Source organism: Kribbella endophytica (assembly GCF_054781295.1).
Map to the genome: position 1 here is coordinate 742044 of NZ_BAAGUR010000004.1, position 57671 is coordinate 799714.

50 protein-coding genes (2 of these 50 cut by a window edge) are annotated in these 57671 nt (G+C 69.1%); 15 read left to right on the forward strand and 35 right to left on the reverse strand.

Annotated elements, in window-relative coordinates; translation table 11 throughout:
• From ACYVIO_RS35210 to ACYVIO_RS35235, 6 genes are all read right to left on the reverse strand, one after another.
• A protein-coding gene (locus tag ACYVIO_RS35210) for a M56 family metallopeptidase (RefSeq protein WP_460655288.1) crosses the window boundary here: on the reverse strand, positions 1 to 804 show its 5' portion. Its footprint begins 93 nt before the window's first position; 804 of the gene's 897 nt are visible here — the first part of the coding sequence; it begins with the start codon at positions 802 to 804; its stop codon lies beyond the left edge, outside the window.
• The gene (locus tag ACYVIO_RS35215; protein ID WP_460655289.1) at positions 801 to 1175 is read right to left on the reverse strand and encodes a BlaI/MecI/CopY family transcriptional regulator; all 375 of its coding nucleotides are present in this window, start codon (positions 1173 to 1175) and stop codon (positions 801 to 803) included. The genes ACYVIO_RS35210 and ACYVIO_RS35215 overlap by 4 nt, the downstream gene beginning before the upstream one ends.
• Before the next feature lie 6 nt (positions 1176 to 1181).
• The gene (locus ACYVIO_RS35220; protein WP_460655290.1) at positions 1182 to 3938 is read right to left on the reverse strand and encodes an alkaline phosphatase family protein; all 2757 of its coding nucleotides are present in this window, start codon (positions 3936 to 3938) and stop codon (positions 1182 to 1184) included.
• Between the two features lie 13 nt (positions 3939 to 3951).
• The gene (locus ACYVIO_RS35225; protein WP_460655291.1) at positions 3952 to 5298 is read right to left on the reverse strand and encodes an ABC transporter permease; all 1347 of its coding nucleotides are present in this window, start codon (positions 5296 to 5298) and stop codon (positions 3952 to 3954) included.
• Positions 5295 to 6218, reverse strand: coding sequence for an ABC transporter ATP-binding protein (locus tag ACYVIO_RS35230; protein ID WP_460655292.1), 924 nt, complete (start codon positions 6216 to 6218; stop codon positions 5295 to 5297). The genes ACYVIO_RS35225 and ACYVIO_RS35230 overlap by 4 nt, the downstream gene beginning before the upstream one ends.
• A gap of 93 nt (positions 6219 to 6311) precedes the next feature.
• Positions 6312 to 7226, reverse strand: coding sequence for an MBL fold metallo-hydrolase (locus tag ACYVIO_RS35235; RefSeq protein WP_460655293.1), 915 nt, complete (start codon positions 7224 to 7226; stop codon positions 6312 to 6314).
• Positions 7227 to 7308: 82 nt separating this feature from the next.
• Here ACYVIO_RS35235 and ACYVIO_RS35240 point away from each other — a divergent pair, with 82 nt between their 5' ends.
• Entirely contained in the window at positions 7309 to 8163 is an 855-nt protein-coding gene (locus ACYVIO_RS35240; protein ID WP_460655294.1) for a LysR family transcriptional regulator, read from the forward strand.
• 19 nt (positions 8164 to 8182) lie between these two features.
• On the opposite strand, the gene ACYVIO_RS35245 is transcribed toward ACYVIO_RS35240, so the two are convergent.
• The 3 genes from ACYVIO_RS35245 to ACYVIO_RS35255 form a co-directional block, all read right to left on the reverse strand.
• Entirely contained in the window at positions 8183 to 9169 is a 987-nt protein-coding gene (locus ACYVIO_RS35245; protein WP_460655295.1) for an aldo/keto reductase, read from the reverse strand.
• Between the two features lie 2 nt (positions 9170 to 9171).
• On the reverse strand, positions 9172 to 10551 hold the full coding sequence (locus tag ACYVIO_RS35250; protein ID WP_460655296.1) for an MFS transporter: 1380 nt from the start codon (positions 10549 to 10551) through the stop codon (positions 9172 to 9174).
• 194 nt (positions 10552 to 10745) lie between these two features.
• Entirely contained in the window at positions 10746 to 11645 is a 900-nt protein-coding gene (locus ACYVIO_RS35255) for a TIGR03564 family F420-dependent LLM class oxidoreductase (protein ID WP_460655297.1), read from the reverse strand.
• 89 nt (positions 11646 to 11734) lie between these two features.
• On the opposite strand from ACYVIO_RS35255, the gene ACYVIO_RS35260 reads away from it, so the two are divergent.
• Positions 11735 to 12595 carry a LysR family transcriptional regulator gene (locus ACYVIO_RS35260; protein ID WP_460655298.1) on the forward strand — a complete coding sequence of 287 codons (861 nt, stop codon included), beginning with the start codon at positions 11735 to 11737 and terminating at the stop codon, positions 12593 to 12595.
• 251 nt (positions 12596 to 12846) lie between these two features.
• Entirely contained in the window at positions 12847 to 13461 is a 615-nt protein-coding gene (locus ACYVIO_RS35265) for a peroxiredoxin family protein (protein ID WP_460655299.1), read from the forward strand.
• Here ACYVIO_RS35265 and ACYVIO_RS35270 read toward each other — a convergent pair.
• A complete protein-coding gene (locus ACYVIO_RS35270; RefSeq protein ID WP_460655300.1) occupies positions 13421 to 16177 on the reverse strand; it encodes a helix-turn-helix transcriptional regulator in 2757 nt (918 codons plus the stop codon). The genes ACYVIO_RS35265 and ACYVIO_RS35270 overlap by 41 nt on opposite strands.
• 158 nt (positions 16178 to 16335) lie before the next feature.
• Positions 16336 to 17430 carry an alpha/beta fold hydrolase gene (locus ACYVIO_RS35275; RefSeq protein ID WP_460655301.1) on the reverse strand — a complete coding sequence of 365 codons (1095 nt, stop codon included), beginning with the start codon at positions 17428 to 17430 and terminating at the stop codon, positions 16336 to 16338.
• 202 nt (positions 17431 to 17632) lie between these two features.
• Between ACYVIO_RS35275 and ACYVIO_RS35280 the strand changes: the two genes are divergently transcribed.
• Positions 17633 to 18562, forward strand: a complete 930-nt coding sequence (locus ACYVIO_RS35280) for an alpha/beta fold hydrolase (protein WP_460655302.1) — start codon at positions 17633 to 17635, stop codon at positions 18560 to 18562.
• Between the two features lie 57 nt (positions 18563 to 18619).
• On the opposite strand, the gene ACYVIO_RS35285 is transcribed toward ACYVIO_RS35280, so the two are convergent.
• The 3 genes from ACYVIO_RS35285 to ACYVIO_RS35295 form a co-directional block, all read right to left on the reverse strand.
• Positions 18620 to 18955, reverse strand: coding sequence for a PRC-barrel domain-containing protein (locus ACYVIO_RS35285; protein ID WP_460655303.1), 336 nt, complete (start codon positions 18953 to 18955; stop codon positions 18620 to 18622).
• A gap of 101 nt (positions 18956 to 19056) precedes the next feature.
• On the reverse strand, positions 19057 to 19524 hold the full coding sequence (locus ACYVIO_RS35290; RefSeq protein ID WP_460655304.1) for a hypothetical protein: 468 nt from the start codon (positions 19522 to 19524) through the stop codon (positions 19057 to 19059).
• 13 nt (positions 19525 to 19537) lie between these two features.
• Positions 19538 to 19807: a hypothetical protein gene (locus ACYVIO_RS35295; protein ID WP_460655305.1), complete on the reverse strand. Its 270-nt coding sequence runs from the start codon at positions 19805 to 19807 to the stop codon at positions 19538 to 19540.
• 76 nt (positions 19808 to 19883) lie between these two features.
• On the opposite strand from ACYVIO_RS35295, the gene ACYVIO_RS35300 reads away from it, so the two are divergent.
• The gene (locus ACYVIO_RS35300) at positions 19884 to 20474 is read left to right on the forward strand and encodes a helix-turn-helix domain-containing protein (protein ID WP_460655306.1); all 591 of its coding nucleotides are present in this window, start codon (positions 19884 to 19886) and stop codon (positions 20472 to 20474) included.
• A 47-nt stretch (positions 20475 to 20521) separates the two neighbouring features.
• Here ACYVIO_RS35300 and ACYVIO_RS35305 read toward each other — a convergent pair whose 3' ends face one another.
• A complete protein-coding gene (locus ACYVIO_RS35305) occupies positions 20522 to 20911 on the reverse strand; it encodes a methyltransferase family protein (protein ID WP_460655307.1) in 390 nt (129 codons plus the stop codon).
• Between the two features lie 116 nt (positions 20912 to 21027).
• On the opposite strand from ACYVIO_RS35305, the gene ACYVIO_RS35310 reads away from it, so the two are divergent.
• From ACYVIO_RS35310 to ACYVIO_RS35325, 4 genes are all read left to right on the forward strand, one after another.
• Complete coding sequence (locus tag ACYVIO_RS35310; RefSeq protein WP_460655308.1) at positions 21028 to 21618, forward strand: GNAT family N-acetyltransferase; 591 nt, start codon at positions 21028 to 21030, stop codon at positions 21616 to 21618.
• Between the two features lie 86 nt (positions 21619 to 21704).
• A complete protein-coding gene (locus ACYVIO_RS35315) occupies positions 21705 to 22280 on the forward strand; it encodes a helix-turn-helix domain-containing protein (protein ID WP_460655309.1) in 576 nt (191 codons plus the stop codon).
• A complete protein-coding gene (locus ACYVIO_RS35320; protein ID WP_460655310.1) occupies positions 22270 to 23490 on the forward strand; it encodes an MFS transporter in 1221 nt (406 codons plus the stop codon). The genes ACYVIO_RS35315 and ACYVIO_RS35320 overlap by 11 nt, the downstream gene beginning before the upstream one ends.
• A 244-nt stretch (positions 23491 to 23734) precedes the next feature.
• The gene (locus tag ACYVIO_RS35325; protein WP_460655311.1) at positions 23735 to 25483 is read left to right on the forward strand and encodes a galactose oxidase-like domain-containing protein; all 1749 of its coding nucleotides are present in this window, start codon (positions 23735 to 23737) and stop codon (positions 25481 to 25483) included.
• A 44-nt stretch (positions 25484 to 25527) separates the two neighbouring features.
• On the opposite strand, the gene bla is transcribed toward ACYVIO_RS35325, so the two are convergent.
• From bla to ACYVIO_RS35355, 6 genes are all read right to left on the reverse strand, one after another.
• Complete coding sequence (gene bla, locus ACYVIO_RS35330; RefSeq protein ID WP_460655471.1) at positions 25528 to 26466, reverse strand: class A beta-lactamase; 939 nt, start codon at positions 26464 to 26466, stop codon at positions 25528 to 25530.
• Positions 26467 to 26538: 72 nt separating this feature from the next.
• Positions 26539 to 28038, reverse strand: a complete 1500-nt coding sequence (locus ACYVIO_RS35335) for an alpha/beta hydrolase (RefSeq protein WP_460655312.1) — start codon at positions 28036 to 28038, stop codon at positions 26539 to 26541.
• Positions 28039 to 28169: 131 nt separating this feature from the next.
• Positions 28170 to 28817, reverse strand: a complete 648-nt coding sequence (locus ACYVIO_RS35340; protein WP_460655313.1) for a response regulator — start codon at positions 28815 to 28817, stop codon at positions 28170 to 28172.
• Positions 28814 to 30034, reverse strand: coding sequence for a sensor histidine kinase (locus ACYVIO_RS35345; protein ID WP_460655314.1), 1221 nt, complete (start codon positions 30032 to 30034; stop codon positions 28814 to 28816). Before ACYVIO_RS35345 ends, ACYVIO_RS35340 begins: the two co-directional genes overlap by 4 nt.
• A 142-nt stretch (positions 30035 to 30176) precedes the next feature.
• The gene (locus ACYVIO_RS35350; RefSeq protein ID WP_460655315.1) at positions 30177 to 31415 is read right to left on the reverse strand and encodes a PucR family transcriptional regulator; all 1239 of its coding nucleotides are present in this window, start codon (positions 31413 to 31415) and stop codon (positions 30177 to 30179) included.
• Positions 31416 to 31515: 100 nt separating this feature from the next.
• Positions 31516 to 32823, reverse strand: coding sequence for an NAD(P)/FAD-dependent oxidoreductase (locus ACYVIO_RS35355; protein WP_460655316.1), 1308 nt, complete (start codon positions 32821 to 32823; stop codon positions 31516 to 31518).
• Positions 32824 to 32990: 167 nt separating this feature from the next.
• Here ACYVIO_RS35355 and ACYVIO_RS35360 point away from each other — a divergent pair, with 167 nt between their 5' ends.
• Positions 32991 to 34286 carry an amino acid deaminase gene (locus ACYVIO_RS35360; protein WP_460655317.1) on the forward strand — a complete coding sequence of 432 codons (1296 nt, stop codon included), beginning with the start codon at positions 32991 to 32993 and terminating at the stop codon, positions 34284 to 34286.
• Between the two features lie 22 nt (positions 34287 to 34308).
• Here ACYVIO_RS35360 and ACYVIO_RS35365 read toward each other — a convergent pair whose 3' ends face one another.
• The 14 genes from ACYVIO_RS35365 to ACYVIO_RS35430 all read right to left on the reverse strand — a co-directional run bounded on the left by ACYVIO_RS35365 (position 34309) and on the right by ACYVIO_RS35430 (position 52586).
• Positions 34309 to 36009, reverse strand: a complete 1701-nt coding sequence (locus ACYVIO_RS35365; RefSeq protein ID WP_460655318.1) for a CocE/NonD family hydrolase — start codon at positions 36007 to 36009, stop codon at positions 34309 to 34311.
• Positions 36006 to 36668: a TetR/AcrR family transcriptional regulator gene (locus ACYVIO_RS35370; protein WP_460655319.1), complete on the reverse strand. Its 663-nt coding sequence runs from the start codon at positions 36666 to 36668 to the stop codon at positions 36006 to 36008. The genes ACYVIO_RS35365 and ACYVIO_RS35370 overlap by 4 nt, the downstream gene beginning before the upstream one ends.
• A gap of 3 nt (positions 36669 to 36671) precedes the next feature.
• Positions 36672 to 38042: a serine hydrolase domain-containing protein gene (locus ACYVIO_RS35375; protein ID WP_460655320.1), complete on the reverse strand. Its 1371-nt coding sequence runs from the start codon at positions 38040 to 38042 to the stop codon at positions 36672 to 36674.
• 73 nt (positions 38043 to 38115) lie between these two features.
• Positions 38116 to 39858 carry a CocE/NonD family hydrolase gene (locus ACYVIO_RS35380; protein WP_460655321.1) on the reverse strand — a complete coding sequence of 581 codons (1743 nt, stop codon included), beginning with the start codon at positions 39856 to 39858 and terminating at the stop codon, positions 38116 to 38118.
• The gene (locus ACYVIO_RS35385) at positions 39855 to 41870 is read right to left on the reverse strand and encodes a S9 family peptidase (RefSeq protein WP_460655322.1); all 2016 of its coding nucleotides are present in this window, start codon (positions 41868 to 41870) and stop codon (positions 39855 to 39857) included. Before ACYVIO_RS35385 ends, ACYVIO_RS35380 begins: the two co-directional genes overlap by 4 nt.
• Positions 41871 to 41885: 15 nt before the next feature.
• Entirely contained in the window at positions 41886 to 43196 is a 1311-nt protein-coding gene (locus tag ACYVIO_RS35390; RefSeq protein WP_460655323.1) for an NAD(P)/FAD-dependent oxidoreductase, read from the reverse strand.
• Positions 43197 to 43304: 108 nt separating this feature from the next.
• Positions 43305 to 44357, reverse strand: coding sequence for a dipeptidase (locus ACYVIO_RS35395; RefSeq protein ID WP_460655324.1), 1053 nt, complete (start codon positions 44355 to 44357; stop codon positions 43305 to 43307).
• Between the two features lie 12 nt (positions 44358 to 44369).
• Positions 44370 to 45986, reverse strand: coding sequence for an ABC transporter substrate-binding protein (locus ACYVIO_RS35400; protein WP_460655325.1), 1617 nt, complete (start codon positions 45984 to 45986; stop codon positions 44370 to 44372).
• Entirely contained in the window at positions 45983 to 47623 is a 1641-nt protein-coding gene (locus tag ACYVIO_RS35405) for an ATP-binding cassette domain-containing protein (RefSeq protein WP_460655326.1), read from the reverse strand. The genes ACYVIO_RS35400 and ACYVIO_RS35405 overlap by 4 nt, the downstream gene beginning before the upstream one ends.
• Positions 47616 to 48464: an ABC transporter permease gene (locus tag ACYVIO_RS35410; protein ID WP_460655327.1), complete on the reverse strand. Its 849-nt coding sequence runs from the start codon at positions 48462 to 48464 to the stop codon at positions 47616 to 47618. The genes ACYVIO_RS35405 and ACYVIO_RS35410 overlap by 8 nt, the downstream gene beginning before the upstream one ends.
• Positions 48461 to 49459, reverse strand: a complete 999-nt coding sequence (locus ACYVIO_RS35415) for an ABC transporter permease (RefSeq protein WP_460655328.1) — start codon at positions 49457 to 49459, stop codon at positions 48461 to 48463. Before ACYVIO_RS35415 ends, ACYVIO_RS35410 begins: the two co-directional genes overlap by 4 nt.
• A gap of 129 nt (positions 49460 to 49588) precedes the next feature.
• Positions 49589 to 50470, reverse strand: a complete 882-nt coding sequence (locus tag ACYVIO_RS35420; RefSeq protein WP_460655329.1) for an SDR family oxidoreductase — start codon at positions 50468 to 50470, stop codon at positions 49589 to 49591.
• 53 nt (positions 50471 to 50523) lie between these two features.
• A complete protein-coding gene (locus ACYVIO_RS35425) occupies positions 50524 to 52074 on the reverse strand; it encodes an alpha/beta hydrolase (RefSeq protein ID WP_460655330.1) in 1551 nt (516 codons plus the stop codon).
• 65 nt (positions 52075 to 52139) lie between these two features.
• Entirely contained in the window at positions 52140 to 52586 is a 447-nt protein-coding gene (locus ACYVIO_RS35430; RefSeq protein ID WP_460655331.1) for a VOC family protein, read from the reverse strand.
• Positions 52587 to 52923: 337 nt separating this feature from the next.
• Here ACYVIO_RS35430 and ACYVIO_RS35435 point away from each other — a divergent pair, with 337 nt between their 5' ends.
• The 5 genes in view from ACYVIO_RS35435 to ACYVIO_RS35455 are tightly spaced (at most 44 nt apart) and all read left to right on the forward strand, a layout consistent with a single transcriptional unit that may run on beyond the window.
• Positions 52924 to 53910, forward strand: a complete 987-nt coding sequence (locus ACYVIO_RS35435) for an ABC transporter substrate-binding protein (protein ID WP_460655332.1) — start codon at positions 52924 to 52926, stop codon at positions 53908 to 53910.
• A 44-nt stretch (positions 53911 to 53954) separates the two neighbouring features.
• On the forward strand, positions 53955 to 54953 hold the full coding sequence (locus tag ACYVIO_RS35440; protein ID WP_460655333.1) for a FecCD family ABC transporter permease: 999 nt from the start codon (positions 53955 to 53957) through the stop codon (positions 54951 to 54953).
• Complete coding sequence (locus tag ACYVIO_RS35445; RefSeq protein ID WP_460655334.1) at positions 54950 to 56002, forward strand: FecCD family ABC transporter permease; 1053 nt, start codon at positions 54950 to 54952, stop codon at positions 56000 to 56002. Before ACYVIO_RS35440 ends, ACYVIO_RS35445 begins: the two co-directional genes overlap by 4 nt.
• Positions 55999 to 56868 (forward strand): ABC transporter ATP-binding protein, encoded by an 870-nt coding sequence (locus ACYVIO_RS35450; protein ID WP_460655335.1) that lies wholly within the window; start codon positions 55999 to 56001, stop codon positions 56866 to 56868. The genes ACYVIO_RS35445 and ACYVIO_RS35450 overlap by 4 nt, the downstream gene beginning before the upstream one ends.
• Before the next feature lie 22 nt (positions 56869 to 56890).
• Positions 56891 to 57671, forward strand: partial view of an SIP domain-containing protein gene (locus ACYVIO_RS35455; RefSeq protein WP_460655336.1) — the start only. Its footprint extends 1079 nt past the window's final position; 781 of the gene's 1860 nt are visible here — the first part of the coding sequence; its start codon is at positions 56891 to 56893; its stop codon lies off the right edge, out of view.

The following is a 57671-nucleotide window of genomic DNA, read 5'->3' on the forward strand; positions in this document are numbered from 1 at the left end:
CGCTACCCAGCTCAGCCCCTGCCAGCGCGGCAGCGGGCGGGGGCCCGCGATGGCCGCCACGCGCTCGACTGCTTGTGAACCGTGCAGACCGAGAGCGGGTGCCAGATCATGCCCGGATCCGGCCAGCGATGCTTTCGCCACGGCTCGGGCGACCATGTCCCGATCACCGACCTCTGCGGCGGCGTCCTCGTCGGCCGAGCGCTCCACCAGGTAGCTGGTCAGGCTCACGAGGCTGGTCAGCAACGGGTTCGCCGCGGCCGAGTAAGCAGCGACAGCGACGAGCCGATGGTGTCGCCGGTTCAGGTGGGAGCGCTCGTGCGCGAGCAGGACTCGCCGCTCGGCTTCGCTGAGGACGCGCAGCATCCCCGAAGTGACGAGGACGTGCCCAGGCCGTCCCGGGACCGCAACGGCGAACGCCTCCGTGAGGTCGGCCACCGCCAGTCCGGCGTACGGCGTCTTGATCGCTCGTAACTCGCGCACGACCTGGTGACGGCGTCGCACCTCGCGCAGGAATCGGACCGTCACGGCCAGCAGAATCAGCGCCGCGGTCGCTCCCAGCCAGTCGGGAACAGGTTCCGGCAGGCCGAGCTCGGGCCGTCCTTCGAACGCCGACAGTGGCGGCAGGTCGTCGAACAGCGTCAACGACAGCAGGGTCAGACTGCAGGTGGACGCAAATGCGGCGACGGCGGCGCCGGCCGTCGCAACCCGTACGGCGGCCAGCGGCCGCAGCATGGCGGCCGTCCGGGCCGTCGCCAGGGGGAACAGGATGCTCAGCAGCAGCGGCAGATAGACCCAGACCCTCACGACTCCCCCGCCCGGTTGGACAACCACTGCCGGAGGATCTCCGCCTCGTCGTCGTCGAGCACGGCAGCGAACTCGCGCAGGACCTCCTCGCGATTTCCGACCGCCCGCAAAGTCGTCCGCAGTTGCGCGGCGGCCGACGACGCCTCGTCCTTGGTCGGCCAGTAGACGTGCGCCCGGCCTCGCTCCGCCCGCTCGAGCAGGCCCTTGGCCGTCAACCGGGTCAGGATGGTCTGGAGCGTGTTGTACGCAAGCCCTTCGCCGATCTGCGCCTGCACCTCCGACGTCGTCAAGGGCGTGCGGGAAGCCCAGAGCGCGGCCATCACCTGCGCCTCCAGCTCTCCGGCACCTCGCCGCACGCCCTTGTCGGTCACGATGGATCAGCCGTCGTTCTCAGCCGACGGGATCACCGCGCCCGGTACGTCGGCCGGGGCGAAGATCTTGCTCTCCCCCGGGTACGGCGTCGACCAGTCGTGCGCCTGGTACCAGTCGAAGTGGTTCATCTGGGCCGGGTTCGCGAAGTCCGCGCGGGCGTCGGGCCCGGTGAGCTTCTGCTGAGTCTTCCAGCTGTCCCACTGCGCCGCGACGTCCTGCTGGGCGGCCGGTACGACGGCCTTCGGCGCGGGTGCGGCGTTCGGGTTCTGCGCCGCGGGGACGTCCGCACCGCACGGCGGCGGCGTGGGCAGGCCCGCGGTCAGCGACGTCCGGTTCGGGACGGCGTTGAACGGCGTGAAGTCGGGCCGCGCGGTGAACGCCGACGCCATCGGGGTCGCCGCGGTGTCCTTCTGGTTCATCGGCTTGACGCCGAGGATCTGCTCGATCGTGCGGATCATCGTAATCTGGGTGTAGTAGCGGCTGTCGACCACGCCGTGCCGCGCGTACGGGCTGATGATCTGGATCGGGGCCCGGTGGCCGTCGACGTGGTCCAGGCCGGCCTGGGAGTCGTCCTCGACGACGAAGATCGCGGAGTCCTTCCAGTACTTGCTGTGCGAGATCTGGTCGATGATCTTGCCGGTGGCCAGGTCGTTGTCGGCGACCTGCGCGGCGCCGTTCGGCGGGCCACCGGTGTGGTCGCTGGACAGCCAGAACATGTTCAGGTTCGCCGGGCCGTGCTTGGCGAAGTCCTGCTTCCAGATCTCGTACCGGTACAGGTCCGGTACGTCGGTGTCGAACTTCGGGAAGCCGTGCACCGAGACGTCGTTCAGCGACGGGATCGGTGACGAGGAGACCAGCGGGTACGCCGTGCTCTGTCCGGTCGCGGCCATGCTCTTGGTGTCGCAGTACAGGTTCTGCCAGGTCGCCCCGGCCGGCTTGGTGAGGAACTGCTGGAACTCACCGAAGTCGCGCACGGTCTTGCCGGTCGCCTGCACACCGGTCCAGATGAACCCGGTCCGTTGGTGGCCGAGGGCATCGTCTTCCGTGTCGTAGCTGCGCAGGTACTCACCCGCCGACGACTCGGTGTACTCCGGATTGTCGGCCTGCATGAGCCAGTTGTGGCCCTCGGCCGAGTTCGTCCCGATGTCGTAGGTGTTGTCGTACAGGCCGAACTGCTTGGTCAGCTCGTGCTGGTTCGGCGTCACGTTCTCGCCGTACTGCGCGAGCGCCGGATCACCGTTGCCTGCGGCAATGTCACCGAAGAGCTGATCGTAGGTGCGGTTCTCCTTGACGATCAGGAAGACGTGCTTGATCGTCGACGGGTCGCCGAGACGCTGCGGGACCGGCACCGCCTTCGGCTTCGGCTTGCCCTTCGCCGCGGCCAGGGCCGCGTTCTTGGTCCATCCGTTCTGCTGGAAGACCGTGGCCGTCGCGGCCTTGATCGCGTGGTCGTCGGGGAGCCGGAACTTGGTCAGGCTCGACGTCGTGTCGTGCGTGCCGTGACCGGCGGCGGTGGTCTCGCGCCGCGCGTCGACACCGCGGGTGTTGGAGACGACGACGTCCTTGCCGACCGTCGTGATCTCGGCCGGGAAGTAGTCCGTCGGCAGCAGCCCGACGTAGCTGACCGGCTCGAGCGCGGTGCGGTACTTGTACACGGCAACGGCGTTCGCGCGGCCGAGCGTCACCAGGAGATGACCGTCGTCGGTCAGCGTCACGCCGTTGGGCTCGTAGCCCACCGAGGCTTCGGTCCACGGCTGGGTCGCGATGGTCTGCAGCACCTTGTCGCGCTGGGTGTCGATCACCGAGACCGAGTTCGTGGCCGTGTTGGTGACGAACAGCGTGCCGTTCTTCGCGTACAGCGCGGTCGGGTGCAGGCCGACCGTGATGCTCGACGGCTTCGCCGTGCGGCGCCCGAGGTCGATCACGCTGACCGTGCCGGTCGTGGTCGCGGCGGTGACCTGCGACGCGGGCACCTGCGTGCCGTACGAGTTGATCGTCGGCTCCCCCGGCCTCGCCGGACGGCCGCCCTCGTTGCTGACGTAGAGCTTCGAACCGACCTGGACCAGGTCGCGCGGCGCGTTGCCGACCGCCCAGCTCTGCGTGACCGTGCCGGTCGCCGTGTCGATCGCGACGACACGGTTCTGGCCGTTCACCGCGGAGTACACGGTCGAGCTGTCGGCCGAGAAGACGGCTTCGCCGACCAGCGCGTGCTTCGCGCCGTCGGCCGCGATCGTGACGAACGTCGGATCGGCCAGCGAGCCGTCCGGCTTCACGGTGAACCGGCGGTAGCCGTCGGTCTGGCCGAGCCACAGCTGCGTGCCGTCGGGCGAGTACGTCGGGCCTTCCTGGCCGATGTCGTTGCCCGGGATGCGCAGGTCCGCGGCGGCGTTGTTGCCGACGTACTGCTGCACCTTCCAGGTCTTCAGGTCGACGACCGCCAGGGCCATCCCGCCGTCGGTGATCGACGCGGCCAGGTGGCTGCCGTCGGGGCTGACCGTCGACGACATGATCTTCCCCTTCTGGAGGAGAAGACGGTCGCCCAGCGGTGCGACGTACTGGTCGCTCGAGACGACCTGGCCGTCGCCGGTCACCTGGCCGACCCGGTCCGTGCCGAACTGCTGGGTCGAGGCGACAGCGGTGCCGGCCAGGGCGGCGGCGAGCGCCGTCGTCCCTGCCGTCACGACGGTCGCCCGCCGGCTGACGCGCCGGCCAAGGAGGCCCAGCCGGCCCTCCTTGTCACGCCTGCGGCGTGTTACCTGCATGAGGTTGGTCCCTTCAGGGGGTGGACGGAAGCAGTTCGACCAAGCCGTCGAACTGCCAGAGCGGGTTCGGCTCGTCGCCGGCCGGGGTGCGGACCAGGAAGTAGCCGTTGACTTCCTTCGGGCCGTCGCCGTCGGCGACGTACCGGCCGACCGGGTTGATGTCGAGCTGGTAGATGGCCGAGCCGGCCGCCTCGACGCCGGGCACGTGCCAGCTCACGACGCAGCGCCAGTCGTTGCCGGGGCCCTGTGCCGCGACCTGGTCGCCGCCCTTGGTGCAGGCGGCCGAGGCCTGCAGCTGCTCCTCGGTGACGGCCGGACGGTTCAGCTGCTGGGTCTGGAGGCGGTAGAGGTGCGCGAACTCGGTCGCGAGTGCCTGCTGCACCTTCGCCTGGTCGACGCCTGAGCCGGTCGCATCGGCCGCCGGTACGACGACCGCCGTGGTCAGGCCGAACAGGACGACGAGCGGCAGCGCGCCGGCAACGAGTGCCAGGCGCCCCGAGCCGTCGTGGGACGGGTTGGTGAAGTCCCGTCGTACGAAGAGGAAGTACGCCAGGCCGGTCGCGACCACGGCCCACACCAGGCTGACGACGATGCCGATCAGGAGCGGTTTCAACTGGCCGGGACTCGTGAAAAGCCCGTTCCAGCTGATGAATCCGTAGCCGGGCAGGGCAAGTCGTACGGCGACGGGTACCGGCAGCATCTGGATGATCTGCATCGCCAGCGCGACCAGCGCCGGCAGCAGCAGGCCCATCGGGGACCGGCCGAGCGCGACCGATCCGAGCAGGCCGATCGCGCTCAGTGCCAGCGTCGGCGCGAGCGCGCAGGCCCAGGCGAGGAACACGCGGCCGGCCGCATCACCCGGCGACAGCAGATGGCCGTCGAGTCCGATCAGTGGCCTGTTGCCAACCACGGCGACGCCGCTGATCGCGCTCGACACCACCAGCCCGACGACGAGCAGCAGGATCACGGTGAGGCTCGCCAGCGCCTTCGAGACGAAGATCCGCCGCGGCGACCGTACGGCGACCAGCAGGTGCCGCCAGGTGCCGAGCCGGTCCTCCGAGGCGAACACGTCACCGGCGACCAGCGAGGTCAGCAACGGCAACGCCCATGAACCCGAGAAGCCCAGCAGCACAAGGGGCCCGGCCCAACCGGTGGCGTGCATCCACCGACCGAAGAGCGTGTCGACGGGGAGCGATGCCTGTTGACTCACGACAGCGACGAACACCGCGGGAGCGATCCAGCAGGCGATGATCAGCAGGCGCACCCGCCACTGCGACAGCAGCTTGACGAGCTCGAAGCGGTAGCCCCGCGCCACCGAGACCCGGTGCACTACGGGCGCTTCGATCGTGGTCGCGGTCATCGGTCGGTCTCCACTTCGGTCAGGGCGAGGAACGCGGCCTCGAGCGGTGACACCACCGGCGAGAGCTCGCGCACGGCGATGTCGGCCTGGACGAGTCGCTTCACGAGCTCGTCCAGTACGGGCACCTGCCCGGACACCACCAGTACGTCGCCAGGCTCGCCATCGACCCTGAGCCCTTCGGTGCCAACGGCAACCTTCCGGGCGGCCTCCGGATCGGAGGTGACGATCCGGTAGTCCAGTTCGCTGTGCTCGCCGGCGAGCTTGCCGAGCGGACCGGAGAACGCGACCCGGCCGGTCGACAGGATCGTCACCTCGGAGCACAGCGCCTCGACGTCGTCCATCCGGTGGCTCGACAGCACGACCGCGGTTCCCTCCGCGGCCAGCCGCTTCAGTACGCCGTACACGTGCTTCTTGCCGGACGGATCGAGGCCGTTCGACGGCTCGTCGAGGATCAGCAGCCGGGGCTTGGTGAGCAGGGCGGCCGCGAGACCGAGGCGCTGTCGCATGCCGAGCGAGAACCCGCGCGTGCGGTCGTTGGCGACATCGGTCAGCCCGACCTGCGCCAGTACGTCGTCGATCCGCCGCGTCATGGTGGCGTCGCCGCGCAGGGCGGCCAGCGTTGCAAGGTTCTGCCTGGCGGTCAGCGACGGGTAGAGGCCCGGGCCGTCGACGAAACCGGCGACGCCTTCGGGGACCGCGAGGGCGCGGCCGACCGGCGTACCGAGAATCTCGAGGCTGCCGCTGTCGGCGACGGCCAATCCCAGCAGGAGGCCGAGCAGCGTGGTCTTGCCGGCGCCGTTCGGACCGACCAGACCATGGATCTGACCGGCCGGGACGGTCAGCTCGACGCCGTCGAGCGCGACGACCTCACCGAAGGTCTGCTGGATCCCGCGAGCACGGACAGCGAGCGGTGCGTCCATGGTTCCCTTCCTGGGCGGATGCCTGACCAGAAAACATTAGGCAGGAATGCATCCACGCACGGGAACGAGAAGTTGAACGATCGAAGAACTCCCCTACAGCATGTAGGAGGCCTGGGCTTCCGCGCACAGGCAGCTCACGGCAGGGGCGATCCACTCCTGCCCGCTCCAGCCGGGGTGCCGGTCGATCAGCACCTCCCGAACCTCGGCCACGATCTGCTCGATCGCCGCGTCGCGGCGATGCCACGTCTCGTCGCGGAGCTCGCGCAGATAGTCCCGCACCTCCGCGAGGAGCTGCGGACCGCCGACGGCGCCATGACCGGGCACCACCAGCGCAGGCGTGGACGCGATCAGCCGATCCATCACCGCGAGCCACTCGACACCGGAGACATCCACGTCGTACGGCGGGAACCAGGGGAAGATCGCGAACTGGCCGGCCTCGGCCAAATCCCCGGTGAACAGCACCCCGGCGTCCGGCACCTCGACCACCTGGTCGCCCTTGGTGTGGCCGCGTCCCGTCGATCGCAGCCTGACGATCCGACCACCGAGATCCAGCTCGTACTGGTCGCCGTACACGACATCCGGCGTCGGCACCTCCACTCCGTCGAGGCGATCCGCGACGGCCCCGCCGAACCCGCGGAACATCTCGAGGTAGCCGGTCCCCTTCGCCGCCAGGTCAGCGGCCTGCGCGTCGTTGACCAGGTACGTCGCCCGGCCGGCGAACACCTGTGCGCCGTACGCGTGCTCGGGATGGAAGTGCGTCGTGGTCAGGTACAGCCGACGCCCCTTCGCGATCTCGGACGCGAACGCGAGCACCTGCTCGCCGTTGGCCACACCGATTCCGGTCTCGACGACCAGTACGGCGTCCTTCCCGCCGATGATCCCGATGTTGGGCACGAGGTCGACGCCGTCGTTCGGAATCACGAGCAGGTCGGCAGCGAGCTCGCGGGCGCCGGACACCCGCACCTCGGGATCGGGCAGGTCCGGGTTGGTCAGGTTCAGCTCAGTCATGACTCGATTCCACCCGGCCGCGGCCACCGGCGTCCAAGACCGATCCCGTCGCCTCGATACCGGGCGGGTATCGTCGCTGGTCATGGAGCTTCGTCAGCTGCGGTACTTCGTGGCCGTCGCCGAGGAGCTCCACTTCGGCCGGGCCGCGACCCGGCTGCACATGAGCCAGCCACCGCTGAGCCGAGCGATCAAACAGCTCGAGACCGAGGTCGGCGCCACGCTCCTGCACCGGTCGGCGACCGGCGTCGTACTGACTCCGGCGGGTGCCGTCCTGCTCGACGACGCGCGCCGGCTTCTCGAACAGGCCGACCAGGTCCGCGTGCGCGTGGCCGCGGCGGCGGGTCCGGCGACCATCACGCTCGGCATCCTCGGTGACAGCACCGACGAGGGCGCTAACCGGCTGGCCGCGGAGTTCCGCCGCGAGCACCCGGACGTCGAGGTCCGCATCCGCGACACCGACCTGACCGACCCGACCTGCGGGCTCCGCGCCGGCCTGGTCGACGTCGCTCTCACCCGAGCGCCGTTCGAGCTGTCAGGCCTGACGACGTACGACCTCAGAGCCGACTCGCTGGGTGTAGTCCTGCGATCCGATGACCCGCTGGCCGAACAAGCCGAGCTGACTCTGGCCGACCTCGCCGAACGGCCCTGGTTCCGCTTCCCCGACGGCACCGACGCGACCTGGCAGAACTACTGGTCCGGCGGAACCCCACGCCAAGGCCCGATCGTCCGCACAGTCCAGGAATGCCTGCAAGCCGTGCTCTGGAACGGAACCATCGGCCTGGCCCCGCTGCGACACGAACCACCCTCCCCCGGCCTGACTATCGTCCCCCTCCGCGACATCCCACCCAGCCGCGTCGTCGTGGCGTGGAAGCACCCCGACACCAACCCACTGATCCCGTCCCTGGTCCGAATCGCGCGGACGGCGTACAGCAACTGAGACTCAGTTGCTGGTCTGGCTAGCCGTTGACGTAGCGCATGTGGGTTTCGTTGTAGCGGTTGCCGTGGACTCCGGCGCGTTGGGCGAGGGTGTTGAGGTCGGCGAGTTCGTCGGCGGACAAAGAGACCTGGGTGGACTCGGCGTTTTCTTGGATGCGGGGCGTACGTCGGGTTCCGGGGATCGGGACGATCCAGGGGTGCTGGGCGAGGAGCCAGGCCAGTGCGATCTGCCCGGCGGTGACGTTCTTGTGCTGTGCGAGTTCGGTGACGTGCTCGACGAGGGTGGCGTTCGCGGCGAGGTTGTTCTCGGCGAAGCGGGGAATCCGGCTGCGGATGTCTCCGTCGGTGAACGTTGTGGTGGTGTCGACGGTGCCGGTGAGGAATCCCTTGCCGAGTGGGCTGAACGGAACCAGCCCGATGCCTAGTTCAGCCAGGGTGGGCAGTACTTCCGCCTCGGGGTCGCGGGTCCACAGCGAGTACTCGGATTGCAGGGCGGCGACCGGCTGAACGGCATGCGCCCGACGGATTGTTTGAGCGGAGGCTTCCGAGAGACCGAAGTACCGGACCTTGCCTTCCTGGATGAGTTCGCTGACGGTGCCGGCGACGTCTTCGATGGGCACGTCGGGGTCGACCCGGTGCTGGTAGAACAGGTCGATCACGTCAGTTCGGAGGCGGGCGAGGGATTGGTCGGCGACTCGGCGAATCTGCTCGGGGCGGCTGTTGAGGCCGACGCTGGTGTTGTTCTCGATCTGCCAGCCGAACTTGGTGGCGATCACCACCTGGTTCCGGATGGGCTGCAGGGCTTCGCCGACGAGTTCCTCGTTCACGTACGGTCCGTAGGACTCGGCGGTGTCGAAGAAGGTCACGCCGTGGTCGACGGCGGATCGCAGGACGGTGATCATGTCGTCACGGGTGCCGGGGTTGGGCCCGTAGCTCTGCGACATGCCCATGCAGCCGAGCCCGACAGCCGAGACCTGCAGTCCTTGTCCGAGTGTTCTGGCGTGCACGATCAGGCCTCCACTGGCTGGATCCGGGTGCTGTTGATTGCCGCGAGCAACAGCAGGGCCGCGGCCGATCCGAGGCTGATCCGCAGCCCGGTGAGGAAGGTGTCCGGGTTGGCGATCAGGGCGCCGAAGACGGCGATGGCGACTGCTCCGCCGGTCTGGCGGAAGGTGTTGAACACGGCACTGGCGGTTCCTGCATGCTCGGCAGCGACACCTTCGAGGACGACTCCGGTGATCGAGGGCATGGCCAACGATCCCCCGGCGCCGATCGGTACGACGCAGAGCGCGGTCACGACCGGCGACTCCAGCGGTGCCGTAAGGAGCAGGGCCAGGAGTCCGGCGGTCATCGACAGCAGCCCGGTCACGACCGGGACCCGCGCTCCGAACCGGTTGGTGATCGGTCCGCTGGCGAGGTTGCCGGCGATCGCGAAGAAAGCGGAGGGCAGGAACGCCAGACCGGCGTACAGCGGCGACAGTCCGAGGTGCTGCTGGAGGAACAGGCTGACGACGAACACGTTGCCGTAGTTGCCGACCATGAAGGCGAACCCGACGGGCAAGGCCAGCCGGAAGCCACGCGCCCGGAACAGTTCCAGCGGCATCATCGGGTGCCGGCCACGGGCCTGAACGGCCAGGAAGGCGGCGAGGGTGACCACGGCGACCGCGAGCGTGGCGACGACGGTGGGGTGGGTGAACCCGCGATGGCCGCCTTCGATGAGCCCGTAGACCAGGGTGGACAGGGCAACGACGGCGAGGATCTGGCCGGCCCAGTCGAACCGGGACGGTCGGGTGGGCGAGGCGGCCACCGCGACCAGGAAGGCGACCATGCCGGCGCAGACGGGCAGGTTGATCGTGAAGACCCACCGCCAGTCGAGAGTCGTGAGCAGCCCGCCGAGAGGTTGTCCGACCAGTCCGGCGACGGCGCCGCCGACCGCCCACACGCCGAGCGCGCTGGCTCGGCGGCGTGGGTCGGGGAACGCTTCACGCAGCAGCGCCATCGACGCCGGCAGCATGATCGCCGCGGCAGCGCCTTGCGCGCAGCGGGCGGCGACCAGTACGCCGATCGTGGGCGCGGCCGCACAGGCAGCCGAGGCCAGTCCGAACCCGACGATGCCCGCGCCGAGCGCCTTCTTCGCGCCGATCCGATCCGACAGGTTGCCCGCGAACAGCAGCAGCGCCGCGAACAAGAGGGTGTAACCGTCGATCGTCCACTGCTGACCGGTCGTTCCACCGCCGAGCTCGGTCCTGATCCGGGACAGGGCGACGTTGACGATCGAAATGTCCAGCGTGATCAGGAAGAAGCCCAGCGAGGCGATCGTGAGGACGATCCGCGCGTGCGGCGCATCTGGGACGGATGTTCCAGCGCCCTCGGTCGAGCGGCTCGGCACTACGTCGGTCCGTGGCAAGGCAGTCCACTCTGCGCACAGTCGCGCGGTCGGTCTCGATCCATCAGGTCGCGTACCGAGTCTGCCAAATTCGTCCGCGACGAGGCAGGTACTGCGATTACCCCGCAGCGAGGGTGCTCCCGACAACCCAAAGACTCACCACACATTCAGCCCGGCGTTCCGAGGCATGGACCTGACTACCAGCCTGCGGCCGCGGAGTGCGCGAACGCGATCGTGCGCGCCTGCTCGTCCGCCGTACCGACCGGAGCGATCATGAACTCCGTCGCCCCGGCGTCGGCGAACCGCTGCAGCTGCCGCGCGACCTCGTCCTCGTCACCGACCACCGCCGTGTCCTCGGGACCGGCCGCCGCACCTCGATCGAGGATCGCCCGGTACGCCGGCAGCGATCCCGCCAGCCCGTAGTGCTGTTTGATCCAGCCCCGCGCGCCGTCCGGATCGTCGGTCACGGCGACACAGACGCAGGCGATCACCTGCGTCTCCCGGCCGGCGGCCGCCTTGTCGATCGTCGGTCGCACGTAGTCGCCGATCACCTCCGGGCCGGCCCAGCTCGTCACCGTTCCGTCGGTCAGTTCACCGGCGATCTCCAGCATCTTCGGTCCGAGTGCGGCGAGGATCAGCTCTGGCGACCGGACTCCCTTGATGCCGACCTGGCCGGCCGCCGTGAGCTGGTCGCCTCGGTGCTCGACCGGCTCACCGCGCAGCAACGGGGCCAGCACTTCGACGTACTCGCGCATGTACTTGGCCGGCTGCCTCATCGAGATCCCGTACTGGCCTTCGACGATCACCGGGTGGCTGGAGCCGATGCCGAGCGTGAGCCGGTTCCCGGTCGCGGCCTGCACGCTGAGCGCCTGCGCCGCCAACGCCAGTGGGTGCCGCGGATAGATCGGTACGACGCCGACCGCGTGCCGGATGCGGGGCGCGGCCGGCGCGAGCGCGGTGATCAGGGTCAGCGGGTCCCAGCCGGTGCGTTGGCTGAACCAGATCCGGTTGATGCCGCTGGCCTCGGCGGCTCGCGCGTCGGTCGCGATCTCGTCGATCGTGCGGGCGTCGTCCTCGATCCACAGTCCGATTCTCATGCGTCCAGTCAACGAAGACTCCGTCCGCCGACCAAGGCGCACTCGGCCCGCGCAGCGATAAGCTTTCGTGATCGATCGCGGGAGGGCCGATGGAACTGCGGCAGCTGAAGTACTTCGTCACGGTCGCCGAGGAACTGCACTTCGGCAAGGCCGCCGAACGCCTCGCCATCGTGCAGCCGGCGGTCAGCCAGCAGGTCGCCCGGCTCGAACGCGAGCTCGGCCTGCGGCTGTTCGACCGGTCGTCGCGCCGGGTCGCCCTGACCGGCGACGGCGAACGCATGCTCCGCGAAGCCCGCGCGGTCCTGTCCGCCGCCGACCAGGCCGCGACCGTGGCCGCCGAACTCGTCGCCGGGCAGTCCGGCGTCTTCCGCATCGGCACCAGCCCCGGCCTGCGCGACCGGCTGGAGCGCGGCCTGGCCGTCCTCCGGTCGTCCGCCCCCGGCATCGAGATCAAGCTGAGCTCGCGCCCACCCGCCCAGCAACTCGAGGCGCTGCGGTCCGGCGAGCTCGACGTCGCCTTCATCCGCGGCAGCGTGAACTCGCGCTCCCTGCGCGCGATCCCCTTGTGGGACGAGCCGTTGTCCGTGCTCCTCCCGTCGGCGTACCGAACCGGCGACGCCGTGAAGCTCGTCGACCTGGCCGCACTCCCCCTGCGCCTCCCTCCGCGATCGGACGACGCCGCACTCCACGACACGATCCACGCCGCCTGCCGTACGGCGGGGTTCGACCCCGTCCCCGGCCGCCCGCTCGACAGCCTCGAGGACGCGATCGTCGAGATGACCAACGGCTCCCCCGCCTGGACCGTGGTCTACGGCACCGCCTGCGACGCCGCCGAAGGCGCCGTCTGGATGGGTCCTCTGACGCCGGCCCTCACCGTCCCCGGCCACCTCGTCGTCACCGCCGACCACTCGCCACCGTGCCTAGAGACCTTGGTCCAAGCCTTCAGCTAGCCAAGGCAGCAAGACATCCACCGCTCACCCAGACCCTCCGCGGCCTCGAGGACGACCACCTCGTCGAACCAACTGTCCCACCCGCGACTGGGCCGAAACCCACATGCCGGAGATCGACCGCCACGATGGACCAGGGACAACGCCAGGGAATCTCCCTGGCTCGGGTGACTGCTGACGCCTGCCACAGTGGACAGATCGGCCGACGCATCGTTCGATCGCGCGAGCAGGTGACCGGCGAGAGGAGGTCGTCCATGCGTTGGGACATCACTGCCGGCAGCCACCTCCCCGACTACGCGTTGCCCGACCACACCGGCACGGTTCGTGCTCTCAGCGAGCTGCAGGGCCGCGATCCGCTGATCCTCAGCCTGTCGCGCGGCCATCACTGCCCCGAAGAGCACCAGCACCACCTCGACCTGGCGTCGTTCCAGGCGAAGGTCGTGGTGGGCCACGCGCAGCTGGTCACGATCTCGACCGACGACCTCCCGGCCCTGCAGGACTTCCGTGCCGCGGTCGGTGCTCGGTGGACCTTCCTGTCCGATCCCGGGCGGACGGTTCAGCGGGACCTCGACATCCAGGACTACACCGACTCCGACAACGACCCGATGATTCCGTACACGTTCGTGCTCAAGCCGGACCTGATGATTCACACCATCTACAACGGCTACTGGTTCTGGGGCCGTCCCACCGTCGACGACCTGTGGCTCGACCTGCGCGCTGTGACGCGGGAGATCCGGCCCGACTGGGATCTGGGCACACCGGATCTCCGGGCGGCGTGGGCGGCAGGCGACCGCTCCCCGTTCCACGGCTGGGCCAGGCGATCGACAGTCAGTGGATCAGCGTTCCCCGGAGCTGGCGCCGGGAGCTGACACCGAGCTTGCTGAACACCTTGCGCAGATGCCATTCCACGGTCCGCGCACTGATGAACAGCTGGGCGCCGATCTCGGGGTTGGTGAGTCCGTCCCGGGCCAGCCGGGCGATCTGGGCCTCCTGGGTGGTCAGACGGCCCGTCTCGATCGTGGGTGGGCGCACCTTGGCTCCCGCGACGGCGAGCTGCCGGCGGGCCCGTTCGGCGAATCCCTCCATTCCCATCGAGCCGAACATTTCGGACGCGGTGCTCAGCTCGCCGCGCGCGTCTCCGCGCCGGTTCGACCGCCGGAGCCACTCGCCGTACAGCAGGTGTGCTCGGGCGAGGTCGCCCCGGACCCGCGCCCGGCTCAAGTGCCGCACCGCCTCGCCGAAACATCGCTCGGCGTCGTCTCCTTCGCTGAGCAGTGCGCGGGCTCGGGCTTCGATCCCCAGGGCCCAGTCGGTTCCGCTGGCCAGTGTTTTCGTGGACAGGCGCTCGGCAGCTGCCGTCGCCAGCTCCGTGTTTCCCGTCCGGGTGGCGGACTCGATCAGCTCCGACAAGCCCCAGTTGTGCGCGACCATCTCCTGCGGGTCCGCACAGGCACGCTGCGCGGACCGCAGCGCCTCGTCGTACCGGCCCAGGCTGTTGCAGAGTACGGCGTGCGCGTACTCGCTGATCGCGACGCCCACTCCTTCGCCGCGCGCACCCGCCTCGCGCAAGGTGATCTCGATCAGCCTGCCGGCCTCGGCGACCTGCCCGCGCCACGCGGCGACGATCAACGCTCCGTACGGCGCTTCGTCGACCCCCATCGCGTCCCGCACCGACTCCGCCTCGTGGACCAGCGAGATCGCCGCGGAGAGTTCGCCGCAGAACACCAAGACGGGCGTTCGCGAACCGAGCGCCAACGGCAGTTCGGTCAGCGCGCCCGTCTGCCTGGCGATCTGAAGGTGACGAGACGACAGGACGTACGCGCTCTCGTCGTCCCACACCTCGAGCGCGAGGACGCAGCCCTGCCACAGCCAGCGCAACTTCTCCCTGCTCGGGATCTGTTCGTCGCGGAGTCTGCGCAACGCGGCTCGACAGGCTGGAAGCGCGCCGCCAGGATCCTCGACGAGCGCGCTGAACGCGTCCAGCAACAGGTCACCAGGCGTGGGCTCCAGCTCAGGCGGCAGCGGCACGGCCCGAGCAGCTCGCGCCACGTCGACGACGCTCACTCCACCGTTGAGACGGGCTGCGAACTGGGCGGCAGAAAAGGCGTCCAGATAGGTCTGGCGGGCGAGCTGGAGATCCAGCGGCTCGAGACGCCGCGCCGCCGCGAGCAGCAGCGGCGTCGCCTCACTGCCTCGTTTCGACGCGAAGGCCAGCAGCGCGCCGACCATGTCGATCTGCGCGCGTTGCGGCTCGTCGGTCGGCCCTTTACGGGCGGCGGCGAGAAGGCGATGTGCGATCTCGAAGCCACCCGTCTGCACGTTCGCGACAGCGGCAGCCAGCGCCAGCCGAACCCGCCCGGCCGGTTCGGCCGTCAGTTCGGTCGCACGGGTCAGAAAGGCCGCGACTGCCACCAGGCCACCTCGGGCCTGGGCCCGACCGGCGGAGTGTTCGAGCTCGGCCGCCACCTCCGCATCGAACCCCGGCGTCGCCAGGGCCCGGTGCCAGGCGTGCCGATCAGGGTCGGCCTCAGCGTCCGTGGCCTCGGCCAGAGCGCGATGAACCCGGTACCGGTCCCCGACCGTGGCCGCTCGGTAGCTGGCGGACCTGACCAGCGGGTGGGCGAACTCCACCCGGCCACGAATCCGGAGGAGCCCGGCATCCATCGCCGGAACGGCGGCGTCCATGGCAATGCCCAGCGACTCCGCGGCAGTGCGCAGTACTGCCGCATCGCCGAGTGGCTCCGCCGCGGCAGCGAGCACCAGCAGGCGGGTATCGGAGGGCAGGGCAAGAAGGCGCCGGCGGTAGCTGAGCTCGATCTTGCCGGCCACCGCCTGACTCTCGGGCAGCCCGAACCCACCGGCCAGATCCGCGGCACTCCAGGTGCGCGGCAGCTCGAGCAGCGCGAGGGGGTTCCCGTGACTTTCCACGACAACCCGGTCGCAGACCGCCACGTCGAGTGGCCCGTGCACGTTGCCCAGCAACAGCGCACGGGCATCGACGTCACCGAGGCCAGTGAGCGGCAGCGACGGCAGGCCTTCGAACACGTCGTCCTCGATCCCCGTACGGACAGCGCAGACGAAGGCGACTCGCTCGGCGAGCAAGCGGCGAGCCACGAAGCCGAAGACCCGCGCCGACGACCGGTCCAGCCATTGCGAATCCTCGACCAGGCAGATCAGTGGGAGCTTCTCGGCGGCCTCGGCCACCAGGCCGAGCGTCGCGAGCCCGACCATCAGCCCATCGGGAACCGGTCCGGCGGTCAGCCCGAACACGGTCCGCAGCGCATCGCGCTGCGGACCCGGAAGACGATCGAGGTGATCCAGCAGCGGCCCGCACAGCTGATGCAGACCGCTGTAGGCCAGCTCCATCTCCGACTCCACGCCCGCGACCGTGGCGATCCGCCAGCCGACGACCTGCCCGGACAAGTAGCCCAGCAAGGCGCTTTTGCCCACGCCCGCGTCACCGCGCAGCACCAGGATCTGGCTGCCGCCCGCGACCACCTCGGCCACCAGCCGATCCAGTGCATCGCACTCGCTGCGCCGTCCGAGCAACGGCGTGGGGCGCTCACCGCTCAGCTGTCGCCCCATGTCCCTCCCACTGGGGATGCCCGGGCGCATCTGACCAGCCCCAGTGACAGCTCTACCGGACTACCTCACCTCCCGATCGGCACGGAAGGCACTCCGCCAGAGTAGAGCTTGATCGACCTCATCGGAACAGTGGTGAGCCGGTCACGTCCTCGGCAAAGTCAGCGCTGCCGGCGGGACGCGGAGGCCCGGTACGGCGCCAGGAAAGGCGTCAGCGCGGCGACCGTTGCCGCGGGCGCTTGCTCGGCGATCCAGTGACCGGCGCCCGGGATGACCGCGGGCGTGACCTGGGTTGCCGCGGGCTGCATGCCGTCCGCGACGTGGCCACCCCAGCTGTTCACACCTCCCATGGCGAGCACGGGGATCGTCAGCTTGGTGTCCATCCGCTCGAGGTTCTGCTCCAGGGTGTCGTCCCAGGAGCGGTAGAACCCGAAGCTGGCACGCAGGATGTCCCGGTCCCGCGTGTAGAGACCGATGTAGTACCTGATCGCGTAGTCGGGCAGGGTGGCCTCGCCACCCTGGATCGCGAACTCGTAGCGGTAGTAGGCCTGCGCGTTGCTCTTGACCATGTCGACCACGAGCTCGTCGTCGACCCGGTTGAGCGCGATGTGCCAGAGCTTGTTGTTCAGCCCCGCCTCGACGAAGTACGACGGTGCCGGTACGACGCCGGGAGGGCCAGGCACCTCGGCGACGGCCAGGCGGTCCACCCGGTCGCGGTGGTCGGCGGCCAGGGCGTAGCTGATCACCATCCCGGTGTCGTGACCGACCACCGCGAACCGCTGATGCCCGAGCGCCGTCATCAACGCGGCGAGGTCGCGACCGAGCGTGCCCGCGTCGTACCCCGTGGTGGGCTTGTCACTCAGCCCGATACCGCGCTGGTCGACAGCGATCACGGTGTAGTGCCTGGCCAGGAGCGGCATCACGAAACGCCAGGCGTACCAGCTCTCCGGCCAGCCGTGCACCAGCAGCAGCGGCGGCCCTTCGCCCCCGATGACGACGTGCTGGCGGATCCCGTTGGCGCGGACGAAGCGGCTCTTGAAGGTCTGCGCGAACCCGGCCGGCAGCCGCGGCGCCGTACCGACGTCGCCCGAAACCCCTTGCAGCGTCTTCGCGGCAGCCGGCGAGGCCAGTCCGCCGACCAACGCCGCGCCGGCAGCTGCGGCCGCGCCGCCGGTGAAGATCCGCCGCGACACCCCGCCCCGCGGATCTGTGGCGGCGTCGCCGAGCGGATCCGGTTCCTGCACTGGACTGTTCATGACCGTTCTCCTCATCTGGTCGGGTACGCCCCCAGCCTCGATCGTCGGCCTCCGATCCACACCGGTCGGAATCACTGGTCGCCTCCCCGGCCGCCGGTGACCAGGGGATCTCCCTGGTCACCGGCCCGGGCATTCGGCGTGACGATGAAGAAGGCCCCTCGACAGGTGCCGAATCCCCCGCAGCGTTCGGAAAGGACTTGTCATGCCCGCAGATCTCACCCAGTTCCTTGTTGCCGAAGGCCCCGGTTCCGTCACCCAGGTCCCCGATCTCCCGTCAGGATTCACCGAGACGTTCACCAGCCGGATCATCGAGACCGACGGGCTGCGCCAGCATGCGGTCATCGGCGGCAGCGGCCCGGCCGTGCTGCTGGTCCACGGCTGGCCGGAGAACTGGTACGCCTGGCGTTTCGTGATGCCGGCGCTGGCCCAGAACCACACCGTGATCGCCGTCGACCAGCGCGGCCTCGGCCTGACCGGAAAGCCCGAGGACGGGTACGACGCGGGCACGCTCGCCGGCGACCTCGCCGCGTTGATGAGCGCCCTCGGACACGAACGGTTCGCGGTGGTCGGTCACGACACCGGCGTGGTGCTCAGCTACGCGCTCGCGGCTGATCACCCGGAGCGGGTCGACCGACTCGCCGTCGCCGAGATCCCCGGGCCGCCCGGAGCAACACCCGCTCCGCCGCTGTTCGTCCCCGGGCCGCTGAACGACAAGATCTGGCACATCCCCTTCAACCGCGCCGGCAAGGTCGCCGAGCAACTCGTGCAGGGCAAGGAGCACATCTTCTTCGGCTACGAGTTCGCCATCCAAGGCGGGAAGCCGTTGCCCGATCCGGTGATCGACTTCTACGTACGGGGCTTCACCGACCCCGAGTCGCTGCGCGGCGGCTTCGGCTTCTACCGCGCCTGGGACGCGACGATGGCCCAGAACAAGGAGCGCGCGACCCGCCCGCTGCCGATGCCGGTCCTGGCGATCGGTGGCGCGGACAGCTGGGCCGACCACGTCGCCGACGGCATGCGCCCCGTGGCCACCAACGTGCAGGCCGCCGTGATCTCCGGCGCCGGCCACTGGGTCGCCGAACAGGCCCCCGAAGAACTGCTCACAGTCCTGACCCCGTTCCTGTCCGCCTGACCCCACTAACAGATCGGGGCCGGAACGCCGCAGGACGAACCGGCCCCACCAGACGGGTCAGCGGCGGCCCAGGCGGCGTTCGCCGACGGTGGTGGCGGTGTACGGGAGGTCGTAGTGGGCGAACACCTTCGGCTCCTCGGCTCCGGTCAGTTCGCCATCTGGATCGATGGACGGCGCCTCGTGGATGAGCTTCTTCGGGTAGCGCACCCGCACCGCGTTCGGGGAGACCGTGGCGCCGTCAACCGGCACGAACACCAGCCGCTTTCCCAGCAGGCCGACCTTCACGGTCACGAAGGCGGCCTCGTCGGTGGAGGTGTCGACGTAGACCGCCTCGAGCTCGCCGACCTTGTCGCCGTCGGGATCGATGACTTTGTGGCCACTCCAGTCGCGCAAGTTCTCAGCGGGAAACATGGCTTCCAGTACCCGCACAGCGATGCGCCAATCGGAGCCGTCACCGACAGCCTCTGCAGTCCTCGTCCACCTCACCAGCCTTGTCAGCGCCAGGCGTCGCCTGCGGTCCGGGCATAGCGCCGCCAGGCATAGCGCCAAGGGATGACGGCCAGGATGACGACGCCGAAGGCACAGCGGAACAGCACCTCGCGCGCTTCGACGTTCAGGTCCCCCGCGATCAGACGGGGCGCCGCAATCACACCAACCCAGATGACCTTCCAGGCCACCTCGAGCAGCAGGATCGGCAGCATGCGCGCGGGGTGTCTGAGCCCGAGGAACGCCAGCAAGGACATCGCCGTGAGGAGACAGGCAACAACGCCGTCCATCACCGGTAGCGATCGAGTGTCCTGAACCAGGATCGGCCACTTGACGAGGGCCACCCCCACGCCCATGAACGCGTACCCGCAGCGCATGATGTTCAGCCGCCGGGTCGTCAGTTCCTGATCGCCGCGCGGGCTGGTCGTTCCTGCGGACAGCTCGTCGCGTACGGCGGAGTTGGTTCCTGGGTTCATGGCGTGCGGTCCCCTACTCATGGTCGTGGCGGGTCAGAAGGCGCCGGCGCAGCCGATGCAGCTGCGGCATGAGCCCGTAGATGACGATCGGTACGGCGATGGTCGCCAGGACGAGCGTCCGAACGACCGGCGTCAACGTGCCGAGCCAGCCACCAAGCGCGAGGTTGAGGGCGGTCAGGGTCGGAAACACGGCCAGCCAGATCATCACGGCCAACTCGTGCTTGGTCGGCGGTCCAGGTACGGCGGTCCGGACAGGTTTCGGAGCGATCGATGGTGTGGTCATGTTCCGAGACTGGGGCTGGACAAGGCGTTCGGCCACAAAGGTTGCTGTTTGTGGGAAATCGGCGTCAGATGACTGCGTGGACCACAGCTCAGCGGCGGAGATCGCCGTCGTTCTCGAGAGGGTCGGGGGCCGGCTCAAGCGGCTGCGCGCGCAGCGCCGGATGACCCTGACCGCTGTGGAGACGGCGACGGGAATCTCCAAGAGCACGCTGTCGCGACTCGAGACCGGACACCGACGGCCGACGCTGGAACTGCTGCTCGCCTTGTCGCAGGTGTATCGGGTGCCGCTGGACGACCTCGTCGCCGCGCCCGCGCAGGGCGATCCACGGATCCGCCTCAAGCCGGGTCAGGTGAAGGGCCGGACAGTGATTCCGTTGACGCAGCAGCCCGACAGCTCGCAGGCGTGGAAGATCGTCATCCTGGCCGGCAAAGTCGTCCCCGAGCTCAGAGCACACGACGGCCACGAATGGATCTACGTACTGTCCGGCCACCTACGCCTCGTACTTGGCGACGACGACTGGGAGCTCGGACCCGGCGAGATCGCCGAGTTCAGCACCGAGACACCGCACTGGTTCGGAAGTACGGGCGACGGATCCGCAGAGATTCTCAGCATCTTCAACCGCCCAGGCGAGCGAATGACAGTCCGGGCAACGACTCTCCGCCCGTAGGGCAAGACGTTGATGCCGCCGATCCTCGGCCTTGGCATCTGTACCGGTCACCACAGTCCTGGGACGAGCCGATGCGTGGTGTTCTGGTACTCGCGGTAACGGTCACCCAGCACCCGGACGAGTTCGGCCTCCTCGACCGCGATCCGCGGCAACAGGCCCGGCACGGGGACGACGGCGCAGACCACGACCGACAGCCAGTTCCCGATGCCAACGCCGAATCCCAGGCAGATCAGCAGCAGACCGGCGTACGACGGATGCCGGATCCAGCGGTAGGGGCCGCTGGCAACAACGGGCTGGTCGTCATCGACCTGGACGAACGTGCTGAACGAACCACCGAGGGCAAGCACCGCCCACACCCTCACGGCCAGGCCGATCCCGACCACCAGAACGACCCAGCACAGAATCGACACCTGCAGCGGCGTCGACAAGCAAGACATAGGGACCAACGTAGCGGCGCTGAGACCACAAGACGTCCGTACCTTCAGCAGTGGAGGTGCAAGTGCCAACTGTTCGTCTGCGCAAGCCCGGCCAACTTGGCGGGATAAGGTGCGGAATGGCCACCGAATCGTCGTACAGCATCGCGCCTCTCAGCTCCGAGACCTGGCCGGCCTTCGATGCGCTGGTGCAGCGGCACAACGGCATCTTCGGGGGCTGCTGGTGCATCTGGTTCCACCCCGACGGGCCCGAGCGCGGTCAGGGCGCGGAGGCGAACCGAGCCCTGAAGAAGGCCTACGTCGAGCAGGGCAGGGCGCACGCCGCCCTGGTGATGGACGGCGACGAGGCCATCGCGTGGGCTGAGTACGGGACGCCGGCCGAGCTCCCCACCCTCCACCACCTCAAGCAGTACGACGCCACCAAGACCGCGGATCCCGACTACCGAATCACGTGCGTCTTCGTCGACAAGCGCCACCGCCGACAGGGTGTGACGGAACTGGCGATCACCGGTGCACTCGACTTGATCGCGCAGGCCGGCGGCGGCGTGGTCGAGAGCTACCCGCACGACCTGACCAACCAGACCAAGAAGATGTCGTCGTCGTTCCTCTACAACGGAACCCGTCGACTCTACGAGCGGCTCGGTTTCACCTACGACCGGCCGAAGGGACTGAAGAACTGCGTCATGGTGAAGACCGTGGATCCTCACTAGTCGACGAAGGCGGGTGCCACGGCCCCGACCATGACAGGCACCCTACAACAAACCCAGAAGAACTCTTCTGGGTTAGGCTGTGCCTCATGAGTGATCAGACGCCGACGGGCGACATCGTCCTGGACGTGGCTGCCTTGCGGGTACTCGCTCACCCGATGCGGCTGACTTTGCTGGAGCACCTGCGGCAGCGCGGTCCTGCGACGGCGCGACAGCTCGCGGAGCACTACGAGATCGACTCTGGTGCGGCGAGTTACCACCTGCGCCAGTTGGCGGACGGCGGTCTGATCGAAGAGGACACCCAGCGTGGCACCAAGCGCGACCGCTGGTGGCAGGCCCGGCATCGGACATCGGTGCACGATCCTGCCAACGGTGGTCCTGGCGAGCGAGAGGACAGCCGCGGATACCTGCATGCTGTACTGCTCGCGTATGGCGAGCAGCTGCGACGGCTGGCGTGCACCGCACCGCTGCTGCCCGACGAGTGGTACGAGGCGTCAACGTTCAGCAACTACACGCTGCGATTGACCCCCGCCGAGCTCAACGAACTGAAGTCAGAGCTCGCTGCGGTAGTCAACAAGTACCGCCGCCGCGAGGGCGAGGCTGGAACGCCAGTAGCCCTTCAGCTGCACGGGTTTCCACTGCTCGAGCCGGACGATGACGCATAGCGGCACGACCCCCACGGCTGCCTACCGGGACGGCAATGTCCTGCGCTGGGCGACGGCCTACACCGCATCGGTCAGCGGCGACGTCGTCTTCTTTCTGACTCTGTCCTGGGCGGTGACCCGGATCGCCGGACCGGCCCAGGTCGGCGCGGTGCTGGCCGTCGGCGCCATTCCCCGCGCGCTGTTGATGCTGGTCGGCGGAGTGATCGCCGACCGGTACGGACCGCGCCGAGTGGTGATCGGCAGCGACTTCGCCCGATGCGTGATCATCGCCTGCGCTGCCGTGCTGATGCAGTTCACCCCGGGCGGACTGCCCATGCTGTACGCCGTTGCGCTGGTCTTCGGCGTAATCGACGCGCTGTTCATGCCTGCCGTGGGGGCTCTGGCGGGCCGGCTCACCGATCCAGGACAACTCGGCCGGGTGCAAGGACTGCGGGTGCTGGCGGTCCGGATCAGCAACGCCGTCGGTCCAATGATCGCCGCGATCGTGTTGACTGCCGCCGGAGTCGCCGCAGGCTTCGGTCTGGCCGGGCTGCTGTTCAGCCTGTCCTTCGGTCTCCTTCTTGCCGTCCGCCTGAACCGGGGACAGACCGCCGAGCGCTCGACCGGCTCACCGTTGGACGATCTCCGCGACGGACTGCGGTACCTCCGGAGACACCGGCAACTGGCCCGTCTCGTCGTGGTGGTTGGGCTGAGCGAGCTGTGCTTCAGCGGTCCGGTAGGAATCGGCCTGGTCCTACTGACCGCCGAACGGCACTGGAGTCCGGCCATCCTCGGCTGGGCCCTGAGCGTGTTCAGCATCGGAGGTGCGGTCACCGGAATTCTGCTCACCGCTCTAGCTCGCGCCCCGCGAGCGGGGGTCGCGCTCGTTGGCGCCCTGACAGCTACCGCCGTACTGGTCGGCGCCCTGGGCCAGGTCACCACGGCCGGCGCCCTGATCGTCGGTTCCGCCGCGCTCGGAACGATCAGCGGCGCGGCGATGGCGATCGGCAACGCCTTGCTCCAACGCACGACCGAGCCCCGGTATCTCGGCAGGGTCGGCTCAGTGACCTCCTTGTGCACCATCGGCCTCAGCCCCCTGCTCTACCCGGTCACCGGCCTGGTCGCGGCCGCGTGGGGAACAGGCGTCTTCTTCGCCGGATGCGCCGTGGTGTGCCTGCTGGCCGCGGTCACCGCCGCGACGGCCACAGCAGTACGCGACTCCGAACTCTGACGCCACGCGCCCGCCGGCATCCCTCGTGCCCCGGAGGCCGCCCTGGACGTACAACCTCCACCTCACTGCAACTTCTGGTGATTTCCCCGCATCGTGCTGATTAGCCGAGGTTTCGGCGACAGCGTGATGGGGGCTCCACATGAACAAACGATCGGCTCCTGCCTGCCCACAGAACAAGGCCGTTGCCTCGAACAACAAATCTGCCAGGGGACGCCACTGGCCGGCGCGCCACCACACACGAGGCGTGGCCTCCGTCGCCGCCCTGGCCATGCTCGTCTCGATGCTCAGCGCCGCGACCGCCAACTCCGCCGTCCGAGCGGCCGTCGTACCGGCACCACCGGCTCCAGCGCCGACCACCCGAGGCATCACCTGCAACACGACCCCGGCGGTCGACCTCGGCGCGTGCATCAGCCGCATGCTGACGGATCCGAACGGCGCCTACTCGCCCGAGCACGTCCACACCACCGCCGAGAAAGAACCCGTGCGCGCCACCCGGCAGGCCGCCGCGGCTGCGACCGCGGGGACGTGGTCGGTGGTCGCCGACTGCACCGTCAACAACTACAAGGTCAATCCGATCCATGCCAGCATGACAAATTCCGGCAAGGTCCTGATGACCGCCGGATCGGGCAACAGCAGAGCGTTCTTCGAGCAGAAGGTCTTCAAGACCTGGCTGTGGGATCCCACCACCCCGGGGACCTGCCCCCAAGAGATCCCCATGCCGGCCGGGATCGACCTGTTCTGTTCAGGTCACTCCCACCTGCCCGACGGCCGGGTGCTGTTCTTCGGCGGCACCGGCCGCTACGCCGGCGGCGGCCTGTACTACACGGGGATCCGCGAGTCCTACGTGTTCGACGAAGCCACCCTGACGTTCACGTCCACCGGCCTGATGAGCGTCGCCCGCTGGTACCCGAACGGTCCGGTCAACGCCGTCGGCAACCCCGTCGTCGTCAGCGGGCTGGACGCGAACGGCAAGGTCACCGCGACCAACGAGCTCTACAACGCCACCACTGGCGCCTGGAGCAAGCTTCCCGGCAACCGGATCTTCCCCCTGTACGCCGGAATGGTGCTCAGGAAGAACGGCACCCTGTGCTACCTCGGCGCGAACATGGGCGGCCGCGCGGGCGCCGTACCCGGATGCTGGAACTGGACGACCAACGCGTACTACCCGATCCCCGGCCTGATCTACCCGGACTGCCGGGACCAGGCCTCGACGCTGCTCCTCCACCCCGCCCAGGCCCAGAAGGTGATGATCATCGGCGGCGGCTGCGGAGTCGGCACCACCGGGACCACCGCCACCGTCGACCTGAACGCGGCGAGCCACAAGTTCACCACCGGCCCGTACCTCGGCTTCGCCGCCATGCACAGCTGCGCGACGATCCTGCCCGACCGCTCCGCGTTCGTTGCCGGCGGCGCCGACCACAACACGAAACCACGCCTGCAAGCAGCACGGCTCCCGGCCGGCGCCACCGCCTGGGAACAGCTCGCCGGCCCCACCGTGCCCCGCATGTACCACAGCTCCTGCATGGTGCTGAGTGACGGCTCGGTCCTCACCATGGGCACCACCGCACCACCCGGAGACCTGGTCGAGACCCGCTTCGAGATCTACAAGCCCTGGTACCTCCAGGCCGGCGTGACGCGTCCGACGATCACCAACGTCGCCCCGACCATGAAGCTCGGCGGCACCTACGGGGTCGACTTCACCGGCCCCGCGTCAGTCACCGGCGCCTCGCTGCAACGCCTGACCTCCGTCACCCACTCATCAGACCCGAACCAGCGCTCGGTGGAGATCCCGGTCGTCGCGACGACGACCTGGACGCGCAAACACCTCACCATCGAGCCCAACCGCGGCATCCTCCCACCGGGCATGTACCTCCTGACTCTCCGCGACTGGCGCAACATCCCGTCGAAGTCCCTCGTGGTCCGAATCGTCGAAAACACCCCGGTGGCATCCGCGGGCTCCCCGTCAGCCGCCATCCCCTGTTGCTGCTGCTGACCCCCAACACCGGCGAGGGCGGTACGGCCAACTGCTCGAACCGGTCAGGACAGCGTGGTCGCGACGACCTTCGCGGCCTCGGCGATCAGGCGGTTGTCCGGCTCGGCGTCCACCGCGGGCCGGTTGGAGTACACCGCGACGACGATCGGTGCGCGGCCGGGCGGCCAGATGACGGCGATGTCGTTGCGGCCGCCGTACGTCGCCGGAGTACCGGTCTTGTCGCCGACCACCCAGTTCTTCGGGACGCCGGCCCTGATCACCTCGGCGCCGGTGGTGTTCGTCTTCAGCCAGGTGGTGAGCTGGTCGCGCTCCGGCTTGCCGAGGGCGTCTCCGAGGACGAACGACCGGAGGTTCTTGGCGAAGGTGCGCGGGGTCGTGGTGTCGCGGGGGTTCTTCGGGTCCCAGTCGTTCAGTCCGGGCTCGTTGCGCTCCATCTGCGTCACACCGTCACCGAGTCGCCGCAGTACAGCCTCCAGGGCCTTCGGACCACCAAGGTCCTCGAGAAGGAGGTTCGCGGCAGTGTTGTCGCTGTAGCGGACGGCGGCGTCGGAGAGGGCGGCGAGGCTGAGCTCGGTGTGCTTCTCGGAGATCGGCGAGTTGGGCAGCAGGTCGGACTTGGAGTACTTGACCACCTTGTTCATGCCCGCGAGCTTGTGCTTGCGGAGTACGGCGCCCGCGGCCATCGCCTTGAAGGTCGAGGCGTGCGGGAAGCGGGCGTCGGCGTTGTACGCAACCTCGCGGCCGTCGCCGGTGTCGATGGCGTAGACGCCCAGGCGCGCGGTGAACTGACGCTCCAGGCGCTGGAAGTCCGCGGCGTACGGGTGGGTGACCGACGTGCTGGACGTGGCCAGGGCCGCCGGGCTGGGTGAATTCGGGCTGCTGGTGGCACTCGAGGTGCTGCTCGGGTCACCACCGCAGGCGGCGACCGTGGTGACAGCGAGCGCGGACAGCGCCGCTAGGACGGTACGGGTGTGCTGACGGATGGTTCTACCTCCAAGTTCGTCCGCGGGGAGCAGCCGACTGCTGACGGCTGCTCCCCGCGTGGTCGACTTCTACTACTTCTTCGGCTCCGCTGCGCAGGCGAGGTCCTTGGCCGGGCGCTCACCGGTGACCAAGAACTTCGTCGCCGCGTTCTTGGCGCAGGTGTTGAGGGTCCACGGGTAGACACCGTGACCGCCGCCGTCGGCCGTCACCATCGTGGCCCGCTGCCCGAGCGCCTTGCGCATCTTCTGAGCGCCGGCCAGTGCGGTGCCCGGGTCGCGCTCGTACTGGACCAGGAGCAGGTTCGACGGGCCCCGGTCGGTGATCTTCACCGGCGGTTCGATCGGCTTGTTCGCCCAGAACGCGCACGGCTGGATGTTGGCCGAGGCGCCGCCCAGCATCGGGTACTTGATCCGGTCGACCAGGACGTTGCGCTGGTACTCACGGACCGAGGTCGGCCACCGGCTGTCGCCGCAGATCACACCGAGCCGGACCGCCATGCCGTTGTCCGCGTCCGCCTTGGGCTTCTGCTCCAGCGGCGTGTTCGTGTCGATCGCCCGCCAGAGCACGGCCACCTTGTCGAGCGTCGCGTCGGCGTAGCTGTACTCGAACGTCATCGTGCGGAAGGTCGTTTCGTCGATGCCCTGGATCGAGCCCGCCGCCCGCACCTTCTTCGCGAGCTGGAAGAACTTCGCCCGTACCTGCCGCGTGGTGGTGCCGAGCTTGTACTCCGGGTGCGCGGCGATGTACTTCGCGACGTCCGGGAAGCGGTCTTCCATTCCCCGGCCGGTCGCCCGCATCGCCTGCTCGTCGTACCCGTCGGGCCCGAGCACGCTGTCGATCACGACCCGGTCGGTGGTCTTGGGGAACAGCGTGGTGTAGACCGCGCCGAGGTAGCTGCCGTACGAGCCGCCGAAGTACGAGGCGGTCGACTCACCCAGTGCGGCACGGACCCGGTCCAGGTCCCGCGCGGTGTTCGCGGTGGTGACGTACGGCATCATCCACGCGGTCTTCGACGCGGCGCACTGCTTCGCGACGCTGCGCGCGTACTTCGCCTCCTGGGTGACGTCGGACAGGGTGTGCGCGAACTTCCCGAAGCCGCCGCGGGCCTGCTGCTCCTTCGTGAAGTTGCAGGTGATCGGCGTACTGCGGCCGAGGCCCCGCGGGTCCATGCCGATCACGTCGTAGGCGTTCAGCACGTCCTTGGGGAGGTAGGCGCCGAGGGTGGCCGGGAAGTCGAGCCCGCCGAAGCCCGGGCCGCCCGGGTTGGTCATCAGGACGCCACGGCGCTGCGCCGGCTCCTTGGACGCCAGCCGGGAGATCGCGATCTCGATCTGGCGGCCGTTCGGCTTGCTGTAGTCCAGCGGGACGCGAAGGCTCGAGCACTCGATCGGCACCAGTTGCGCGACGTCGGCCGGGCACGGCGCCCACTTCAGGGTGCTCGGCGACGTCTTCGCCGTCACGGCCGGCTTCGTCGCCGCCGACACTTCCGGCGCCTTCGCCATCGACACCGCGGGTACAGCCGCCGCCACGACCGCGGTGGCGGCCAGGGCGATGGTCAAGGTCCTGTGCATTTTGATTTCCTCCAATGGGGCGCAGAATGGGCGCCGATTACTGCGGTCATCAAGAAACCTAGATTTCTGGCCCAGTCCGGGACATCAACTGTTCGTGCACACTTCTCGGCCGAAAGAACACTGCGCGGCGATTACCGCATCAGGCCCGATTCCCATGCCCACACGGCGATCTCGGTGCGGTTCCGGGCCGCGATCTTGCGCTGCACCGAACCGAGATGGGACTTCACGGTCGACAACGACACCAGCAGCTCCGCACTGATCTCCACGTTGGTCCGACCCCGAGCCACCGCCTTGACCGCGTCCAGCTCGCGATCCGTCAACTCCGGCTCAGCACGCCGGGGCCGACTGCCACCGGTGGCGAAGTGACCCAGCAACCGGGTCGTGATCGACGGCGACACCAAAGCATCGCCGTTCGCCGCGGAGTGCACAGCCTCCACCAGCAATCGCGGCCCCGCATCCTTCAACAAAAACCCGCACGCACCGGACCGAAGCGCCTCGTGCACAAGCTCATCCAGATCGAACGTCGTAACAACCAACACCCGCAACGGTCTGGCGACACCAGGACCCGCCAGCAACCGCGTCGCAGCCAGCCCGTCCATCAGCGGCATCCGGATATCCATCAACGTCACGTCAGGACGCAACCTCTGAGCCAACGTGACGGCCTGCTTCCCGTCCGCAGCCTCCCCGACCACCTCAATGTCCGGCTCCCGTTCCAGGATCAGCCGGAACCCGGTACGCACCATCGCCTGATCGTCGGCAAGCAGCACACGCAACGTCATCGCGTCACCAACTCCCCCGACGTCCGCGCCGCCCCAACGCCACCCGGCAGCGGAAGCTCAGCGAGGACCCGCCACTCGTGGTCGCCGTGCTCCCCGACCGTCAGATGTCCGTCCAGCGCGTCGATCCGTTCGCGCATCCCGACCAGTCCATACCCGTCCACCGCCCGACGGCCACGACTTCGGCTGTGCCGATGCCCATCGTTCAGCACCTCGACCCGCAGATACTGCCGCCCCGCGTGCTCCACCGGCTCGACCGAGACGCTCACCCGCCGAGCCTCCGGCGCATGCCTGCGCACATTCGTCAACGACTCCAGTACGACGCGATGCACCGTCGTCACCATCTCCGACGCCACCGCGAAATCCGCGAGCTCGGGCGCCAACCACACCGTGACGCCCTGGTCACCGCCGACCGCCGCCACGACCGTCTCCACCAGATCCCCGGTGCCGGGTGCCAGCGGCTCGGGACTGCGCAACATGATCACCAACCGCCGTACAGCGCCAAGCGCTTCGGCACCGGCCCGCTCGATGTCCTCGAGCAACTCCCGCTCCGTGCCGTCGGCAAGCACCACCCGCGCAGCCTGCGTACGTACGACGACGCCCGTGATGTGATGCGCCACCAGATCGTGCAGCTCCCTGGCCAGCACAAGCCGTTCCGTGTTCCGGGCAGCGGCCAGAGCAGCCTCATGCCGGGTGTCGCCGTCGCGCAGGATCAGTCCGACCGCGACGCTGATGGCCCAAAGTGCCGCCCACAGGGTCGCAACGGTGAGGTTGACCGAACCGCCGCCGTACCGCAGGGCAGGCGCGAGGACCGCGGCCAGGCCGCCGATCACCGCAATGCCGCCCGCCTGCTGCGGACGCAACTGGTGGCAGCTCGCCCCGATCAGTAGCAGCAAGCCCAGTGTCTCGGTGTCGCCGCCGATCGATCCGCCGGGCTCGGTCAGGAAGCCGGCGGCGCTGGCCAGCAACGAGATCGTGATGGCAGCCACCGCGAGCTGTGCGAGCCGTTCGGACCGGCGCCGCCGCATCAGCGCGAGTGCCCCGACCACCACACCGACACCGAGGTAAATGGTCTCCCCCGGCGGTGGCGGTTGGTCCGGGAGCAGGAGGCGCGCGACGGCCTTCTCGGCGTTCAGGCCCACCACGACGACCACCTCGGCAACGACCAGGCCACGGCGCAGCAGCCGGCTGTTGGCGCGGATCACGGGGTCGTCCTCCATCATCGTTTCCAGAAAGCGCTGAGTACGTTGTCAGTTTTCCCGTACTCGTCCCCGCGCACTTCCCACCCGCGACCATTTCGTACCGACCGAAAGTACGAGACCGCCATTTCCGGCGACGGACCGGAACGGGCTCGAGCAGCGTCTATTTCACGTCGCGCTGCCCGGGCAGAGCGCCCTGCAGCCTGGCCAGCTTGAGGCCGACGTGGAGCAGCAGCCGGTCGTCGCCGTTCGACAGCGACAACCCGGTCAGCTGTTCGATCCTGGAGATCCGGTAGTACAAACTGGTTCGGTGCAGCTGGAGCTGCTTGACCGCTGCCTGGACACTCCCGCCGAGGTCGAGGTACGCCTCCAGCGTCTCCACCATCTGCTCGGCGTTCTTGTCCTCCAGGAGCGTTCGTACGGCGGCCGGCAGCGGCGCCTCGCGGGTCGCCACTCCCGGGAACCGGGCGAGCAGCTGGTAGACCCCGAGCCTGCTCCACACCGACACCGTGCCGAACTCCTCGACGTGCGAACCGACCGTCGTGGCGAGCTGCGCGGTCTGGTAGCTCAATCTGGCTTGAGCCACGGACCTCTCCACGCTGCCGACGCCGACCCCCGGCACGAAGTCCTCCGGAAGCGACCCGACCGCCTCCGTGAGCAGCGTCCGCGCGGTGTCGTCGACGAACCGGCCGATCGTCTGCTCGTCGCCGTGGACCAGCATCACGCCGCAGGCCCCGCGGTCCTTCACCAGACCGATCGCGCTCAACGGCGCCACGCGCTGCCCGAGGTTGCGCAGCAGGTGATCCAGCGCGGTGGCCGAGCCGGGCGAGCTCCCGTCCTCGGAGCTCAGATCCCTGATCAGCACGCAGCAGCAGGCTTCGGCCGGGCCGAACAGCTGCTCCTGCAACCCTTCGTCGTAGCTGCGAGCCCGTAGTTGCTCGTCGGAACCGAGCAGTCCACCCAGTACGCCGGCCTCTCGCAGCCGCCGCTCGTCGTTCAGGAACCGCTCGCGCATCAGGATCTCCCCGGCGGCCACGGCCGCCGCGACGCAGAGCTCCATCGACTCGGCCGGGAGCGAGTGGTCGTCGTCGATGATCCACAGGAACCCGAACAGCAGCCCTTGGCAACGGATCGGGAAGCACCGCCGGTCCAGGAACTCGAGCTCGGCGATCCCCCGCACCAGCACCGGCTCCTCCGCGGACCCGATGCCCTGGCGATACACGTGCTTGACGAGCGACTCCTCGACCTTCATCTGCAGCACCGACTGCACGCGCGTCCGGTCGGTCGGGCCGACCTGCGCGGAGTAGGCGAGCAGGTGCATCTGCGGATCGTCGATCGCGACGTTCCGGCCGATCTGCTCGGCCAGCCGGTCCACGATCGGCTGCAGTCCGCGGGAGTCCATGACCCCCACTGAACCAGTCATCACGCCCCACGATCAACGTTTTCACCGAACCGTGCGGCACCTGTGGCCTCGGTGACGATGCTGCGGAATCCAGACATCGTCAGCCCACCACCGTCAGGGTCGAGTAGTCGTTGAACTGGCGTTTGCGGGAGAAGCCCGCGAGCTCGACGAGGTTCCCGGTGTGCTCGCAGCGATGGACCAGCGGGAAGCTGTCGTGGTCGTGACCGCCCTCGACAGCACGGATCAGGGTCGCCATCATCCGGCCGACGAGCGGCGCGTTCTTGAACTGGTTGCCGCTGGTCCCCATCGCCACGTAGTACCCGTCCAGGTTCGTGCGGTCGTAGATCGGGGTCCAGTCCGACGCCACGTCGTACACGCCGGTGACGCCCTTCGGCCGGGTGTGCAACCGCAGCTCCGGGAAGCGCCGGGCAGCGCGCGTCACCTGGGTCACCAGCGCGCTCGTGGTCTGACCCGGGTCGCAGAAATCTGGGTCGGCGATCCATCCCGGCGGGTCGCAGTCGGGGTCGGCGGAGCCGACCACCACGACGTTGCCGGGAGCCGGGCGCAGGTAGATCCCGAGATCCGGGTCGGACACGATCGGGCCGAACGCCTCGCCGCCGCCGTACCCGGGCGGCGCCTCCAGGTGGTGGACCTCCTGCCGCATCGGCCGGACCGCGATCGTGAAGTCGTCGGTGACGTCGGCCAGCGCGTTCAGCCGGCCCGACCAGGGACCGGCGCAGTTCACCACGATCGGTGCGTCGACGCGCTCCCCGCTCGCGAGCAGGACGCCGGCCACGCGACCGCCGGCTCGCCGTACGCCGACGACGGTCCGGCGGAACAGGAACAGCCCGCCGTACCGGACCACCGCGTCCGCGAGATTCCGCGTCGCCAGCACCGGGTCGTCGACGAAACCGGCATCGGGAGTGAACAGCGCGCCGAGCTGCTCGGTCGGCTCGGCCCAGAAGGCGTCGTCGTCGATCCGCTTCGGCGGCCAGAACCGACCGGGATCCAGACCGGGAACCCGCGCCCGCAACGTGTCCGCACCCCACTGCTCGAACGGCACTCCGACCCGCTCGAACAGCGCCCGGCTACGATCCTGCGCCGCGCTCGGCGCGTCCAGCATCACCATCCCGGTACGCCGGAACGACGCCAGGGCCGATCCCATCGGGGCCTCCACGTGGTCGGCCCACTCCGACCAGAGCTGCAACGACTCCCAGGCCGCCGCGACACCGCTGACGGTCGAGTAGTTGAACCGGACGACCGCGTCGGAGGCGCTCGTCGATCCCTGCCCCGCGCTGCCTTCCTTGTCCACGACCACCACCCGCGCACCCTGTCGGGCCAGCTCCAGAGCGACGGCCGATCCCACCACTCCGGCTCCCACGACAACCGCGTCCGCACCGCTGGTCATGAGTTCTCCCGTCGTCGAGCCGAGCAGGACAAGCTGACCATTCGCCGCCCCCGAGCACGACCGACCGATGACGAGAAGTCGCCCGACGAGATTGCGACAGATGTTGGTGTCCGACCGCTCACCCGGAGTTCAGACTCGTCGGGTCAGGCCACCGGCAAGGAGAGCAGATGCGACTCGACCTCCAGGACGTCCTGGACTCCGAGGTGGACGGCACCGTCAAGGCGATCCCGGCCGGCCCACCGATCCCGTTACGGGCCGTCGGCAAGCAAGGCTGGAGTCTGGTCGCGGGCGACGTCCCGCTGCCCGCCGCGATCCTCAAGAGGTCCGCGATCGAGCACAACATCGACTGGATGCGGCGGTTCACCGAGCTGACCGGCATGCGGCTCAGCCCGCACGGCAAGACCAGCATGAGTCCGCAGCTGTTCGACCAGCAGCTCGCGGCCGGCGCTTGGGGAATCACCGCCGCGACCGTCTCCCACCTGCACGTCTATCGGCGCTTCGGCGTCCAGCGCATTCTGCTCGCCAACCAGCTGGTCGATCCGGAGGGACTGCGGTTCGTGCTCTCCGAGCTGGACCGCGATCCGGACTTCGACTTCTACTGCCTGGTCGACTCCGAGGCGACCGTCGACATCCTGCGCGACGCGGTCGCCGAGAGCGGCGCGAGCCGCCCGATCCAGGTGCTCGTCGAGGTCGGACAACCCGGTGGCCGCACCGGCGCTCGGACCGTCGACCAAGCCGTCGAGGTGGCCCACGCTGTCCACCGGGCCGGGCCGCATCTCGCTCTTCGGGGCGTCGAAGGGTTCGAAGGCGTTCTCGAGGACTCCACGCCGGACTGGACACTGGCGCGCATCAACCAACTCCTGGACGACATGGCCGAAGTCGCGATGCGCTGTGACGCCCTCGACCTGTACGCCGATGGGCCGGTCATCCTGTCGGCCGGCGGCTCGCAGTACTTCGACCTGCCGCCGTCCCTGCGGTCCCGGTTGGCGCTGCGGCGCGAGCCGATCTTCGTACTCCGCAGCGGTTGCTACGTCACGCACGACTCGAGCTGGTTCAGCGAGTACGCCAAGGCGATCGCGGTGCGCATGCCCGAGACCGGCGGGCTCGGCGAAGGGCTGCGTCCGGCGATCGAGGTCTGGGCGCAGGTCCAGTCGCTGCCCGAGCCCGGTCTCGCGATTGTTGCGATGGGCAAACGTGATTGCTCGTACGACGTCCACCTGCCGACGCCGTTCGCCTGGCACCGGCACGTCGGCGAGCAACCGGCTGCCCTCGACGGGCACCGGACGCTACGCCTCAACGACCACCACGCCTATCTCGAGCTCCCCGCCGACAGCCCACTGCGCGTGGGCGACCGGGTCGGCTTCGGCATCGCCCATCCCTGCACGACCTTCGACCGCTGGCAGGTGCTGCTGGTGACCGACGACGACTACCGCGTCGTCGATGCCGTCCGCACCTACTTCTGACGGACGCCTTGAACGGCCGCTCCTAGGGCTCCAAGGGCGTGGTGCCCAGCACGATCCGGGACGGGTGGGTACCGCCGAACAGGACCGTGTTGACACACGGCCGGGGATCTCCGGTCGTCATCGGATGGCCGAACCGGTTGCTGTTCAGCGTGAACCACGGGAAGTCGGAGCTCGCCAGTTGCACCCGGAGCCGATGCCCGGGCTGGAACGTGTGATGAGCAGGCCAGAGCTCGACCGAGTACTCCGTCGGGACGTCGGGCTGTACGGGCTCGGGGCTGTCGAGCCCGGTCCGGCAGCTCGCCCGCAGGCATCCCGACGAGACCCGCACCGAGCGGCCGTCGGGATCCACGTCGGTGAGCTTGACGTGCCAGTCCGTGTCCGTGCCATCCGTAGCGGCGTACATGATCAGGCGTGACCAACCGGTCAACGTCAGCGGCCTGTCCAGGACCTCGGTGGTCCACGTCAGTACGTCGTCACGCTCGTCCACCGCGGTCTCGTCGAAGGGATAGTCCGTCGCCGGGTAGGCGCGGAAGTCGAAGCGCGGCACCGGCGTCACCGAAGGGTCGAAGCGGTAACTCGCCTGCCCAGGCACGGGATCGGGACTCTCACTCAGCCCACGGCCGCCGGCGAGATGCAACGACCGCTGTGCCGCAGTCCACTCTTCACCGAGCTTCCACTCCCGTTGCCCGGTGTCGAAGACCGCCGTCGACGGCAACGTCCAGCGGTCTTCGTCCCCGCGGAGCCACTTGTCGAACCAGCGCAGATGCAGCTCGTTCATGTCCACCGACGCCGCGGGCCCGAAGTCGGTCCCGTCGTAGGTGCTGTGCGGATAGCGCACTCCGGCGTGCGACCACGGCCCGACGAGCAGGGTCTGGTCGGACGCCGCCGGCGAGGCGTTGATCATCTGCTCGTAGTGGTGCATCGCGCCGGTCAGGTTCTCCAGGTCGAACCAGCCGGCGACGTGCAGACAGGGCACATCGATCTCGGCGTACGACGTGTCGAAGCGCAGCGCCTTCCAGAACTCGTCGTACGACGAGTGCTCGGTCAGGTCGCCCCAGGAGGGCCCTTCGAGGCCGAGCTTGTCGCCGATCCCGACCAGCGGCCAGGTGGAGAGCAGCTCGGGAACGGTCTCGCCGTGCGTTGCCGGGCGCGGGTTCGTCTGCTGCTGGATCCCGTACAGCCACATCGGGAAGTAGCTCTGCAGGATCCCCCACGTGTACGGGATGTCCTGCATCCACCGGCCCGCGGCCGCGCTGGAGATCATGCACCTCAGGTGCGGCGGGCGCTCCGCGGCGAGAGCCCACTGGACCCAACCCATGTACGAGATGCCCGTCGTACCGACCGAGCCGTCGCACCACGACTGCTCCGCGACCCACTCGACGACGTCGTACCCGTCCTCTCCGTCGTGGACGAACCAGTGGAAGTCCCCGCCGGACTCCAGGATCCCCCGCACGTCCACGACCACCGATGCGTACCCGCGGTCGGCGAACCAGCGTGCCTCCCGCGACCAGGTGGCCGACGACTTGTCGTACGGCGTGATCTGGACGATCGCCGGTACGGCGTCCTTCTGATCAGTCGGAAGGTAGACAGCGCCGGCGAGCTCGACGCCGTCCCGCATCGGGATCCGGACCTCGAGATCGGGTGAGCTCCCCTTCAGCTCACCCTTGAGGCAGGCAAAGAACTCCGACAGCGTCTCCGGGCCGAGTGGCAGAGAACCGGTCACAGGGCCCTGCCGTGGGCAGCGACAGCTGACCGGAGCATCGAGCGCACCGTGGCCTCGTACGCCGCGGCCGGCTCCGTGATCGCACCGAGTTCACGCAGCTTGTGCAACTGCGGATGGACCTCGGGATCAACGTCGGCGAACGCATCATGCATCGACGTGACCAACGCACCGGGGTCGACGGACGCGCAGAACAGCGCGTTGCCGATCGTGTACTGGATCAGGCTGAGCTGCGTGTCGACCGCGGCGGCCGGTGGCAGACCCAACCGGGCGAACAACGCCACGACCCGCTCGGCCACGTCCAGGTTGGCGCCGGGCACCCCGATCGGCCGCGCGAGCCGGTACAGGTCCGCGTTCTCGATCAGCATCCGCCGTACGGCGCTGAAGTAGGCGACGAGCTGGTTCTCCGGCGTCGCTCGCGACCTCGCCGGAAGGCCGATCCGGCGCATCGCCACGTCGTACATCCCGGCGAGCAGTTCGTTCTTGTCCTTCAGGTACGTGTAGAGCGCCATCGGGTTGACCCCGCACGCCTTCGACACGCTCCGGAACGAGACCGCGTCCAGCCCGTCGGTCGCCATGATCTCCAGCGCCGTCTCGAGAATCCGCTCGCGGCTCAGGCTCCGCGCCGGACCGGGCCGCCGCGCTTCGCTTGCCGTCGGCACCGGTCAGGCCCCGCGACGGTAGATGCGCCCGGCGTACGCGTAGTCGACCGCGTCGGAACCCGCGGGGGTGACGAACTGGATCGGGATACCCACGTCGCTGACGAAGCGGCCGTCCGCGGCGTACGGCGTCAGCCGCAGCGGGGGCGGCGGGAACGCGGCTTCACCGACGATCAGCTTCATCATGTCGCCGAACCCCGGATCGGCCTCGATCCGGACCCGCAGCGCGCCGTCGTCCTGCGTCACGACGAGCCGGCCGTCGTCGGCCGTGTAGACGCCGACGTACGGCGCGAGGTCGACCTCGACCGCAGCGCCGGACGCCTCCGCCGGAGGCTGCGGCCGTACGTCGAAACACTCGTCGAGCAGCTCCGCGCACAGCTCGGCGAAGAGCGCCGCGCCGGACGTGCTGTTCGTCAGCGCCGCCAGAACGCCTTGCTGGTCAGGGATGATGTCGAGGGTCGAGTGCTGCCCCGCGCTGGCGCCGGTGTGACCGAGCAGCGTGTGGCCGTTCAGGTGCCGGATTGCCCAGCCGAGGCCGAACGCGTCGTACCCGAGACGCCACGGCAACTCCATCTGCGGCACCTGCATGGCCGCGACCGACTCGGGCGTCAGCAACCGCCGGCCGCTCTCGGCCCGGCCGTTGGCCAGGTGCATCCGGCCGAACGTGACGAGCGCGCCGACGTCGCACGCGAGCGCCGACCCCGACGGCGCGTTGGTGCCGAGCTGGAAGCGCGGGACCCGCTGAACGTTGCCCTGGGCATCGACGACGTGACCGACGGCGGTCGAGCGCAGGATCATCTCGTCGGTGTCCGACGTGGCGTTCAGCTCCAGCGGGCGCAGCACCCGTTCGGCCAGGGCCTGGTCGAACGTCAGCCCGGTCACCACCTCCGCGACCCGGCCGGCCGTGACCAGTCCGGCGTTGGAGTAGGACCAGTAGGTGCCCGGTGGAGAGTTGAACTCGTACTCGCGCAGCAGGTCCACAAAGCCGGCGACGTTGTCCGGTCCCTTGGGCAGGTCGTAGGTGAAGTTCCCCGGCAGGCCGCTCGAATGGTTGAGCAGCATCCGGGTGGTCACTTCGGCGGAGCGCGGGTCCTGGCCGACCACGAAGTCGGGCAGGTACTCCTGCACCGGGGTGTCGAGATCCACCAGCCCGTCGTCGACCAGCGTCATCACCAGGGTGGCGGTGAACAGCTTGGTGACCGATCCGGCGGCGAAGAGTGTCTCCTGCACGACGGGGGCATCCGTGGTCACGTTGGTCACGCCGGTCACGGCGGTGACCAGCTCGTGGCCCTTGGCAACAGCGATCGCGGCGCCCGGCACGTTCAGCTTGCGGGCGGCGCTGTCCAGCCGCGACTGCAACTCCTGCTGTGTGATCACAGATTCGTCTCCTCACGCGGTGCGCGGCTGCCGATCCGGCGTTCTGGTATCTTGCTACGCCGTAGTGTGTTGGTCAAGGAGTCCGGCGGATCACCGGCAGAACGACATGGGACGCGTGCCCTGGCCGGTGCAGGATCGTCTGGGTGGCGGGCCGCGGATCGGCGTCGTCGAAGGGGTTCTCCGCCCCGCTGTTCAGGTTGCGGTCGTACTGGGTGAACCAGGAGCTGCAGACCTCGACACGGATCCGGTGGCCGGGCAGGAACCGTACGCCGGTCGCGTCCATCGTGAACTCGAACGCCGTTGGCCGCCCCGGCTCGAGCAGCGTCGGGTGCTCGAACGACTCCCGGAAGCGGGCCCGGAGCGCGCCCCGGCACAGGAATCGCGCGGAGCCGTCGGGGTGCACGTCGACGAGCCGTACGTGCCAGTCCGTGTCGGTGGCCGACGAGCTCGCCTCCAGCCGGCAGGTGACCCACCCGACCACGTCGAGCGGCTCGGTCAGGACCTTGCTGGTGTAGCAGAGCACGTCCTCGCGGGCCGTCGCCTCGCGATCGTCCACAGGGCCTTCTCTGAAGTTCCACAGCACGCGGCCGGGATCGAGTGGGTCGTAGACGTACTGGTCGGACGGTTCGTCCGTCGTCGGCGGATCGGTCGACAGGGTGCCGTCGCCGTCGTGCGTGTTGGCCCGGCCGCCGGAGTGGAAGTAGAACGGCACCTCCTCGGTGCCGGGCAGCGGCCAGTCGTCCTCGGCCCACCACTCGTCGGCGCCGGTGACGAACACGTGCACCGGCTTCTCGTGCTCGATCGCGTTGTCCTCGTTCTTCAGGTACCGGTCGAAGAACCGGACGACGTACTCGTCGAGCTCGACCAGCGCGTCCGCCCCGAAGTCGAGGCCGGACACCTCGCGTGACCGGTTGATCAGGTGCGGCCACGGACCGATCACGAGCTTCTGGCCGGCACGGGCTTCCGGCGTCGCGGCGGACCGGCGCATCGCCTCGAAGTTGGTCGGCGCACCGGGGAAGTTCATGTCCCACCAGCCGGTGACGTTGAGGGCCGGAACGGTCATCTCGGCGTACCGGTCATACTGACCGCGCTTCCAGAAGTCGTCCAGGGTCGGGTGCCGCAGGATCTCCTGCCACCACTTGCTGGTGACGCCGGCCCGCGCGGGGATCGAGGACACCGGGAGCGCGTCGAAGTAGTCCTTCTGCGCACTGAACAGAGTGCCGAACGCGGCGTCCTGCCAGGACCGGCAGCCCATCCCGACCATCCACTCGCTCATCCCGAGCATCAGGACGCCGTTGAAGATCGGCTCGTTGCGCCACAACGAGCTCGGCGGCGAGACCATCGGCACGATCGCCTTGAGGTGCGGCGGCACCCGGGAGGCGGCGAACCACTGGGTCTGGCCGGCGTACGAGCCGCCGATCATGCCGACGTTGCCGTCGCACCAGTCCTGCGCGGCGATCCACTCGACGGTGTCGTACCCGTCGTCGTGCTCGTTCAGGTAGGGGAAGAACTCGCCGCCGGAGTTGAACCGCCCACGGCAGTCGTTCACCGCGACGATGTACCCCTCCCCCGCGATCCGGCGGAACTGCGCCGCGTCGCCCGCCCGGGTCATCGTCTTGTCGTACGGCGTACGCACGAGCACGACCGGCAGCGGCCCGTCGAGGTCCGGACGCACAAGGTCGAGCGCGAGCTCGACCCCGTCCCGCATCGGCACCCGGAGGTCGTGCCGCACCCGCAGCTCGACCGGCTCCGGTTGCTGCCCGCGGAGGGCGGGCCGGCCGCCGACGGGGAACTCCGCGGCCGGCCCGCCTGTCATTCGAGCCCCTGCCGGGCCGGCATGTGCCGGTCGAACCAGAGCATCACCCGGGTGAGGAAGTCGGTCATCGCCGGGTAGGCGCGGACGCCGTGCCCTTCCTCGGGATAGAGGACGAGCACCGATTCGACGCCCTTCGCCGTCAGGGCCTGGTGGAACTCCCGCGCCTGTGCCGGGGGTGTGCAGCGGTCGTTGGCCCCGGCGACGTTCAGGCACGGCGTACGGACCTTGCTGGCCTGGAGTACCGGACTCCGCGTGTGGGCCTTCGACCCCGGTTGCTCGGGATCGGCGTCCAGAAAGGCGTTGCCCCAGGCGGCGATGTTGCTCGTGAAGGACTGGCTGTACCAGTCGGTCACCGGAGAGATCGGCACCGAGGCGGCGAACCGCTGGTCCTGGGTGACCAGCCACGACGACATGAACCCGCCGTAGCTGCCGCCGATCAGCCCGACCCGCGCGGGATCCACGATGCCCTGCTCGACCAGGGCGTCGATGCCGGACAGGAAGTCGTAGGTGTCCAGACCGCCCATGTCACCGGCGACGTGCGCGGCGAACTCTTGCCCTCGGCCACCACTGCCGCGCGGGTTCGGGCTGAGCACGGCGTACCCGCGGGAGACCAGCAGCGGGACCCACTGGTACAGCATCGACCACGAGTTCTGGAAGGCCCAGATCGGTCCGCCGTGGATGTTCACGACCAGCGGGAACGGCCCGGGACCGTCGGGCCGGCACAGCACGCCTTCGATCGTCAGTCCGTCCGGCGCCGTCCACCGCACCGGCTCGGCCTCGCCGCAGGACGACAGCAGGTACTCCGACCCGGCATGCCGAACCGACGCCAGGACCGTGAGGTCGTCGTCGGTGACGAGGGCGACCTGGTGCGGGAGCCGGTAGGAGTTCTGCACGACGGCGATCTGGCCGGTCTCCGCGAAGGACGCCTCAGGGTAACGGGGGCCGCCCGCCAGCGGGCTGCAGTAGATCTCCTCGGCCAGCTGGGTCCCGCCGTCGTACCGGCCGACGACCGTGTCGAGACCACGCAGTCCGGCGTACCCGAGCAGGTGGTCCGGACTCCACTGCACCGCGGTGACATCGGTCTCGGCGGTGTCGACCGTCGTCTGCGTACCGGCCACCAGATCGAGCACGATCAGGTCTCCGGCGATGATCCCGCGGTCGCTGCAGACGGCCTGGACGACACTGGCGAACCGGCCGTCGGCCGATGCCGCGGGAAGACCGAGCTGTACGTCGCTGGTCAGCAACTCCCGCTGGGTCCGGCCGGCCACGTCGACGATCGACAGCGACGCGCCGTACCAGGCATCCTCACTCGGCGAACTGCTGGTGATCGCGAGGACCTGATCGGGCCCGCACCAGCTCGCCTCCCAGCAGTTCAGGCCTGGCGGCGAGACCTGGGAGAGCTCTCCCCTGTCGAGCTCGTAGATCCACAGCGTGCGCCAGGCGGAGTCCGGAGTTCCGACCTCGACCTCCGGGTGCCACGACGGCAGGTCGCTCCCGGTGTCCAAGTTGACCCCTGAGTTCTGGTGACCGGCCACGTCGGCGCCCAGATCGGCGACGCCGAGCAGCAGCCGCCGGCTGTCGGGCGACCAGTGCACGAACTCGACACTGCCGTGCACGGGCGGCGCGGCGGTCAGTTGATCGGTGCCGTCGGCACCGGTCAGCCACACCTGGAACACCCCCTCCTTGGCACGGTCCGACAGCAGCGCCAGGGTCTTGCCGTCCGGGGAGAACCGACCGCCGCGCGACGAACCCTCGCCGCCACCCACCGGCCGGAACCCACCGTCCTGTACGGCGAACAGACGGATGCGTGGCAGTCCGTCCAGCGCCTCGAGCACGGTCCCGGTGACCAGCACCTGCGCGCCGTCGGGAGAGACCTGCGGATCGAAGATCGTGGCCGGCTGCCCGAAGGCGGGTTCGTGCACCCGCCGCAGGTGCTCGGCCGTCGACGTGTACTCCTCCGTGTGCCGGATGTCTTCCACCGTCCGCCCTTTCCGCCGCGTCGTGAGTTCCATGGTGATCGCCCCTGTCTACCCGAGCACGGTGCCCGACGAGTTGCCGTTCACCGTGCGCTTGCGTGAGAACGACGCCAGATCGATGGTGTGCCCGGTATGGGGGCAGACGTAGCGCACCGGATCGCGATCGTGGTCGTGGCCGTTCTCCACCGCCGTGATCAGCGTCGCCATCAGCCGGCCCGCGGCCGGCGCGTTCTTGAACTGGTTCCCGCTCGTGCCGATCGCGACGTAGAAGCCGTCGAGCGCGGTCCGGTCGTAGATCGGCGTCCAGTCGGACGCCACGTCGTACACGCCCGCGATCCCCTTCGGCTGCGACGGAACCTGCAGCCCGGGGAGCCGGCGTGCTGCCCGCATCACCTGGGAGGTGAACAGGTCCTTGGTCCGGTTGGGGTTGATCGCGTCCGGGTCGTCGACCCACTGCAGCGGCTCACACTCGGGCTCCGTGCCGCCGATCATCAGGCCGTTGCCCTTGGCCGGGCGCAGGTAGACGCCGAGGTCCAGGTCGGCCACCACCGGGCCCATCGACTCGTCGTCGAGGCTGTACCCGGGCGGTGCCTCGACGTGGTGCACCTCCTGGCGCATCGGCCGCACGGTGATCGTGTGGTCCGAACCGACCCCCGCGAGCTCGTTCAGCGCCGTCGACCAGGGACCGGCCACGTTCACCACGACCGGGGCCTCGATCACCTCACCGGAGGCGAGCTGTACGCCGCTCACCCGTCCGTTCGCCTTGAGCACGTCGACCACCTGCTGCTTGAACAGGAACGTCGCCCCGTGCCGCTTCGCTGCGTCGGCGAGGTTCTGCGCCGCCAGCATCGGATCGTCGATGAACCCGCCGTCGGGCATGTAGAGCGCCGACAGCTCCTCGGTCGCCTCGGCCCAGAACGCGTCGACGTCGATCCGCTTCGGCGGCCAGTACTTGCCCGGGTCGATGCCCGGGACCCGCGCCCGCAGCGTCTCGGGGTCCCACACCTCCGACCGGACGCCGACCGACGTCAGCAGGGCGTGCGTTCGCGCCAGTCCCATCTGGGGAACGTCGAGCATCAGGCAGCCGACGGTGGTGATCGACGCGAGGTCCTCGCCCGGTCCGCTGTCCAGGTGCTCGGACCACTTCGCCCAGCAGTGGAACGCCTCCCAGGCCAGGGCCACGCCGTCGAACGTCGAGTAGTTGAACCGGACGATCGCGCTCGACGCACTGGTCGACCCGTGGCCGACCCCGGTCGCCTTGTCGACGACCACGACGTCCAGCGCCGTACGGGCCAGCTCGTAGGCGATCGACGATCCGATCACACCGGCTCCGACGACAACGACATCAGCCTTGCGGGCCATGACTCCTCCAACGTCTCGGTCTGCGGGGAACTCTGTCGCGTCCGGGCCGCGGATTCGACCGACAGGTGTCCGACGTTCGCGTCGCGGGCTCCGACATCCGCTGAGTCCTCACGCCGTACGCCGTACGGCGCTCGAGCCCGGGACACCCAGCTCGCGCCCCAGGACCCGGCGGAAGCTGTCACCCATCACCCACCGGATCTGGTCCTCCGGCCAGCCACGGTTCACCAGCTCACCGGTGATCAGCGGAAGACCGGCCGGCCCTTCGAGCCCGGGGATGTACGTCGACGCCACGATGTCGTCGAGCACCACCTCCTGACCGGGGCCGTGGATCTCGTCGAAGACCTCCTTGACGAAATCCGGACCGAGGCCGACGTGCTCCACGCCGACCACCGACGCGACGTGCTCGATGTGGTCGACCGCTCGCGCCACGGTGTGCTCGTCGCGGTCGACGAACGTGGCCAGCAGGTTGATGCCCACGGTGCCGCCGCTGCCGGCGATCCCGCGCAACCGGTCGTCGGTCAGGTTCCGGTGGTGCGGCCGGACGGCGTACGCCGAGGAGTGGGACGCGATCACCGGCCGCGTCGCGACCTCGAGCAGGTGGTCGGTCGACGACGCCCCGAGGTGCGAGACGTCGAGCATGATCCCGAGGCTCTCGCACGCGGCGACGGCGTCGATCCCGGCGCCGGTGAGGCGGCTGCCGGTCCGGTCCTCGCCCGAGCCGTCGGCCAGCATGTTCCGTCCCAGGTGCGTGAGCGACGCGATCCGCACGCCCAACTGGAACAGTGGTTCGAACAGTTCCACGTCGGTGCCGACCGCCTCGCAGCCTTCGAGCGCCAGGACGATCGCGAGCAGTCCGTCGGCCAGCGCCGCCTCGACCTCGTCGCCGGTCAGGCAGACCCGGACGGCGTCGGAGTTCCCGGCCGCGATCCGCCAGCCGGTCTCCAGCATCCGCAGGGTCTGCCGGAGCGCGCCCTCTGGCCGGAAGTCGTCGTCCACGAAGACGGGCAGGACCTGGAGGTCCACTCCCCCGGCCCGCAACTGGGGAAGCCAGTTCTGCCGGAAGTACGCCGCCTGCTGGTCCACCGGGCGTCGTGCGCAGAGCATCAGCAGATCGTCGTGGGTGTCGACGACCGTCAGTCGGTCGTGCAGGGAACTCGTCACGTCGTCCCCTCTCTAGGCCGTCGCCCGGATCCGGACCGCCCACGACGCGAACACCGACGAGTACGGCTGGAACCCACCGTCGAACACGTACTTGCGGTTCAGCGCGAGCGGCAGGGCCGGCGTCACGATCGGCACGTACGGCATCTCGGCCGACATCTTCGTGATGATCTCCTGCGAGATCGCCCAGAGCCGGTCCGGTTTCGCGCCGGACGCCTCGGTCATCAGCTTCCGGACGTCGGCCGGTGCCCACAGGCCGAAGGTCCCGTCGGTGGCCTTCGGGCCGGTCTTCGACACCAGTTGCTCGAACTGACCGGCCGGTGCGACGTACGCGCTGCCGGCGGTCATCCCAACCAGCTTGTCCGCCTTGCCGACGACGGCCTGCTGCCACGACGCGAAGGTGCCCGGTTTCACCTGGAGATCGATCCCGAGCGGTTTCGCGTTCTGCGCGATCGTCTCCATGATCTGCTGCAGCGGCGCGACGACCGGCGGCGGCACGTTGACCTGCAGCGAGAACCCGTTTGGTGTGGCCGACTGCGCCAGCTCGGCCTTCGCCTTCTCGACGTCCAGCGACAGCTCGGGCACGACGTCGAAGAACGTCCGGACCTGCTCGTCGGGCGCGACGTCGACGTACAGGGAGGGCAGGGCCACCGTGTTCGAGGGCGTCGCGTGATCGTTGAAGAGCGCCTTCGCGATGCCCGGCCGGTCGACCAGGTACGCGAGCGCGCGGCGCGCGTGCACATCGTTGAACGGCGCCGTCGTCGTGTCCAGGATCAGGTACGTCGTGTGCGGCCCCGGCGCGTACGTCGTGTGGAAGGTCGACGAGACCGGGCCGGTCAGCGGGTAGCTGAACGAGCCGTCCACGTCGCCCGACTCCAGCGCCAGGCGCAGGGTGTCGGGGTCGGCGATGGTCCGGTAGGTCACCTGCCGGACCGTTGCCTTCTCACCCCAGTACGCGTCGTTGCGGACGATCACCGTCTCACCGGTCGGCGCCAGCGACTTCAGCGTGAACGGGCCGGTGGCCATCACGCCGATCTCGGGCGAGCCGAGCCGGGCGCCGGCGGCCTGGGAGAACTTCTTCTGCACGATCATCGCCGGCGTCAGCTTGGCCAGGAACGCGGAGTCCGGCGCCTTCAGCGTGACCGTCACCTGCCCCGGGCCGTTCGCGGCGACGGAACGGATGCCGGCAAGCTGGCCACTGAAGACCGGTTCGGAGGCCGGGGTCCTGGCGAAGTCGAGGGACCAGACCACGTCGTCGGCGGTCAGCGGTGCGCCGTCCCAGAACTTCACCCCCTCGCGCAGCGTGAAGACGTACGCCGTGGGGCTCGACTGCTTCCACGAGGCCGCGAGAGCCGGCACGAGTCGGCCTTTGCCGTCCGTGCCGACCAGGCCCTCCATCAGGTTCTGCATCGCGGCAGCACCGTGCAGGTAGTCGAGCGACGTGATGGCAGTCGGAACGGCCCAGGTCAGATTGGTGATCGGGGCGTCGGTGCCCTTGATCTGCTCGGCGGCCTGCTGGGGGCCGGGCGACGACGAGCAGGCGACCATCGTCGCGACGACCAGCCCCGCCGTCAGCAGCATTCTCGACCGGGTCCGTGCTGCTGCTGACCACGACTGCGGTGTGAGTGTCATGCCCGGTCCTCCTGCTCTGTGGTCCGGTCGCCGAGCCAGTCGGCCGAGCCGGTCGGAATCGCCGCGACGAGGCGGCGGGTGTAGTCGTGGCGGGGAGCGTCGAGCACCGTGGCGGTGCTACCTCGTTCGACGACCTCGCCGCGGTGGAGCACGACCACCTCGTCGGTCATCTCGCGAGCCACGGACAGGTCGTGGGTGATGAACAGCAGGTTCACCCCGGCCGCCTGGACTCCCCGCAGTACGTCGAGCACCTGGGCCTGGACCGTCGCGTCGAGCGCGGCGACGGGCTCGTCGCAGACCAGGATCGCGGGCCGCATCGCCAGTGCGCGGGCGATCGCGACGCGTTGCCGCTGGCCGCCCGAGAGCGACACCGGCCGGCGCTTCGCCACGGTCGGCGGAAGGCCGACGTCCGCCAGCAGGCGCCCGACCTCTCCGGCGACGGCATCCCGCTGCAGCCGGCCGGAGCGGAGCCTGATCGCCTCGGCGAGGATGTAGCCGATCCGGTGCGAGGGGTTGAGCGACGAGTACGGGTCCTGGAAGACGCACTGGACCTGGCGGCGGGCGGCGCTCAGGTCGGTCGGGTTCAAACGTGCGTAGTCGTGCAGCGCGAGGCCGTTGACGTCGATCGTTCCCGAGGTCGGGGTCTCCAGGCCGAGCAGGCAGCGCGCGAGCGTCGTCTTGCCCGAGCCCGACTCGCCGATCACGCCGACGCTGTGCCCGTCGTACAGGTCGAGGTCGATGCCCTTCAGTGCCCAGCCGGAGTCGGCGCCGCGATCACCACGAGAGCGGAACTGCTTGCGGAGGTCGCGGACCTGCAGCAGTGCGGGCGTCGAGGTCGCCGGGCTCGTCGTCCGCGGGCTGCTCTGCGACGATCCGGCGGCGAGAAGGCGGCGGGTGTACTCGTGCTCGGCGTTGGTCCTGAGCCGGTTCGTGGTCCCCTGCTCGACCAGCTCGCCCTCCGACATCACCAGGACCCGGTCGCTGAGCGAGAACGCGATCTGCAGGTCGTGGGTGATCAGCAGCAGACCCATCCCCCGCGCGGACTGGATCCGGCGCAGCAGCATCAGCACCTCGCGCTGGGTGGTGACATCGAGCGCGGTGGTCGGCTCGTCGGCGATCAGCAGCAACGGATCGCGGGCGATCGCCGCGGCCAGCCCGATCCGCTGACGCATCCCTCCGGACAGTTCCCACGGGTACTTCTCGGCGACGGCAGGGTCGGTGATGCCGACCTCGGCAAGGCGCCGCTCGATCTCTTCCGGCAGTTCGATCCGTACTCCGGGCCGTCCGGCCTTCAGCGTTTCGGCGAACAGCGTCTTCACCCGGATCAGCGGGTTGAGCATCGTGAACGGGTCCTGCAGCAGCATGCCGAGGCCGGTACCGCGCAGATCGCGCAGGCTCCGCTCGGACGCCGTCAGCAGTTCCCGCGACCTGATCGACGCCGAGCCGGTGGCGACGAGCCCCGCAGGCAGCAGGCCGATCATCGCGCGCGCCGTCAGCGACTTGCCGGAGCCGGACTCGCCTACGAGGGCGACCGTCTCGCCCGGCCCGATGCCGAAGGAGATGCCTTTGACCAGCCGGTCGCCGGTCAGGGAGTTGACGACTTCGAGGCCGTCGACCTCGAGCAGGCTGCTAGTCACGACCGTCTCCCAACCGGGCGTGCGCCCAGTCGCCCAGCGCGGTCGCCGAGAACGCGGCCGTCACGAGCAGGAGCGCCGGCAGGACCGCGGCCCACGGCTGCTGGTCGAGCAGGCTGCGGTTCTCCGCGATCATCGTTCCCCAGTCCGGAGTCCCCGGCGGCGCGCCGATCCCGAGGAACGACAGCGCCGACAGAGCGACCAGTCCGGTGACGAAGTCCAGCAGGAAGACGGCGACCACGGTCGGTACGACGTTCGGCAGCAGGTGCACGAACATCAGCCGGGACTTCGACGCCCCGAGGGTGCGGGTGGCTTCGACGTACGGAAGGTTGCGTTGGGCAAGCACTGACGAGCGGACCAGACGGATGCCGGCCGGTGCGCCGAGCACGGTCAGCAGGACGACGGCGAACCAGTAGCCACCGCCGAAGAGGCCGACCGCGACGAGGACCACCAGCAGTGCGGGGACGGCGAACACGAGGTCGCAGACCCGCATGGTCAGCGCGTCGATCCACCCGCCCCGGTAGCCGGCCAGCAGGCCGAACGTCACCGCGAGCACGATGGCGCTCACCGCGAGGACGAGTGGCCCGGTCAGCGCGGGGCGGGCTCCGAGGACGACTCTGGACAGGATGTCGCGACCGAGCCGGTCGGTGCCCATCAGGTGGTCGGAACTGGGGCCGAGCCCGGCCTGCAGGAGGTTCTGCTCGAGGCCGTCGTGCGGAGCGATCCAGCCGCCGATGGTTGCCATCAGCACCAGAATCACGGCGCACGCCAGCGAGAGCGGGACGATCACCCGGGGGCGGCGGCGTACGGGGTGCGCGATCGCCGGCAGTTCGCTCGGGCTCATGAGAACGTCTGCTTCCTGATCCGGGGATCCAGCGCGGCGTACGAGAGGTCGGCCAGCAGGTTGGACAGCAGGACGAAGAGTGCGGCGACCAGCCCGAGGCTCTGGACGACAGGGATGTCCTTGCTCGAGATCGACGCCACCAGCAGGGAACCCAGGCCGGGCAGCGCGAAGGTCTGCTCGATCAGCACCGCTCCGGTCAGGAAGTAGCCGAGGACGAGTCCCACCGAGGTCGCGACCGGGAGCGCGCTGTTGCGGAGCAGGTAGCGGCCCCAGAGCACCCGCCGGGGCAGACCGCGGGCCTTGGCGAAGACGATGAAGTCCTGGTCCTTGACGGTCATCGCCGCAGCGCGCGTCTGGCGGACGACGAGCGCGATCACGGTCAGCGCGAGCGCGAAGGCCGGAAGCGTCAGGTGCCAGAGCCGGTCCACGAAACCGGCGCCCGCGCCGAAGACCGGGAACCAGCCGAGGGTGACGCCGAAGACGTAGAGCAGACCGATGCCTACGGCAAACCCCGGTGCGCTGACACCGAGGGTGGTCAGCACTGTGACGATCCTGTCGATCGGTGTGCCAGCGCGGGACCCTGCCAGTAGACCGAGCGGCACGGCGATCAGGAGGACGAGAACCAGCGCGTACGCCGCAAGGAGCAGGCTCGTCGGCAGGCGGTCGCCGATCGTCTGCAGCACTGGTTGCCCGGACTGGATCGACGTACCGACGTTCCCGTGCAGCGCGTCCTGCAACCAGGACAGGTACTGCCGCACGGCCGGCTCGTCCAAGTGGTGCTCGGCCCGGATGGCCGCGAGCGCTTCCGGCGACGCGTTGTTCGTCCCGAGCAGCAGCCGCGCGGGATCGCCAGGCGTCATGAACAGAACGGCGAACATGATCACCGAGACGGCGACCAGTTGCGCGGCGATCACCGACAGGCGGCGGACGAGCCACCAGGCAACCCGAACACCGGTACGTCGCGGCGGGAGCTGCCTGGGCGGCCGAAGGAGCATGCGGCGATCATCCGCCGCCGGGTTGCCCGCCTCCAGCGACGGATGTCGAACAATCGAGGCTGTGGCACCGACGTTTGCCCAACGACCAACGTGGGCGGGTCGACAGCGCCCGGCCTACTCGGTCGCGGCTCAGGGCTGGAGGTTCTCGAGGTCCTCCAGAAGACTGGGATGCTTCGGATCCCAGCCGAGTGTCTGCCGGGTGTGGGTGCTGGACGAAGGCTGGTCGCTCGCGAAGAGCTGGCCGAGCGGGCCGTAGGTCTCGGCCGCCACCGACTCCACCGGCAGACCGAGCCGCCGGCCGATCACCGCTGCGATGTCGCGCACCCGGTCGCCCTCGTCAGCCACCGCGTGCCAGGAGGTACCGGCTTCCGCCTGTTCCAGAGCGAGCCGGAAGAGAACCGCGGCGTCGAGCACGTGCACGGCCGGCCAGCGTTGTGTTCCGTCACCCGGGTAGCCGGACACCCCGGTCCGGTAGGCGATGCCGGTCAGCAGGCCCGCGAACCCTCCCGTGCCCTGGATGTGCACCGTGCGCGGTAGGCGTACGGCGGTACTCCGGACTCCGCGCGAGGCCAGGCCCAGGACCGACGCGACCGCGCGACCTCGGCCACCGACCGGCCCGTCGGTCGGTAGTGGGTCGAACTCGGTGGACAAACGTCCCGGCACAAGCGGCGTACCGGATGCTGTGACGAAGGGGCGATCGCTGCCCACGAGCTCCTCCCCCAGGGTTGCAAGGGCGGCACTTTCCTCGGCAACCGCCTGGGCGAGGGCCTCGGAACTGCTGAAGTCGTTGCCGAACGCAAGGTGAATCACTCCGTCGGTCCGGCCGGCGCCGGCCCGAAGGACGTCGAGGTCGGCGAGACCTCCGCGAAGCGCCTCGGCGCCGGCCGCCTCGGCGGCCTCAGCGGATGCGTCGGATCGAGCGAGCGCAAGGACCGTGTGGCCGTTGCGCAGCAGCTCGGCGACGACGGCGGTACCGATCAGGCCGGTGCCACCGGTGACAAAGACGTGCATGAAACTCTCCTGAAGCTGATTGCTGTTGGGTATCCGTGGGTTCAGCGGGTCGGTCACAACTCGCAGCGCGTGCCCTGGGGTGGGGTCTTCAGATCGACCAGGTAGGTGAGGACGACGTCGTCGATGCACTTGTTGCGGCTGATCAAGGAGACGCCGTGCTGCTCCCCCTCCACGGTCAGCAGGCTGCCGCCCAACAGCTTGGCCAGGTCGACCCCGGCCTGGTACGGCGTGGCGACGTCCCCGGTGGTCGACACGGTCAGTGTCGGCGGCAGGTCGGCGTTGCCAGTCAGCCACGGGCCGGTCCGGGTCGGCGGCTTCGGCCACGCCTCGCACGCGTGGTGGCTCTGCTTCAGCCGCCGGCCGTCGTCGATGATCGGGGCGGTCTCGCGGATCCGGCGGAGCATCTCGGTCTGCTCGACCGGTGAGCGGCGTGGCCAGTCCATGCACCGGATCCCGACGTAGCTGTCGACGACGTCGCCGTACTGACCGTCCGGGCCGCGGCCGGTGATCTGGTCGCGCAGCGAGAGCAGCGCGTCGCCGCGACCCACGGCCAGTTCGGTGAGTCCCTTGAGCAGGCGAGGCCGCAGGCCGTCGGCGCGCATCCCGGCCAGCGCACCGGTGACGGCGTCGTCGTAGCTCAGGCCACGGCCGTCGGCGGTGCGGGCGGGCCGGTCGACCAACGGGCGGGTCAACGCCTGGAACTTCGCGGTCGCGCGCGCCGGATCGTTGCCCAGCGGACAGCCCGGAGTCGGCGCGCACTCCTTCGCCACCAGATCAAAGCCTTCCTGGGAGGCCGCGGCTTGTGCGATCAGCAGCTCGGTCGGGGACTTCACTGGGGAGACCGCGCCGTCGAGCACCAGCGCACGCACGTTCCCCGGGAACGCCTCCGCGTACGCCCCGCCCAGCTCCGTCCCGTAGCTGTAGCCGACGTAGTTCAGCTTCTTGTCACCCACAACCGCTCGGAGAACGTCCATGTCCCGCGCGGTCTCCCGGGTGCCGACGCTGGTCAGCGCGTCCTCCCCACCCGCGCTCTCCGCGCACCGCCGTACGATCTCCTTCGCCTTCTCCTCACTGGCGGCGTTGTCCAGGTCCAGCCCGCCGTCGAAGCCCGCCCCGCGGTCGTCGTCGGCGTCGGCGAAGCAGTCCAGTTCGGGCAGCGAGGCGCCCACGCCGCGGGGGTCGAACCCGATGATGTCGAAGCGCTGACTGAGTTCGCCCTCGGTCCACAGCGGATTCGACGAGGCCATGGTGGCGACGAAGTTCATGCCCGAGCCGCCGGGGCCGCCCGGGTCGACGAAGAGCGATCCGATCTTCTTGCCGCGGGCCGGGATCCGCAGCAGGGCGATCTCACCGCGTTCCCCGTCCGGGTTGTCGTAGTCCACCGGGACCTGGACCCGCGCGCAGTCCAGGCGCTTGTCGGCGAACAGCTTCTTGTCGACGGGCGTCGTCGCGTAGGAGCCGCACGGCTCGAAGGCGATCTGCTGGTTGTGGAACTCGGTCAGGTCCGGTGGCGGCGCTTCGGACGGGGCCGGTGTGGTGCAGGCGGCCACGAGGGCCAGCGCCGCGGCCCCCACAGCGAGCAGTCTCGAGCGAGCACGGAACACGGAATCTCCTGGGTGAGTGGTCAGGTTCTCCGTCCCGGCGGAGAGCCACCGTTGGACAGCTCGCGTCAGCGCGGCGTCTCGATCAGCTCGACCACCGGCCCGTGCGCCAGCCCGTCGACGTACACGAACCGGCCGCCACCGGGAACGACAGCATCGAGAACGAGCTCGACCGCCTCGCCGGTGTCCCGCAACTGCTCCAGGTAGGTGTCGATGCTGTCGACGAAGTACGCGAGATGGTGAACGCCCTCACCACCGTTGGCCTGCAGGAACTCCGTGTACGGAGACGAGTCCGAGACCGGCTGGATGAGTTCGAGCTGGGAGGCGCCGGTGTCGATGAAGCAGTAGCGGGCGGACAGGTCGGCTTCGACGTCGCGCAGGTGTGCGCCAGGGAAGGTCAGATCGTGGACCGGTCCGGCGGTGACGCCCCACCACCGTTCGTAGTCCGCGACAGCTTTGACGACGTCCTCGACGACGACACCGACGTGATGGAGAGCCGGCAGGGAGAGTGGCACAGAAGGTCCCTTCGGGAGGTTGACCGGGTCTGCGCCAGCCTATGAAGCCGGTGGCCGGCGACACATCGACCGTTTGGCCAGAACCGAAAAGGGTGGCCGTATCAGGCGCCCCCGCACTCAAGTACTTCCGATGGGACCACGCCGCTGGCACCCCTTCCCCAACAGCACGTAGTACTTCTGGCCATTTGGCATTGGTCCTCAACCAGATGTTCCGTCGTCATGGACGCCGCGCGCGACGCCGCTGGCTTTTTAGGTAAGGGTTACCTAATATCTTGCAAGGTCCCCGCGTCGATGGAGCGCGCCCGTTCCCCTGAAGAAGAAGAGGAAGAACACCCTCATGACCACGACACCCCTGGGACGGCGCAGCGCGGCCGTAACCGCCGCCGTACTGAGCATCGCGCTCGTCCTCACGGCCTGCGGCAGCGGCGACGACAACGCCGGCGGCACGACCGACGCCGCCGCCAAGACCCACACCGTCACGGCCGGCAACGGCACCATCGAGGTCCCCACCGCCCCGCAGCGGGTCGTGACGATCGGCAACACGGACCTGCCGTTCATCGACATGGGTGGCGCGCCGGTGGGCGTCACCGGGGTGGCCGACTCCGAACTCAACCTGTTGCCGGAGGAGCAGCGCGCGACGTTCAAGAAGGCCACGAACCTCGGTGACGAGGTGGACCTCGAAAAGGTCGCCGGCCTCAAGCCGGACCTCATCCTGGTCCAGATTCCCGACACCGAGTTCAAGAAGATCGAGAAGCAGCTCGGGACGATCGCCCCGACCGTCTTCTGGGGGCTCGACACCGAGTGGAAGGCACTCGCCGAGGCACTCGCGGACGCCGGCAACGTGAAAGACACGCTCAGCCGGCAGAAGGCGGACTTCGAGGGACGCGTCGCCACGATGAAGCAGACGTACGCGGACGCCATCAAGAACACCAAGTTCGTCAATCTCGACCGCTACGCGAACTCCGATCCCGGGACGTACGTCGTCGGGGACATCGGGTGCGTCGAGATCGCCCAGGACGACGTCGGCCTGAACTTCCCCAAGGCGGCCGCCGGCAAGGACCCCTTGGCCTACGAGTCCCTGCCGTTCGAGCAGCTCTCCAAGCTGTCGACGTACGACGTGATCACCTACCCCGCCAACGACAAGGGCCAGCCGACCGAGGTCTTCGCGCCGGTGGTCGAGACCAACACCTGGAAGGCGCTGCCCACCGTGCAGTCCGGTCGTGCGCTCGGCGTCTTCTGCCCCGGCAACAACTCGTACGGCGCCGTACTGCGGTACCTGGACTCGCTCGACAAATCACTGGCGACCCTCCCCGCCAAGAAGTGACAGCTCTCGCCCTGCGACGACCCAGCGATCCGGGCACGGTGACGGTGTCCGGATCGCGTCGGCGTCTGATCGGCCTGCTCATCGCGCTCGTGGTGCTCCTGGCGTTGCTGGTGGCGAGCGTGATGATCGGGTCGACGGCCATCACGCCCGCGGTGGTGTGGAACGCCCTGTTCCATCCGTCGAACGACATCGATCAGTTCGCGATCCGGGACTTCCGGCTGCCGCGCACCGTCGTCGGGCTCGTCGTCGGTACGGCGCTGGGAGTCGGAGGGGCGTTGATCCAGGCGCTGACCCGCAACCCGCTGGCCGATCCGGGCATCCTCGGCGTGAACGCGGGCGCCTCCTTCGCGGTGACGGTCGCCGTAGGGCTGCTCGGAGTCCGCGACATTCAGAGCTACATGTGGTTCGCCTTCGCCGGCGCGCTGATCGTCACTCTCATGGTGCTCGCCCTCGGGTCGACCCGACGTGGCCAGTCGCCGGTGATGATGGTGCTCGCCGGGGTCTGCGTCGGCGCGGTGCTCGGTGGTGCCGGTTCGGCGCTCGAGCTGACCAACCCGGACGCCTTCGACGCGATGCGTTCCTGGAACGCCGGTTCGATCGTGAGCCGCCCGCTCGACCTGGTGTGGCCGATCCTGCCGTTCTTCGCGATCGCTCTCGTCCTGGCCTTCGCGGTGTCCGGCCCGCTCAACGCCATGGCCCTCGGCGACGAACTGGCCGTCGCCCAAGGCGTCCGGCTGGTCCGTACCCGGATCCTCGCGATCATCGCCCTGACCCTGCTCGCCGGCGGCGCCACCGCGATCGCCGGGCCCATCGGCTTCGTCGGGCTGATGGTCCCGCACGTCGCGCGCTGGATCGTCGGCCCGCACCAGCGCTGGATCTTCGCCTACAGCATGCTGCTGGCCCCGAGTCTGCTGCTGGCCTCCGACATTCTCGGGCGGGTCGTGATGCGGCCTGGCGAGATCCCCGTGGGCATCGTCACTGCCTTCGTCGGTGCCCCCGTGCTCATCGCGCTGGTCCGGCAGAAGAAAGCAAGCGGGCTGTGAGCACGCGCAGCGTGGACTTCGGGCGGCGGGTGCTGGTGCTGCGGCGCCGGAAGGTCGCCGTACGGTTCGACTGGCGCTCGGTCATCATCTGCTCGATCCTCGCGCTGGCGGTCGCCTGTACGGCGGTGCTCGCGCTGATGACCGGCTCGTACCAGCTCAGCCCAGGACAGGTGGTCTCCGCGCTGACCGGTGGGACGACCGGGCTCGTCCACAACATCGTGGTCGAATGGCGGCTGCCTCGCGTGGTGGCGGCGCTGGTGTTCGGTGCCGCGCTGGGGGTGAGCGGGGCTGTCTTTCAGTCGACGCTGCGCAACCCGCTCGCCGACCCCGGCATCATCGGGTTCTCCCAGGGCTCCTACACCGGCGCGCTGATCGTGATCCTGGTTGTCAACGGCACCTACTGGCAGTTGGTCGGCGGAGCGCTGGTCGGCGGAATCGCAACGGCCGTCGCCGTGTACCTGCTCGCCTACCGGCGAGGCGTGCAGGGGTTCCGCCTGATCATCGTCGGCATCGGCCTCTCGGCGATGCTCGGCTCGCTCAACACCTGGCTGATCCTCAAGGCCGACCTGGATCAGGCGATGGCCGCCGCGACCTGGGGCGCCGGGTCGCTCAACGGCGTCGCCTGGCCCCAGGTCGCCACCGGCGGCGTCTGCATCGCCGTACTCCTGCTGCTCGCGGCGATGTCGAGCCGGCCGATGCGGCAGTTGGAGCTGGGTGACGATGCGGCTGCCGCCCAGGGAGTGCGGGTCTCGGCGGTTCGTCTCGGGCTGATCGTGCTGGGGGTCGCGTTGACGGCGACGGTGACCGCCGCGTCGGGCCCGATCGCCTTCATCTCCCTGGTCGCGCCGCAGATCGGACGCCGGCTCACCCGCACCGCGGGGATCACGCTCGCGCCCGCCGCCTTGGTCGGCGCGCTGCTCTGTCTGGCGGCGGACTACCTCGCCCAGCACGTCGCCCCAACCCCGTTGCCGGTCGGCATCATCACCGTCATGCTCGGCGGTGGGTACCTCGGCTGGCTGCTGATCACCGAAGCCAGGAGACGCCTGTGACCACCCACACCAGCAACGGTCTGACGGTGGCGGAAGGCACGCCCCTGCCCACCAGCGGCTCACGGCTCCATGTGGAGTCGGCGACGATCGGCTACGACAAACGCGTCATCTCCCGGGAATTGTCAGTGGCGATCCCCGACGAGTCGTTCACCGTGATCGTGGGTCCGAACGCGTGCGGCAAGTCCACCCTGCTCCGCGGCCTGTCCCGGCTGTTGAAACCGTCGATCGGTCAGGTCGTTCTCGATGGCGCCGACATCAACTCCTTCAAAACGAAGGAGGTGGCGCGGCGGGTCGGGCTGCTGCCGCAGAGCTCCATCGCCCCCGACGGCATCACCGTGGCTGACCTGGTGGCCCGGGGCCGGTATCCACATCAGGGGTTCGCCCGGCAGTGGACCGAGGCCGACGAACACGCCGTACGGCGGGCGATGGAGCAAACCGCGGTCACCGACCTGTCCGGCCGTCCGGTGGACGAGTTGTCCGGTGGTCAGCGCCAACGGGTGTGGGTGGCCATGGCCCTCGCGCAGCACACCGACATCATGCTGCTCGACGAGCCGACCACCTTCCTCGACATCACCCATCAGATCGAGCTGATGGAACTGTTCACCGACCTGCACCACGTCGGCCACACCCTGGTCGCCGTCCTGCACGACCTCAACCAGGCCGCCCGCTACGGCACCCATCTGATCGCCATGAAGGACGGCCACGTCGTTGCCGAAGGCCCGCCGGCCGAGATCGTGAGCGCCGACCTCGTGCACGAGGTCTTCGGACTGCGCTGCCTCGTCGTACCCGATCCGGTCGCCGGCTCCCCGTCCGTCGTGCCCTTGGGCCGTGAACGTCCACCGGCGGCCACAACCCAACCGAAATGACTCGAGACCATGAGGAGTTGCCGTGCCGCGTCGCGCCCGTCCCACCGCCGTACACACCATTGCCCTGCGGGAGTTGGAGGTGGCGCGGGTCGTCGATGTCACTCCCGGGCTGCGCCGAGTCACCCTGACCGGTGATCAGCTGGAATCGTTCACCGGAAGCGACGGTACGGCGTTCCCCGCGTTCGCCAGCGACGGTTTCGACGACAGCGTCCGGTTGATCTTCCCGTACCCCGGCGAAAGCGAGCCGGTGCTCCCGGTCTACAAGGACGGCAAGTACCGGTGGCCGGCCGACCCGCCGGCACTGTGGCGGGTCTACACGGTACGACGTTACGACGCGCAGGCTCGCGAGCTCGACATCGACTTCGTGAAACATGGTGTGGGCGTCGCGACGACGTGGGCGTACCGGGCGAACCCCGGCGATCGCCTCCACGTCGGAGGACCGTCGGTCTCGAGCGGGCGGCCTGAGGACTACGACTGGTTTCTCGTGGTGGGTGACGACACGGCCGTCCCGGCGATCGACCGGTTGCTCGGGGAACTGCCCGACGACGTACAGGCCGAGGTCTACATCGAGGTGGCTGAGGAGTCGCACCGGATCGATCTCCCCGAACGCCCCGGTGTCACGGTGACCTGGGTCGTGCGGAGCGGACAGGCACCGAGTACCAAACCGTTGCTGCTGCAGGCGGTACGTGAGGCCGCCCCGCGAGAGGGCTCGATGTTCGCCTGGATCGCCGGAGAACAGGCCGTGGTCCGTGATCTGCGGCGGTATCTCATCGAGGAGCGCGGTGTCGACAAGTCCGACATCG

Coding starts and splice junctions, on each gene's coding strand:
- ACYVIO_RS35220 (WP_460655290.1), bottom strand. CDS start 3,938: ATGCAGGTAACACGCCGCAGGCGTGACAAGGAGGGCCGGCTGGGCCTC.
- ACYVIO_RS35225 (WP_460655291.1), bottom strand. CDS start 5,298: ATGACCGCGACCACGATCGAAGCGCCCGTAGTGCACCGGGTCTCGGTG.
- ACYVIO_RS35230 (WP_460655292.1), bottom strand. CDS start 6,218: ATGGACGCACCGCTCGCTGTCCGTGCTCGCGGGATCCAGCAGACCTTC.
- ACYVIO_RS35235 (WP_460655293.1), bottom strand. CDS start 7,226: ATGACTGAGCTGAACCTGACCAACCCGGACCTGCCCGATCCCGAGGTG.
- ACYVIO_RS35240 (WP_460655294.1), top strand. CDS start 7,309: ATGGAGCTTCGTCAGCTGCGGTACTTCGTGGCCGTCGCCGAGGAGCTC.
- ACYVIO_RS35255 (WP_460655297.1), bottom strand. CDS start 11,645: ATGAGAATCGGACTGTGGATCGAGGACGACGCCCGCACGATCGACGAG.
- ACYVIO_RS35260 (WP_460655298.1), top strand. CDS start 11,735: ATGGAACTGCGGCAGCTGAAGTACTTCGTCACGGTCGCCGAGGAACTG.
- ACYVIO_RS35265 (WP_460655299.1), top strand. CDS start 12,847: ATGCGTTGGGACATCACTGCCGGCAGCCACCTCCCCGACTACGCGTTG.
- ACYVIO_RS35270 (WP_460655300.1), bottom strand. CDS start 16,177: ATGGGGCGACAGCTGAGCGGTGAGCGCCCCACGCCGTTGCTCGGACGG.
- ACYVIO_RS35275 (WP_460655301.1), bottom strand. CDS start 17,430: ATGAACAGTCCAGTGCAGGAACCGGATCCGCTCGGCGACGCCGCCACA.
- ACYVIO_RS35280 (WP_460655302.1), top strand. CDS start 17,633: ATGCCCGCAGATCTCACCCAGTTCCTTGTTGCCGAAGGCCCCGGTTCC.
- ACYVIO_RS35290 (WP_460655304.1), bottom strand. CDS start 19,524: ATGAACCCAGGAACCAACTCCGCCGTACGCGACGAGCTGTCCGCAGGA.
- ACYVIO_RS35295 (WP_460655305.1), bottom strand. CDS start 19,807: ATGACCACACCATCGATCGCTCCGAAACCTGTCCGGACCGCCGTACCT.
- ACYVIO_RS35305 (WP_460655307.1), bottom strand. CDS start 20,911: ATGTCTTGCTTGTCGACGCCGCTGCAGGTGTCGATTCTGTGCTGGGTC.
- ACYVIO_RS35310 (WP_460655308.1), top strand. CDS start 21,028: ATGGCCACCGAATCGTCGTACAGCATCGCGCCTCTCAGCTCCGAGACC.
- ACYVIO_RS35315 (WP_460655309.1), top strand. CDS start 21,705: ATGAGTGATCAGACGCCGACGGGCGACATCGTCCTGGACGTGGCTGCC.
- ACYVIO_RS35320 (WP_460655310.1), top strand. CDS start 22,270: ATGACGCATAGCGGCACGACCCCCACGGCTGCCTACCGGGACGGCAAT.
- ACYVIO_RS35335 (WP_460655312.1), bottom strand. CDS start 28,038: ATGCACAGGACCTTGACCATCGCCCTGGCCGCCACCGCGGTCGTGGCG.
- ACYVIO_RS35340 (WP_460655313.1), bottom strand. CDS start 28,817: ATGACGTTGCGTGTGCTGCTTGCCGACGATCAGGCGATGGTGCGTACC.
- ACYVIO_RS35345 (WP_460655314.1), bottom strand. CDS start 30,034: ATGGAGGACGACCCCGTGATCCGCGCCAACAGCCGGCTGCTGCGCCGT.
- ACYVIO_RS35350 (WP_460655315.1), bottom strand. CDS start 31,415: ATGGACTCCCGCGGACTGCAGCCGATCGTGGACCGGCTGGCCGAGCAG.
- ACYVIO_RS35355 (WP_460655316.1), bottom strand. CDS start 32,823: ATGACCAGCGGTGCGGACGCGGTTGTCGTGGGAGCCGGAGTGGTGGGA.
- ACYVIO_RS35360 (WP_460655317.1), top strand. CDS start 32,991: ATGCGACTCGACCTCCAGGACGTCCTGGACTCCGAGGTGGACGGCACC.
- ACYVIO_RS35380 (WP_460655321.1), bottom strand. CDS start 39,858: ATGACAGGCGGGCCGGCCGCGGAGTTCCCCGTCGGCGGCCGGCCCGCC.
- ACYVIO_RS35385 (WP_460655322.1), bottom strand. CDS start 41,870: ATGGAACTCACGACGCGGCGGAAAGGGCGGACGGTGGAAGACATCCGG.
- ACYVIO_RS35390 (WP_460655323.1), bottom strand. CDS start 43,196: ATGGCCCGCAAGGCTGATGTCGTTGTCGTCGGAGCCGGTGTGATCGGA.
- ACYVIO_RS35400 (WP_460655325.1), bottom strand. CDS start 45,986: ATGACACTCACACCGCAGTCGTGGTCAGCAGCAGCACGGACCCGGTCG.
- ACYVIO_RS35410 (WP_460655327.1), bottom strand. CDS start 48,464: ATGAGCCCGAGCGAACTGCCGGCGATCGCGCACCCCGTACGCCGCCGC.
- ACYVIO_RS35415 (WP_460655328.1), bottom strand. CDS start 49,459: ATGCTCCTTCGGCCGCCCAGGCAGCTCCCGCCGCGACGTACCGGTGTT.
- ACYVIO_RS35420 (WP_460655329.1), bottom strand. CDS start 50,470: ATGCACGTCTTTGTCACCGGTGGCACCGGCCTGATCGGTACCGCCGTC.
- ACYVIO_RS35435 (WP_460655332.1), top strand. CDS start 52,924: ATGACCACGACACCCCTGGGACGGCGCAGCGCGGCCGTAACCGCCGCC.